51 protein-coding genes (2 of these 51 cut by a window edge) are annotated in these 57671 nt (G+C 64.1%); 27 read left to right on the forward strand and 24 right to left on the reverse strand.

Annotation, left to right across the window (positions count from 1 at the left end; translation table 11 throughout):
• The 3 genes from dnaK to grpE all read right to left on the reverse strand — a co-directional run.
• Positions 1 to 1504, reverse strand: the 5' portion of a protein-coding gene (gene dnaK / locus P9239_RS15865) for a molecular chaperone DnaK (protein ID WP_309752491.1). 449 nt of this gene lie to the left of the window's left edge; only the first 1504 of its 1953 coding nucleotides appear in the window; the start codon lies at positions 1502 to 1504; the stop codon falls past the left edge of the window.
• A gap of 180 nt (positions 1505 to 1684) precedes the next feature.
• A complete protein-coding gene (locus tag P9239_RS15870; RefSeq protein WP_309752495.1) occupies positions 1685 to 2080 on the reverse strand; it encodes a thioredoxin family protein in 396 nt (131 codons plus the stop codon).
• A gap of 19 nt (positions 2081 to 2099) precedes the next feature.
• Positions 2100 to 2690 carry a nucleotide exchange factor GrpE gene (grpE, locus tag P9239_RS15875; RefSeq protein ID WP_309752497.1) on the reverse strand — a complete coding sequence of 197 codons (591 nt, stop codon included), beginning with the start codon at positions 2688 to 2690 and terminating at the stop codon, positions 2100 to 2102.
• A gap of 364 nt (positions 2691 to 3054) precedes the next feature.
• Between grpE and P9239_RS15880 the strand changes: the two genes are divergently transcribed.
• Positions 3055 to 3216, forward strand: coding sequence for a hypothetical protein (locus P9239_RS15880; RefSeq protein ID WP_175939501.1), 162 nt, complete (start codon positions 3055 to 3057; stop codon positions 3214 to 3216).
• Here the strand turns inward: P9239_RS15880 and P9239_RS15885 are convergent.
• From P9239_RS15885 to hrcA, 3 genes are all read right to left on the reverse strand, one after another.
• On the reverse strand, positions 3188 to 3595 hold the full coding sequence (locus P9239_RS15885) for an RNA-binding S4 domain-containing protein (protein ID WP_309752500.1): 408 nt from the start codon (positions 3593 to 3595) through the stop codon (positions 3188 to 3190). The genes P9239_RS15880 and P9239_RS15885 overlap by 29 nt on opposite strands.
• Before the next feature lie 25 nt (positions 3596 to 3620).
• A complete protein-coding gene (gene hemH / locus P9239_RS15890) occupies positions 3621 to 4688 on the reverse strand; it encodes a ferrochelatase (protein ID WP_309752503.1) in 1068 nt (355 codons plus the stop codon).
• 128 nt (positions 4689 to 4816) lie between these two features.
• Positions 4817 to 5833, reverse strand: coding sequence for a heat-inducible transcriptional repressor HrcA (hrcA, locus tag P9239_RS15895; RefSeq protein ID WP_175939498.1), 1017 nt, complete (start codon positions 5831 to 5833; stop codon positions 4817 to 4819).
• Between the two features lie 186 nt (positions 5834 to 6019).
• Here hrcA and P9239_RS15900 point away from each other — a divergent pair, with 186 nt between their 5' ends.
• Positions 6020 to 6913 (forward strand): NAD kinase, encoded by an 894-nt coding sequence (locus P9239_RS15900; RefSeq protein ID WP_309752509.1) that lies wholly within the window; start codon positions 6020 to 6022, stop codon positions 6911 to 6913.
• 35 nt (positions 6914 to 6948) lie between these two features.
• A complete protein-coding gene (recN, locus tag P9239_RS15905; RefSeq protein ID WP_309752512.1) occupies positions 6949 to 8601 on the forward strand; it encodes a DNA repair protein RecN in 1653 nt (550 codons plus the stop codon).
• A gap of 909 nt (positions 8602 to 9510) precedes the next feature.
• On the opposite strand, the gene glnE is transcribed toward recN, so the two are convergent.
• Positions 9511 to 12303 carry a bifunctional [glutamate--ammonia ligase]-adenylyl-L-tyrosine phosphorylase/[glutamate--ammonia-ligase] adenylyltransferase gene (gene glnE, locus P9239_RS15910; RefSeq protein WP_309752514.1) on the reverse strand — a complete coding sequence of 931 codons (2793 nt, stop codon included), beginning with the start codon at positions 12301 to 12303 and terminating at the stop codon, positions 9511 to 9513.
• 216 nt (positions 12304 to 12519) lie between these two features.
• On the opposite strand from glnE, the gene P9239_RS15915 reads away from it, so the two are divergent.
• The 4 genes from P9239_RS15915 to aroG all read left to right on the forward strand — a co-directional run bounded on the left by P9239_RS15915 (position 12520) and on the right by aroG (position 20725).
• The gene (locus P9239_RS15915) at positions 12520 to 16791 is read left to right on the forward strand and encodes an AsmA-like C-terminal region-containing protein (protein WP_309752517.1); all 4272 of its coding nucleotides are present in this window, start codon (positions 12520 to 12522) and stop codon (positions 16789 to 16791) included.
• A gap of 64 nt (positions 16792 to 16855) precedes the next feature.
• Entirely contained in the window at positions 16856 to 17689 is an 834-nt protein-coding gene (locus tag P9239_RS15920) for a carbon-nitrogen hydrolase family protein (RefSeq protein WP_309752519.1), read from the forward strand.
• 167 nt (positions 17690 to 17856) lie between these two features.
• Positions 17857 to 19323 carry a metalloprotease TldD gene (gene tldD, locus P9239_RS15925; RefSeq protein ID WP_309752521.1) on the forward strand — a complete coding sequence of 489 codons (1467 nt, stop codon included), beginning with the start codon at positions 17857 to 17859 and terminating at the stop codon, positions 19321 to 19323.
• A gap of 328 nt (positions 19324 to 19651) precedes the next feature.
• The gene (aroG, locus tag P9239_RS15930) at positions 19652 to 20725 is read left to right on the forward strand and encodes a 3-deoxy-7-phosphoheptulonate synthase AroG (protein WP_309752522.1); all 1074 of its coding nucleotides are present in this window, start codon (positions 19652 to 19654) and stop codon (positions 20723 to 20725) included.
• Between the two features lie 86 nt (positions 20726 to 20811).
• Here the strand turns inward: aroG and P9239_RS15935 are convergent, their stop codons facing one another.
• Positions 20812 to 21366 (reverse strand): cob(I)yrinic acid a,c-diamide adenosyltransferase, encoded by a 555-nt coding sequence (locus tag P9239_RS15935; RefSeq protein WP_309752524.1) that lies wholly within the window; start codon positions 21364 to 21366, stop codon positions 20812 to 20814.
• Between the two features lie 195 nt (positions 21367 to 21561).
• Here P9239_RS15935 and P9239_RS15940 point away from each other — a divergent pair, with 195 nt between their 5' ends.
• From P9239_RS15940 to proC, 6 genes are all read left to right on the forward strand, one after another.
• Positions 21562 to 22977 (forward strand): FAD-linked oxidase C-terminal domain-containing protein, encoded by a 1416-nt coding sequence (locus P9239_RS15940; RefSeq protein WP_309752526.1) that lies wholly within the window; start codon positions 21562 to 21564, stop codon positions 22975 to 22977.
• Between the two features lie 122 nt (positions 22978 to 23099).
• Positions 23100 to 24665, forward strand: coding sequence for an FAD-linked oxidase C-terminal domain-containing protein (locus P9239_RS15945; RefSeq protein ID WP_309752528.1), 1566 nt, complete (start codon positions 23100 to 23102; stop codon positions 24663 to 24665).
• Positions 24666 to 24797: 132 nt separating this feature from the next.
• A complete protein-coding gene (gene glcE / locus P9239_RS15950; RefSeq protein WP_309752530.1) occupies positions 24798 to 25886 on the forward strand; it encodes a glycolate oxidase subunit GlcE in 1089 nt (362 codons plus the stop codon).
• Positions 25887 to 25905: 19 nt separating this feature from the next.
• On the forward strand, positions 25906 to 27132 hold the full coding sequence (glcF, locus tag P9239_RS15955) for a glycolate oxidase subunit GlcF (protein WP_309752532.1): 1227 nt from the start codon (positions 25906 to 25908) through the stop codon (positions 27130 to 27132).
• Positions 27133 to 27177: 45 nt separating this feature from the next.
• Positions 27178 to 27873 (forward strand): YggS family pyridoxal phosphate-dependent enzyme, encoded by a 696-nt coding sequence (locus P9239_RS15960; RefSeq protein ID WP_309752534.1) that lies wholly within the window; start codon positions 27178 to 27180, stop codon positions 27871 to 27873.
• 13 nt (positions 27874 to 27886) lie between these two features.
• Positions 27887 to 28699 carry a pyrroline-5-carboxylate reductase gene (proC, locus tag P9239_RS15965; RefSeq protein WP_309752536.1) on the forward strand — a complete coding sequence of 271 codons (813 nt, stop codon included), beginning with the start codon at positions 27887 to 27889 and terminating at the stop codon, positions 28697 to 28699.
• Between the two features lie 284 nt (positions 28700 to 28983).
• Here proC and P9239_RS23410 read toward each other — a convergent pair whose 3' ends face one another.
• The 8 genes from P9239_RS23410 to recG form a co-directional block, all read right to left on the reverse strand.
• A complete protein-coding gene (locus P9239_RS23410) occupies positions 28984 to 29145 on the reverse strand; it encodes an FkbM family methyltransferase (protein ID WP_309756375.1) in 162 nt (53 codons plus the stop codon).
• 27 nt (positions 29146 to 29172) lie between these two features.
• Positions 29173 to 30033, reverse strand: a complete 861-nt coding sequence (gene ubiA, locus P9239_RS15970) for a 4-hydroxybenzoate octaprenyltransferase (protein ID WP_309752538.1) — start codon at positions 30031 to 30033, stop codon at positions 29173 to 29175.
• 120 nt (positions 30034 to 30153) lie between these two features.
• Entirely contained in the window at positions 30154 to 30642 is a 489-nt protein-coding gene (locus P9239_RS15975; protein WP_309752540.1) for a Dps family protein, read from the reverse strand.
• Between the two features lie 168 nt (positions 30643 to 30810).
• Positions 30811 to 30975 carry a hypothetical protein gene (locus P9239_RS15980; RefSeq protein ID WP_309752541.1) on the reverse strand — a complete coding sequence of 55 codons (165 nt, stop codon included), beginning with the start codon at positions 30973 to 30975 and terminating at the stop codon, positions 30811 to 30813.
• Between the two features lie 46 nt (positions 30976 to 31021).
• Positions 31022 to 32506, reverse strand: coding sequence for a catalase (locus tag P9239_RS15985; protein WP_309752543.1), 1485 nt, complete (start codon positions 32504 to 32506; stop codon positions 31022 to 31024).
• Between the two features lie 308 nt (positions 32507 to 32814).
• Positions 32815 to 33186 (reverse strand): DUF805 domain-containing protein, encoded by a 372-nt coding sequence (locus tag P9239_RS15990; RefSeq protein WP_309752545.1) that lies wholly within the window; start codon positions 33184 to 33186, stop codon positions 32815 to 32817.
• A 198-nt stretch (positions 33187 to 33384) separates the two neighbouring features.
• On the reverse strand, positions 33385 to 34344 hold the full coding sequence (locus tag P9239_RS15995; protein ID WP_309752547.1) for a hydrogen peroxide-inducible genes activator: 960 nt from the start codon (positions 34342 to 34344) through the stop codon (positions 33385 to 33387).
• 170 nt (positions 34345 to 34514) lie between these two features.
• Positions 34515 to 36713: an ATP-dependent DNA helicase RecG gene (gene recG, locus P9239_RS16000; protein ID WP_309752549.1), complete on the reverse strand. Its 2199-nt coding sequence runs from the start codon at positions 36711 to 36713 to the stop codon at positions 34515 to 34517.
• Between the two features lie 78 nt (positions 36714 to 36791).
• Between recG and queA the strand changes: the two genes are divergently transcribed.
• From queA to secF, 5 genes are all read left to right on the forward strand, one after another.
• Positions 36792 to 37835 (forward strand): tRNA preQ1(34) S-adenosylmethionine ribosyltransferase-isomerase QueA, encoded by a 1044-nt coding sequence (queA, locus tag P9239_RS16005; RefSeq protein ID WP_309752551.1) that lies wholly within the window; start codon positions 36792 to 36794, stop codon positions 37833 to 37835.
• 49 nt (positions 37836 to 37884) lie between these two features.
• Positions 37885 to 39045: a tRNA guanosine(34) transglycosylase Tgt gene (tgt, locus tag P9239_RS16010; protein ID WP_309752552.1), complete on the forward strand. Its 1161-nt coding sequence runs from the start codon at positions 37885 to 37887 to the stop codon at positions 39043 to 39045.
• Positions 39046 to 39252: 207 nt separating this feature from the next.
• Positions 39253 to 39582 (forward strand): preprotein translocase subunit YajC, encoded by a 330-nt coding sequence (gene yajC, locus P9239_RS16015; protein ID WP_159835259.1) that lies wholly within the window; start codon positions 39253 to 39255, stop codon positions 39580 to 39582.
• Between the two features lie 131 nt (positions 39583 to 39713).
• On the forward strand, positions 39714 to 41783 hold the full coding sequence (gene secD / locus P9239_RS16020; protein ID WP_309752555.1) for a protein translocase subunit SecD: 2070 nt from the start codon (positions 39714 to 39716) through the stop codon (positions 41781 to 41783).
• A 26-nt stretch (positions 41784 to 41809) separates the two neighbouring features.
• On the forward strand, positions 41810 to 42760 hold the full coding sequence (gene secF / locus P9239_RS16025) for a protein translocase subunit SecF (protein ID WP_244847900.1): 951 nt from the start codon (positions 41810 to 41812) through the stop codon (positions 42758 to 42760).
• Positions 42761 to 42841: 81 nt separating this feature from the next.
• On the opposite strand, the gene P9239_RS16030 is transcribed toward secF, so the two are convergent.
• The 3 genes from P9239_RS16030 to P9239_RS16040 form a co-directional block, all read right to left on the reverse strand.
• Positions 42842 to 43405, reverse strand: a complete 564-nt coding sequence (locus P9239_RS16030; RefSeq protein WP_404980087.1) for a YceI family protein — start codon at positions 43403 to 43405, stop codon at positions 42842 to 42844.
• Between the two features lie 72 nt (positions 43406 to 43477).
• The gene (locus P9239_RS16035) at positions 43478 to 44041 is read right to left on the reverse strand and encodes a YceI family protein (RefSeq protein ID WP_309752561.1); all 564 of its coding nucleotides are present in this window, start codon (positions 44039 to 44041) and stop codon (positions 43478 to 43480) included.
• Between the two features lie 122 nt (positions 44042 to 44163).
• Positions 44164 to 44733 (reverse strand): cytochrome b, encoded by a 570-nt coding sequence (locus P9239_RS16040; protein WP_309752563.1) that lies wholly within the window; start codon positions 44731 to 44733, stop codon positions 44164 to 44166.
• Between the two features lie 423 nt (positions 44734 to 45156).
• Here P9239_RS16040 and P9239_RS16045 point away from each other — a divergent pair, with 423 nt between their 5' ends.
• From P9239_RS16045 to P9239_RS16065, 5 genes are all read left to right on the forward strand, one after another.
• Entirely contained in the window at positions 45157 to 45816 is a 660-nt protein-coding gene (locus P9239_RS16045; RefSeq protein WP_309752565.1) for a paraquat-inducible protein A, read from the forward strand.
• Positions 45813 to 46502, forward strand: a complete 690-nt coding sequence (locus tag P9239_RS16050) for a paraquat-inducible protein A (RefSeq protein WP_309752567.1) — start codon at positions 45813 to 45815, stop codon at positions 46500 to 46502. The genes P9239_RS16045 and P9239_RS16050 overlap by 4 nt, the downstream gene beginning before the upstream one ends.
• The gene (locus tag P9239_RS16055; protein WP_309752568.1) at positions 46495 to 48156 is read left to right on the forward strand and encodes an MlaD family protein; all 1662 of its coding nucleotides are present in this window, start codon (positions 46495 to 46497) and stop codon (positions 48154 to 48156) included. The genes P9239_RS16050 and P9239_RS16055 overlap by 8 nt, the downstream gene beginning before the upstream one ends.
• Complete coding sequence (locus P9239_RS16060) at positions 48153 to 48884, forward strand: PqiC family protein (RefSeq protein WP_309752570.1); 732 nt, start codon at positions 48153 to 48155, stop codon at positions 48882 to 48884. Before P9239_RS16055 ends, P9239_RS16060 begins: the two co-directional genes overlap by 4 nt.
• A 196-nt stretch (positions 48885 to 49080) precedes the next feature.
• Entirely contained in the window at positions 49081 to 49689 is a 609-nt protein-coding gene (locus tag P9239_RS16065) for a glutathione S-transferase (RefSeq protein WP_309754096.1), read from the forward strand.
• 45 nt (positions 49690 to 49734) lie between these two features.
• Here P9239_RS16065 and P9239_RS16070 read toward each other — a convergent pair whose 3' ends face one another.
• From P9239_RS16070 to P9239_RS16085, 4 genes are all read right to left on the reverse strand, one after another.
• A complete protein-coding gene (locus P9239_RS16070) occupies positions 49735 to 50760 on the reverse strand; it encodes an alpha/beta hydrolase (RefSeq protein WP_309752572.1) in 1026 nt (341 codons plus the stop codon).
• Between the two features lie 264 nt (positions 50761 to 51024).
• Complete coding sequence (locus P9239_RS16075) at positions 51025 to 51582, reverse strand: TetR/AcrR family transcriptional regulator (RefSeq protein WP_309752574.1); 558 nt, start codon at positions 51580 to 51582, stop codon at positions 51025 to 51027.
• A 143-nt stretch (positions 51583 to 51725) separates the two neighbouring features.
• Positions 51726 to 52859 carry a tRNA 2-thiouridine(34) synthase MnmA gene (gene mnmA, locus P9239_RS16080; RefSeq protein WP_309752577.1) on the reverse strand — a complete coding sequence of 378 codons (1134 nt, stop codon included), beginning with the start codon at positions 52857 to 52859 and terminating at the stop codon, positions 51726 to 51728.
• A 31-nt stretch (positions 52860 to 52890) separates the two neighbouring features.
• Positions 52891 to 53373, reverse strand: a complete 483-nt coding sequence (locus P9239_RS16085) for an NUDIX hydrolase (RefSeq protein ID WP_309752578.1) — start codon at positions 53371 to 53373, stop codon at positions 52891 to 52893.
• 219 nt (positions 53374 to 53592) lie between these two features.
• Here P9239_RS16085 and P9239_RS16090 point away from each other — a divergent pair, with 219 nt between their 5' ends.
• From P9239_RS16090 to P9239_RS16100, 3 genes are read left to right on the forward strand one after another with little or no spacing between them, the layout of a single operon-like run.
• Positions 53593 to 54738 carry a Re/Si-specific NAD(P)(+) transhydrogenase subunit alpha gene (locus tag P9239_RS16090; RefSeq protein WP_309752580.1) on the forward strand — a complete coding sequence of 382 codons (1146 nt, stop codon included), beginning with the start codon at positions 53593 to 53595 and terminating at the stop codon, positions 54736 to 54738.
• A 13-nt stretch (positions 54739 to 54751) separates the two neighbouring features.
• The gene (locus P9239_RS16095) at positions 54752 to 55072 is read left to right on the forward strand and encodes an NAD(P) transhydrogenase subunit alpha (protein ID WP_175939459.1); all 321 of its coding nucleotides are present in this window, start codon (positions 54752 to 54754) and stop codon (positions 55070 to 55072) included.
• On the forward strand, positions 55073 to 56515 hold the full coding sequence (locus P9239_RS16100) for an NAD(P)(+) transhydrogenase (Re/Si-specific) subunit beta (RefSeq protein WP_309752582.1): 1443 nt from the start codon (positions 55073 to 55075) through the stop codon (positions 56513 to 56515).
• Between the two features lie 70 nt (positions 56516 to 56585).
• On the opposite strand, the gene P9239_RS16105 is transcribed toward P9239_RS16100, so the two are convergent.
• Positions 56586 to 57170 (reverse strand): hypothetical protein, encoded by a 585-nt coding sequence (locus tag P9239_RS16105; RefSeq protein ID WP_309752584.1) that lies wholly within the window; start codon positions 57168 to 57170, stop codon positions 56586 to 56588.
• A 154-nt stretch (positions 57171 to 57324) separates the two neighbouring features.
• On the opposite strand from P9239_RS16105, the gene P9239_RS16110 reads away from it, so the two are divergent.
• On the forward strand, positions 57325 to 57671 hold the start of the coding sequence (locus P9239_RS16110) for a class I SAM-dependent RNA methyltransferase (protein ID WP_309752586.1). 955 nt of this gene lie beyond the right edge of the window; only the first 347 of its 1302 coding nucleotides appear in the window; its start codon is at positions 57325 to 57327; its stop codon lies off the right edge, out of view.

Raw genomic sequence — 57671 nt, forward strand, 5'->3', positions numbered from 1 at the left:
TGGTGATCTTGTTTTCCTTGCCGGTCGCCTTGTCCTTCGCGCCGACGTGCAGAATGCCGTTCGCGTCGATGTCGAAAGTCACTTCGATCTGCGGCACGCCGCGCGGTGCGGGCGGAATGCCTTCGAGGTTGAACTCGCCGAGCAGCTTGTTGCCCGCCGCCATTTCGCGCTCGCCCTGGAACACCTTGATCGTCACGGCGCTCTGGTTGTCGTCCGCCGTCGAATACACTTGAGAGTGCTTCGTCGGGATCGTGGTGTTCTTGTTGATCATCTTCGTCATCACGCCGCCGAGCGTCTCGATGCCGAGCGAAAGCGGAGTCACGTCGAGCAGCAGCACGTCCTTGCGGTCGCCCGAGAGAACCTGACCTTGAATCGCGGCGCCCACGGCCACGGCTTCGTCCGGGTTCACGTCACGGCGCGGTTCCTTGCCGAAGAACTCCTTCACCTTCTCCTGCACCTTCGGCATACGCGTCATGCCGCCGACGAGGATCACGTCGTCGATTTCGCCGACCTTCACGCCCGCATCCTTGATGGCGGTGCGGCACGGTTCGATCGTGCGCTCGATCAGGTCTTCCACGAGTGCTTCGAGCTTCGCGCGGGTGATCTTCAGGTTCAGGTGCTTAGGACCGGAAGCGTCCGCCGTGATGTACGGCAGGTTGATTTCGGTCTGCGCCGTGGACGACAGTTCGATCTTCGCCTTCTCAGCCGCTTCCTTCAGGCGTTGCAGCGCGAGCACGTCCTTCGACAGATCGACGCCCTGCTCCTTCTTGAACTCGCTGATGATGTAATCGATGATGCGCTGGTCGAAGTCTTCGCCGCCCAGGAACGTGTCGCCGTTCGTGGAGAGCACTTCGAACTGCATTTCGCCGTCCACATCCGCGATTTCGATGATCGAAATGTCGAACGTGCCGCCGCCCAGGTCGAACACGGCGATCTTGCGGTCGCCCTTTTCGGCCTTGTCGAGGCCGAACGCGAGCGCGGCTGCCGTCGGTTCGTTGATGATGCGCTTGACTTCCAGACCGGCGATGCGGCCCGCGTCCTTGGTGGCCTGACGCTGGCTGTCGTTGAAGTACGCCGGAACCGTGATGACGGCTTCCGTCACCGGCTCGCCGAGGTAGTCTTCAGCGGTCTTCTTCATCTTGCGCAGCACTTCGGCCGAGATTTGCGGCGGCGCGAGCTTCTCGCCGTGCGCTTCGACCCATGCGTCGCCGTTGTCGGCCTTGACGATCTTGTAGGGCATCAGGCCGATGTCCTTCTGCACTTCCTTCTCTTCGAAGCGGCGGCCGATCAGGCGCTTGACCGCGTACAGCGTGTTGCGCGGATTCGTGACCGACTGACGCTTGGCAGGCGCGCCGACGAGGATCTCGTTGTCATCCATATACGCGATGATCGACGGCGTGGTGCGCGCGCCTTCCGAGTTCTCGATGACCTTGACCTGATTGCCTTCCATCAGCGCCACGCACGAGTTCGTGGTGCCGAGGTCGATGCCGATGATTTTGCCCATTTTTTATACTCTCCTAGCTTTGATCGCTTTGGCGCTGCGGCCGGGGAACGCCGGCTTTTGCGGCCGATTCAACGGGCCGAACGCCCAAAATTCATACCTGTACGCAAGATAAGAGCGCCGGTTTCGTTTTCAAGACCCTGAATCCAATGCGGTCTATAACTTTTTTGCGCCCGGCTCGCGTCATTCCTTTGCTGCCGCCGCGCGGATTTTCTCGCGCGCCGCCGCGACTGCCGCCTGGAACTGCGCGAGCCCGTGCCAGCCGGTCGCACGGCCCAGCCGCTTGCCGCGGTGGAAGAAAAACCACGTCGGCACGCCGTGCAGCATGAAGCGGCGGCCCAACTCGCGATGCTCGTACACGTTGCTATGGAACCACTTCAGCCCGAGCGCGCGAATGGCCTCGGGCTGCGCGAGCATCGCTTTCTTCGCGATTTCGCAGTTGAAGCAGTCGAGGCCCCAGAAGAACACGACGGCCAGTTCGTCACCCGCCGACGCCAGCCCAGCGTCGAAGCCGGCAGCGTCCAGTTCCTGCATGTCGAAGACAGAGAAAGCGGTGGAATCGACGGGCACGTTGGCCATGATCGCGAACCTCGCGGGCTTACTTCGGCGCAGCGACGGTGACGAGCGCCGGACGCAGCACGCGGTCGGCGATGATATAGCCCTTCTGCAGCACCGCGACGACCGTGTTCGGCTCCTGATCGGCCGGCACCATGGAGATGGCCTGATGACGATGCGGGTCGAACTTCTCGCCGACCGGATTCAGCGCGACGACGCGGCCCTTTTCCAGCGCGCCGGTCAACTGGCGCAGCGTCAGTTCGACGCCTTCGCGCACCTTGGCGAGGTCGGTGGATTGATCCGCGAGCGCGGCTTCGAGGCTGTCGAGCACCGGCAGCAGGTTTTCCGCGAAATTTTCGATAGCGAACTTGTGCGCCTTGGCCACGTCTTCCTGGCCGCGGCGACGCACGTTTTCCGTTTCGGCCTTGGCGCGCAGGAATTCCTCCTGAAGCGCGGCCACGCGAGCCTGGGCTTCCGCCAGTGCGGTTTCGGTGGCTTGAGCGGCAGCTTCCGGTGTGGCGCTGCCGTCGGCGGCGGCCTGCGTGCCTGCCTGATTGGAGTCGGCGGCCTGGCGCGCGTTTTCGTCGGCGGGCGTGGGGTTCTGGCTCGCTGAATTCTCTTGCGTGTTTTCCATGTCGCTGAATGTCATTACCGTGAATGGATGGATCGGGAATACCGCCGGTCATCAAGCGGCCGACGCGCTTCCTCGCGCTAGCTGCCGAAATTGGGGCAGCGGAAAAGTTTTCAAGGCTTTGTCAGATCAAAATCTGAACGTCAGTGTGCCAGTGCGGGCGCGCGCGAAATAAGCGGTAACGGACGTTTCGCCGCATCGCGTAAATTGAGATTGAGGGAATGCAACGGCTCACCTACACTTCGTTTGAGCACCGCAGGACGCACGTTTACCCTAATCCTACGATTGCTTCAAACCGCTTACGCGTCGCCACTTTCCTGATCCTCGCGCGGTCGTACGGCCGCCTTTCCCGCTTTCCGGGGGTACCATGAAACTGACCTTTGCCATCGCGGTGGTCGCACTGGTACTCGTCGCGGGAACCACGACCATCTGCATGTCCGGCGCACTGACCGCCCGTACCACCGAGTACGGCGGCGTGCACGCGACGGTCGAAGAATTCTTCAATCCGAACCTGAAAATCTGTCGATGATGCGGCGGTCGCGCTTGGTCGGCCTGCCCTGCATCTCGGCCGCCGGCTCGCGGAAAGTCTTGCGCCGTTCTGCTTCGGCAAGACGCTTGGTGCGGCCTTCGTCCGTCTCGGCATAGAGCGTCTGCGCCACCGGCGCGGGCCCGCGCACGTCGCAAAGCCCGAGCACCTGCACTTGCCACACGACCCGCTCGATATCGATCTCCACGATATCGCCCACGCGCACGTCCTTGGACGGCTTCACGTTCGCGCCGCCGATCCTCACCCGGCCTTTCTCGACCGCGTCGCTCGCGAGCGAACGCGTCTTGAAGAAGCGAGCTGCCCACAGCCATTTGTCGATGCGCAGACGCGCGCCCGGTTCCGTCGTGATCTTGTAATTCATGGCGATTCTCGTGCGATGAGCGGATTCAGGCCGCTACCGTCACTGGTTGCGCGGCCTGTACCGGCCATCCTTGCAGATGTTGTGCCGCGATCTCGCCTAGCGCCTTGATCCACGCCGGCGACGCGTTCAGGCAGGGAATGCGATGGAATTGCTTGCCGCCCGCCTTCAGGAATTCGTCGCGCACTTCCATGCCGATTTCCTCGATGGTTTCGAGGCAGTCCGCCGTGAAGCCCGGGCAGAACACGTCCACGCGCGCGACGCCGCCCGCGCCCAGTTCCGCGAGCGTTGGCGCGGTGTACGGCTGAAGCCACTCCGCGCGGCCGAAGCGCGACTGGAACGTCACGCGGCATTCCACGGGCGTCAGCCCCAACGCCGACGCGAGCAGCGAGCCCGTCAACTGGCATTGGTCGTGATAAGGGTCGCCTAAGTCCATGGTCCGCTTCGGGACGCCGTGGAAACTCAGCACCAGTTTGTCGCCCGAGGCGAAGTCCGGCTGACCGTGCTGCCGCCAGTAGTCGCGGACCTGCTCGGCGAGCGCTGCGATATAGGCCGGATGATCCGCGTAGTGGCGAATGGTGCGGATCTCCGGCTGATTGCGCACGCGCTTGAGCGCAGTGAAGGCGTCGTCGAAAGCGGTGGCCGTGGTCGACGACGAATACTGCGGATACATCGGCACGAACAGAATGCGGTCGGCGCCTTCCAGCTTCAGCTGATTCAGCATGGCGCCGATGCCCGGCGTGCCGTAGCGCATCGCGTAGTCGACGATCACGTGATAGTCGTTTGCCGCGAAAAGCCGCCGCAAACCTTCGACCTGCCGTTCCGTATAGACGCGTAACGGCGAGCCTTCAGGCATCCACACTTGGGCGTACTTTTTAGCCGATGCCCGCCCGCGAAACGGCAGGATGATGCCGCGCAGAATGATTTGCCAGATGAACGACGGGATTTCGACGACGCGCGGATCGCTCAAAAATTGCGCGAGATATTTGCGCACCGCGCGCGGCGTGGGCGCGTCCGGCGTGCCGAGATTGATCAGCAGCACCGCGACACGATGGGAGGCGCTGGGCTGCGAGGGCAACTCGAGGTCGAAACGCATAGGGCAAGGCAGCCGAAAGTCATCGAAAGGTGAAGGCCATTATAGCGGCGCGTTCCGACGCAGAGCATTGGCCGAACGGCCGAGTGGCGGCGCCGTCCGAGGCGCGGCAAGATGCCGGCAAAGGCGCGTTATTGCTGGCTGAGCGACATGGACAAGAGGCGCGCCGTGATATCGACGATGGGAATCACGCGGTTGTAGGCCATGCGCGTCGGGCCGATCACGCCGAGCGTACCGACGATCTTGCCGTTGACTTCGTACGGCGCGGTCACGACGCTCATTTCCTCGATCGGCACGAGATTCGATTCCCCGCCGATGAAGATCTGCACGCCCTGCGCGTGACTCGAAACATCCAGCAATTGCAGGAGGCTCGTCTTTTGGTCGAAGAGGTCGAAAAGTTTGCGCAGGCGCGCCATGTCGGACGAAAGGTCCGCGACTTCGAGCAGATTGCGCTCGCCGGAAATCAGCACGGTCTCGCCGGGATCGGTCTCGGCCGTGCTCGCGACGACCGCCGCTTGCATGAGCGTGGTCATGTCGCCGCGCAATTGGTCGATTTCCTCGCGCAGCCGGCGGCGCACTTCGTCGAAGGACAGGCCCGCGAAATGCGCGTTGATGTAGTTGGAGGCTTCCGTGAGTTGCGAGGGCGAGTAGTCGCGCTGCGTGGCCATCATGCGGTTCTGCACGTCGCCTTCCGGCGTCACGATGATCAGCAGAATGCGCTTGTCCGACAGCCGCATGAACTCAATCTGCTTGAACATATGGCTTCGGCGCGGGGTAAGGATCACGCCCGCGAACGAGGACAGACTGGACAGCACGCTCGCCGCTGCCGCGACGATCTTCTGCGGCTCCTCGCCTTGCAGACGCGTCTTGACGGCCGTGGTCATCGCCTCGTCCTGCGGGGCTTCGACCGTCAGCATGGTGTCGACGAACAGGCGATAGCCGCGCGGCGTGGGAATGCGCCCGGCCGACGTATGCGGACTCGCGACGAGGCCGAGGTCCTCGAGGTCCGACATCACGTTGCGGATGGTCGCGGGACTCAGTTCGAGACCGGAGTGCCGTGATAACGTGCGCGAACCGACCGGCTGACCTTCGGCGATGTAACGCTCGATCAACGTTTTTAGGAGGGTTTGTGCACGTGGGTCTAGCATGGGCAAATTTTAGCGCAACGTGTCAGGACGCGGCGACCGGTGCCGCCGCTTCAGCGCGCCGTTCCGGGCCGCGTCCGTCTGTTAGCCGATCGTTCAATGTCTGCTCCATTCTAGCGACAAACCGGACGCGCCCAAGACCGCGCGCGCCCGGTTCTTTTCGCCTTCCACCTATGGTGTAATGCCGGCATGGAAATTGGCCAATTCAAGACCGTCGCCCTTGTCGGGCGAACCAACACACCCGGCATCGAGGCGCCGCTGCGATCCCTCGCGGAGCACATTGCGAACCAGGGCTTCGACGTCGTGTTCGAAGCGGGCACCGCGAAGGACGTCGGCGTGAGCGAATATCCCGGCTTGTCGATCGCGGAAATCGGCGCGCGGGCGGATGTCGCCGTCGTGCTAGGAGGCGACGGCACCATGCTCGGCGTCGGCCGCCAGCTCGCGCCGTACAGGACGCCGCTCATCGGCGTGAATCACGGGCGGCTCGGCTTCATCACGGACATTCCGCTCGCGGAAATGCGCGAACGCGTGCCGCAAATGCTCGCCGGGCAGTTCGAGCGCGAGGAGCGCAGCCTGCTCGAAGCGCGGATCGTGCGCAATGACAAGCCCATTTACCACGCGCTCGCGTTCAACGACGTAGTCGTGAATCGCAGCGGCTTTTCGGGCATGGCGGAGTTGCGCGTCTCGGTGGACGGCCACTTCATGTACAACCAGCGCTCCGACGGGCTGATCGTCGCCACACCGACCGGCTCCACGGCGTATGCGCTGTCGTCGGCCGGGCCGATCCTGCATCCGCAGCTGCAAGGCTTCGTGCTCGTGCCCATTGCGCCGCATTCGCTTTCGAACCGTCCGATCGTGCTGCCCGACGACTCGAAGGTCACCATTCAGATCATCGGCGGGCGCGACGTGAACGTGAACTTCGACATGCAGTCCTTCACGGCGGTCGAACTGAACGACGCCATCGAGGTGCGGCGCTCCAGGTACACCGTGCCGGTTCTGCATCCGGTCGGCTACAGCACGTACGCCACGCTGCGCAAGAAGCTCCACTGGAACGAGCATCCCTCGCAGGACTCGTCTGTCTGACCGCACAACTTCGCCGAACACTTCCCGAAGCGTCCATGCTCCGTCATCTCTCCATTCGAGACTTCGTCATCGTTGCCGCGCTCGACATCGAATTCGATTCGGGCTTCACGGTATTTTCGGGTGAAACCGGCGCGGGCAAGTCGATTCTGATCGACGCCCTTGCGCTCACGCTCGGCGCGCGTGCCGACGCGAGCGTCGTGCGCACGGGCGAGCCGCGCGCGGACATCACCGCCGAGTTCGGCACGCACGCGCACGTGGTTCGCTGGCTCGACGAGCACACGCTCTCGCAGGACGGTGACACCGTGATGCTGCGCCGCGTGATCGATTCGAGCGGCCGCTCGCGCGCGTTCATCAACGGCACGCCGGCCACGCTGACGCAGCTTCGCGAAGTAGGCGAAATGCTCGTCGACATCCACGGTCAGCACGCGCATCAATTATTGATGCGGCCGGACGCGCAGCGCGAGCTGTTTGATACGCACGCCGGTCTCGTCGATACGGCGAGCACCGTGAATCGCGCATGGCGCGCGTATCGCGAGGCGCAGCAGGCCGTCGATGCCGCGCAAAGCCGCGACCGCGAACTGCAACTGGAGCGCGAGCGTCTCGCGTGGCAACTGAGCGAATTCGACAAGCTCGCGCCACAGCCCGGCGAATGGGAGGAAGTGAGCGCGGAGCACCATCGGCTGTCGCATTCGGCGAGTCTCATCGACGGAGTGCAGAACGCGCTCGGCGCGCTCTCCGAATCCGATGACGCGATGATCTCGCAACTCGGCGCGATCATCTCCAAGCTGCGGACTCTGGCGGACATCGACCCGGCGCTCAACGACGTGCTGGCCTCCCTCGAACCGGCCGAGATTCAGTTGCAGGAGGCGTCGTACTCGCTGTCGCACTACGCGCAGCGGCTGGAACTCGATCCGGACCGGCTCGCGCAAGTCGAAAAGCGCATGGATCAATTGCACTCGACGGCGCGCAAGTTCCGCCTTCAGCCCGAAGCTCTCCCGGAAGAACACGAAGCGCGCCGCCGGCAGCTTGCCGCGCTCGACGCCGCCGCCGATCTCGACGCGCTGAACGCCGCCGCCGAAAAAGCGAAGGACGCTTATCTCGCCGAAGCGAAAGCGCTCTCGAAGGCGCGCGCGAAGGCGGCCAAGGCGCTCTCGAAAGCCGTCACCGAAGGCATGCAGGAACTGTCGATGGCGGGCGGCAGCTTCGAAGTCGCGCTCGTGCCGCTCGCGGAAGGCGGCGCGAACGGGCTCGAGCAGATCGAGTTTCGCGTCGCGGGTCACGCGGGCGTGGCGCTTCGGCCGCTCGCGAAGGTCGCGTCGGGAGGCGAGTTGGCCCGCATCAGCCTCGCGCTCGCCGTGATCGCGAGTACCGCCAGCCCGACGCCCACGCTAATCTTCGACGAAGTGGACACGGGCATCGGCGGTGGCGTCGCGGAAGTCGTCGGAAGGCTGCTGCATCAACTCGGACGCGACCGTCAGGTGCTGTGTGTCACGCACTTGCCGCAAGTGGCTGCGCGCGGGGATCAGCATTTCCAGGTCGCGAAGTCATCCGACGATGCCGGCGGCACGGTCAGCACGGTGACGCCGCTCGACAAGGCGAAGCGCATCGAGGAAGTGGCGCGCATGCTCGGCGGTATCGAAATCACGGCGACGACGCGCAAGCACGCGAAGGAGATGCTGGCGGCGTGAGTTCGGCGGCGGGGGCGGGACGCGGCTTACGCTACCACGCCATCACCTCATCGCCACAGCCCTCTTTTGCGCGCCGCGCGGGACAGCCGGTTCCCCGCGCGCCTTCTCCATGCCGTCGAGCCGCAGCGTTTATCGCAGCATCCGGGCACACCCGCGCGCCCGCCCCTCACATCGCGTCGCCGCTCACGCGTCGTTCCAATGGCGTCGCTGAACACCAACCGCTCGCGGGCCAGCCGCACGAAAAACACCCGCTTCTCACATCGAATCACCGATACCCCGCCGCCGCAGCCTCGGCACATATCGCGCTGGACTCGGGCCTTCGCCATGCTGTCGAGCCGCAGCATGTATCGCAGCGTCCGGGCGCACCCGTGCAACCGCCGCCCGCATCGCGCCGCCGCTAACGCGTTGTTCAAACCGCCTCGCCGAACGCACGCCGCTCGCCGGCCGGTCCCGCGAAAAAACCACCCGCCTCTCACAGGCGCATCTTCAAAAGCCCGCCGCCGCAGCCTCGTCACATCATCGCGCTCGACCTGGGCCTTGTGCATGCCGGCGAGCCGCAGCGTGTGTTGCAGCTTCCGGACACACATCACGCACGCGCCGCCCACCTGGCGCCGCCGCTCACGCGTTGTTCAAACGGCCTCGCCGAACGCACGCCGCTCGCCGGCCGGTCCGGCGAAAAAACCACCCGCCTTTCACAGGCGCATCATCAAAAGCCCGCCGCCGCAGCCTCGGCACATCATCGCGCTCGATCTGGGCCTTCTCCATACCGTCGAGCCGCAGCGTTTATCGCAGCGTCCGAGCACGACCCGCGCACCCGCCGCCGACATCGCGCCGCCGCTCACGCGTTGTCCAAACGGCATCCGCTAACATGCGCCGCTCGCTCGCCAGTTCGGCAAAGCCACCCGCCACTTACATCCCATCCCCAAACACGCGCCGCCACAGCGCCGTCACCGCTTCCCGCTCCACCCGCACGACAGCCGGATCGACGCGCGCCTTCTCCATGCCGTCGAGCCGCAGCGTGTGTTGCAGCTTCCGGTAATGCCGGTACGCCGCGCCGATGGTCTCTGCATCGCTCTCGGAAATAAGGCCGCTTCGCGCCGCGATCCTCAGCAGCGTGATGTTTCCCGCATTGCGCAGGAACTCGCGGTGCGTACGCGTATGCAGCAATACCCAGTACTGCACGATGAACTCGATATCCACCATGCCGCCGCGATTATGCTTCAGGTCGAACAGATCGGTGCGATTCGGATGCCCCGCCGCGACGCGCTCGCGCATGGCGACGATTTCCAGCGCGAGCGCCGCCGCATCGCGCTCCATCACCAGCACGTCGGCGCGAATGGCTTCGAACTGCGCGCCGATGTCCGCATCGCCCGCGCTGAAGCGCGCCCGCGACAGCGCCTGATGCTCCCACACCCACGCGGTATTGGCGGCATCGCCTTCGCGCAGCTGATAGCGTCGGAACGAATCCAGGCTCGTGACCAGCAAGCCGGACTCGCCGTTCGGCCGCAGCCGCAGGTCCACGTCGAAGAGCGTACCCGCGCCCGTCGCCGCCGTGAGCCAGGTGATGAGGCGGCGCGCGAACATCGCGTAGATGTCGGAGGCGGCGTCGTCGGGGTCGTCGTAGAGAAAGATCAGATCGAGATCGGACGCGTAACCCAGTTCCTTGCCGCCCAGCTTTCCATACGCGATGACGGAGAAGCGCGGCGTCTCGCGATGCCGCTTCGGGAACTGCTTCCAGACAGTTTCGACGGTCACGTCGAGCACCGCGTCCGCAAGTTCGGACAAGCGGTCGCTCAGGTGCTCGACCGTCAGCCGCCCGGCGAGATCGAGCAGCAGAATACGGAACACTTCGGCCTGGTGCGCGTGGCGCAGCAAATCCATCTGATGTTCCGCATCCTCGGCGGCAGTGAGACGCGCGTTCAGCGAACGGCGGAATTCGTCCCAGTCGAACGGGCTCGAAATGGCTTCGTCGTCGAGCAATTCGTCCAACAGTTGCGGATGGCGGATCAGATAACCCGCCGCCCAGCGCGAGCCCGACAACACCGAGAGCACGCGATCCAGCGCCGCCGGGTATTCGGTCAGCAGCGCGAGATACGCGCCGCGCTTGGCCGTCGCTTCCAGCAGATCGAAGAGCCGCGTGATGGTATCGACACGGCGCGCGGCGTCGATGGACTGCACGGCTTCGAGCGCGCGCTGCGCGACGATGTCGAAGCGCCCGCGGCTTTGCTCCGGCAACCCGGCATAGCGCGACGAATTCCACACGCCCGTCAGCCGCGCGAGCACCGGCGCCGGGTTCGCGAAGCCCAGTTCCATGAGACGCGCGGCGAGTTCCTCCTGCGCGGAATCGTCGGCGAGCGCGCTGCTCCAGATCCACGACGCCGCCGAATCGTCCGCGACGCCGCAGCCGCCCTCGCCGCTCACCTTGTCGGCGAAGATCGCGTCGAATTGCTGCTCGACGAATTCGCGATGCGCGTCGAGCTTCGCCATCAGCGCGGCGTAATCCGCGAAGCCGAGCGATGAGGCCAGCAGCGCACGCTCCTCGTCGGCGACGGGCATCGCGTGCGTCTGCGCGTCGTTGCGATATTGCAGACGATGCTCGACCGTGCGCAGGAAGAGATACGCCTCGGTGAGCGCATCGCTCACCGCAGGCGCAATCAGCCCGTTTGCCGCCGCGCGTTCGAGCACGTCGAGCGTCGGCCGAATGCGAAATTCCGCTGCCTGTCCGCCGCGAATCAACTGAAACACTTGCGCGCTGAACTCGATTTCGCGAATGCCGCCGCGCCCGAGCTTGATGTCGTCGGCCTTGTCGGGGCGCATGGACGCGCGCCGCCGCGCTTCCTGCCGTATTTGCTGATGCAGCGAGCGAATGGCGGCGATCACGCCGTAATCGAGATAGCGGCGGTAGACGAACGGCGTCGCGATTGCGTCGAGTTGCTTCGCGAGCCGTTGCGCGGACTCGCTTTCGCGCTCGGAGACGAGCCGCGCCTTGATCCACGCGTAGCGCTCCCATTCGCGGCCCTGAACGTAGAAGTACTCTTCCAGCATGCCGAGACTGCACACGAGCGGCCCCGAATCGCCGTTCGGACGCAGCCGCATATCGACGCGAAACACGTAGCCGTCCTGCGTGATTTCCGCGAGCGCGCCGATCAGCCGCCGCCCGAGCCGCGTGAAGAATTCCTGCGTCGGGAGCGGCGCGCGCTTGCCGCCGGCAGTTTCGCCGTCGTCTTCATAGACGAAGATCAAATCGATATCCGACGACGCGTTCAGCTCGCGCCCGCCGAGCTTTCCCATGCCGACAACGCCGAGCGTCAGCCGCTCGCCATTCGGGCCGCGCGGCTCGCCGAAGAGCGTTTCGAGGTCCGCGGTCAGCACCGCGAGCGCGCACTGGATCGTGACTTCGGCGAGATCGGTCATCGCGCCGGTGACTTCGGCGACATCGGCCGCGCCGCGCAGATCGCGCTCCATGACCGTGCAGAACACGTCCACGCGAAGGCGCCGCAGCGCGGTTTTCAGCGCGGCTTCGTCCAGCATGCCGCCGGGAGCGCAGTGCTCGCAGTGCGCGTTCAGACGCGCCTCGATCCACTCGCGCGTGACGGGCAACTGCGCCCACTGCGCGACGTGCGCGGCCAGTTCGGCGCGCGCCGCGTAGGCGCGGGCCGCATAGTTGGAATAGTCGGAACTGCGCAAAGTCACGTCGGTCATGAATGCTTAGGCTCGCAGGTTGCTTTGCGTCGAATGCTTCTGGGCGCGGGCGTCGGCGACACGCTTCGCCGGACTCGGACGCGCTGCCGGAAAGGCTTGCTGCACGCGTGTTTGCGGGCGGTCCGGCGTGCGCGCGCCGCGGCTGTCCGCGCCATGCCCTGTGTTACATTTCAGCGTCAAACACGCAAAACTACCATATCGCCGAACAGCCGCAGCATGTCCGACAGCAGACGATCCGTCGACCCGACCGAAGTTGGACAAGCCAAGCCCAGCGCCGACGCCGAGCGTGTTCTGTCGCGCGTTCTCAAAGTCGTTCTCGTCGTTGCCGCCGTGCTGTATTTCGCGGTGGCGTGCATCTATCTCGGCCTGCGCTATGTCGTGCTGCCGCAGATCGACTCGTTCAGGCCGCGCATCGAAGAGGCCGTGTCCTCACGGATGCATGCGCAATTGCGCATCGGCCGGCTCTCCGCGCGATGGTCGGGCATGCAGCCGACCATCGACATCGACAATCTTCGCATCGACGCCGCCGACGGCTCGCCGGGGCTCGCGGTGCCCCATGCAAGCGCGAGCGTCGCGTGGCGCTCGCTCGTGCAACTCAAGCCAAAGCTCGCGGACCTGACTGTCGATGGCCCCGACGTCATCGTCGCGCGCAACGCGAAGGGCGAGATCACTGTCGCGGGCGTGCCGATTCCCACGCATCGCACAGGGTCCAACGCGTTCACGACATGGCTGCTCGGACAAGAGCACATCCTCCTGCGCGACGGCACGCTGCGCTGGCGCGACGCCGAGCGTGCCGCGCCAGAAATCGCCTTCAAGCGGCTGCGGCTGACCATCATGAACGACGGCCTGCGTCATCGCATGGCGCTCGCCGCGCCTCCCGACGGCGACGTGCTGCACGGCCCGCTCGATCTGCGCGCGGATTTCCGTCACGAGCCGTTCAGCGCGATGGGCGCGCCCGCGAACTGGACAGGCCGCCTGTATGTCTCGACCGGTCCGCTGGATTTGCCGACGCTCGCGCGCTACGTGAAGATGCCGTTCGCCATCTACGACGGCCGCGTGGAAAACCGCATCTGGCTGAACTTCGCCCGCGGGCAGTTGCAGACGGCGAACGGCGATCTCGCAGGCGGCAACATCGCGCTGCGCGTGCGGGCGACGCAGCCGCGCCTCGATCTTCCCGTGGCGCGCTTTGGCTGGACCGTCGACAAGAAGGACGGCGCTTACACGCTGAATCTCTCCAACTTGCGCGCCGAACTCGGCCAGCCCGCGTTCGACGACGGCACGCCGGTCGCGCGGCTCTTGACCTCGCAGACGCTGAGCGCGACGTATCGTCCGGCGGCGGTGAACGTGGGCCAGCTTTTCCGCGTGACGGGCGATCAGGTCGATCTCGGCATCCTCGCCGAGTTCACGCGGGCGCTGCCGGTGCCGGCGCGCGTGCTCAACGAACTCGTGCGTTTCAATCCGCGCGGGCAGATCGCCAATTACACGATCTACACCGAACGCGTGCCGCCGCGCAGCGAAGACGAAGTGAAGCGTCAGCGCGAGAAAGGCGACGCGAAGCTGCTGCACTACGCGTTCAAGGGCGAATTGCAGGGCATCAGTGTGCAGGCGCAGGAGCCGCCGCCGGGGCTCACCGCCAACAATCATCCGCGCGCCGGCATTCCGGGCATCGAAAACCTGTGGGGCGCGGTCGATGCGAACGAGTCGCAAGGCAGCATCAGCATCGATACGAAAAACGCGGCGGTCACCATTCCCGGCGCCTTCGACGATCCGCGCCTCCTGTTCGATTCGCTGCAGGGTCATGCAACGTGGACGGTCGCGGATGCCATCGCGCCGGGCGAATTGCGCCGCGCGTTCACGATTCATCTGGATACGCTGCGCGTGAAGAACGCCGACGCCGAAGGCGAAATCACCGCCGCATACTGGAATCAGGGCCACGGACGCGGCAACCTCGACCTGAAGGCGAAGATCGCGCATATGAACGCGACGCGCCTCGTCCGGTATCTGCCGACGAGCCTCAATGAGCGCGTGCGCGTTTATCTCGGCCACGCGTTGCAGGCGGGCACCGCGCGCAATGCCACGCTCGAAGTCCACGGCGATCTCACGCGCTTTCCTTACGCGAAGTTTCCGGATGCCGGCGTGTTTCGCATCGAAGCGCCGTTCACGGGCGGCAAGTTCGACCCGTCGCCCTTCCCGCCGCGCAAGATGGCCAACGGCATGCCGAACTTCTGGCCGGCGTTCGAGGGCATCGACGGCACGTTCACGCTCGCGCAGAACAAGCTCGGCTTCGACATTCATCGCGGGCATTACAAGGGCGTCGCGGTGTCGCGCGTGACAGGACGCATCGACGATACGGGCAATCGCGAGGCGAAGCTGTGGATCGACGGCCAGGCGCACGGCCCGCTCGCCGACATGCTGCAATACGTCGACAACAGCTCGCTCGGCCTGATGGCGAAGCACGCCACGCGCAAGCTCGACGCGAAGGGCAGCGCGTCGCTCGCGCTCACGCTCGGCATTCCGCGCTATCGTCCGCCGCCGCCGCTTGCGCCGCTGCGCACGGAGTACAAAGGCTCGCTGACCTTCGCCGACAATGAAGTCGCGTATGGGAATCTGCCGCCGCTCACGCATCTGCGGGGCCGCGCGGCGTTCGCGGCGAAGACCGTCACGCTCGACTCGCTCACGGCGCAACTGCTCGGCGGCGACGTGCGCGCGACAGGCGGCGTGCGGCCCGACGGCAGCTATACGTTCGATGTGAACGGGCGCATCGGCACCGACGCCGCCGCGCGCTTCAACGCACGCATGACGCCGCAGGTCACGCAGCTTCTGTCGCGCATCGACGGCGCCGCGCCCTATGAACTGCACGTGCGCGGCGCGAAGAAAGCGCTGCCGACCGTGCAAGGCAGCGCCGATCTCACGGGCGTGGGCATCGACTTGCCCGCGCCGTTCGGCAAGACGAAGGGTGCGCCGATGCCGTTCGCGCTGAGCTTCGCGCCCGCGTCCGGCGGCGCGTCTGGTCTGCACGACGCGCGGCTCACGCTCGGGCCGCTGCAGGCGCATTACCTGTTGCAGCAGGTCGGCCGGGCCGAGGTCAAGGTCGATCCTGAAAACCCCGCGCAGCCGATGAACATGCGCGCCACGTTGAAAGCCGTGCGCGGCGCGATCACCGTGAACAGACCCGCCGACTTGCCGGCAGAAGGCGTCGTCGCCGACGTGGACCTGAACACGCTCGACGCCGATGCGTGGCGCAAGGTGTTCGCGGATGCAACGGCGGCTCAAAAGACGCCTTCCGCGCCTTCCGCGCCCGCGAGCGACACCGTTCGCCAGTTCGTGCCGACGCGCGCCGCGCTGCACATCGGCACGTTGAAGCTCCTCGACCGGCGCTGGGAAAACATCGCCATCGACGCGCACGAGGAATCGGACAATCGCAAATGGCTCGCGAACATCGCATCGGATCAGGTGACGGGCAACGTCGCGTTCACGCCCGGCGCGGTCAAGGGCGGTCCCGGCGCGGTGCAGGCGCGGCTCGACAAAGTGGCGATTCCCGAGAAGTCGGACAACGCGCCCGCCGAAAAAGCGATGAGCAAGCCGCCGCGCAACATGCCGTCCATCGATGTGATCGTTAATCAGCTCTTTCTTCGCGGCCACGATCTCGGCCGGTTCGAAGTGGACGCGCACAACGAAGTCGTCGCCGACGAGCCGATCTGGACGCTCGACAAGTTGCAGCTTGCCAACCCCGACGCGACCTTCACCGCGAACGCCATCTGGCGCACGCTGCCGGGCGCAGAGCCGCCACGCGACGACGAATCCATCCCGCGCCGCACGTCCGTCGATTTCAAGCTCGACGTGAACAACGGCGGCCAGTTTCTGGACCGCTTCGGCCTGCCGCATACCGTGAACGCCGGCACGGGTTCGGTGTCCGGTCACGCGGGCTGGAACGGCGGTCCGACCGCGGTGGACCTCGATACGCTCGACGGCAAAGTCGCCGTCGATTTGCGCCACGGGCAGATTCTGCGCGCGCCCGCCGCCGCGAAGTGGCTCGGCATCTTCAGCCTGCGCAGCCTCGCGAATCTGCTGACGCTGCATTTCGCGGATGTCGTCGGCAAGGGATTGCCGTTCGAGAAGGTCACGGGCAACGCGCGCATCGAGAATGGCATCGGCCGAACCGACGATCTTTCGATGATCACGTCTCCCGCCCGCGTGCAGATGCAAGGCACGGTCGATCTGCCGAAGAAGACACAGGACCTTCACGTCAAGGTGATCCCGACCGTCGGCGCGGGCGCGGTGGCGCTCGGCGCAGCCGTGATCAATCCGCTGCTCGGTCTCGGCGCGCTCGCCGCCGACCTCGCGCTGTCGCAGTCGATCAAGAAAGCGTTCGCGGTCGACTATTCGATCACCGGATCGTGGAGCAAGCCGGTCGTTCAGCGCCTGCATGGCGATCAGGGTAAGATCGAATCACCCGCTGCCGTCGCGCGTCCGTCAGCCGCTCAATAAAAGCGAGTTTTCGTCGCAAGGCGCGCGGGCGGCGTCCATCTTCGACCAACCCAGCGCCACGAACATGACCGAACAATCGAGCGAAAGCACCGTGCGGCCGTTCCCGGTCGCCGCGCTGCAAATGGTGAGCACGCCGGATCGCGACCGCAATCTCGCCGACGCCGGGCAGCTTATTGCCGAGGCGGCAGAAGGCGGCGCGCAACTCGTGCTGCTGCCCGAGTACTTCTGCTTCATGGGTTTCAAGGACACGGACAAGCTCGCGATCCGCGAGACGCCCGGCGACGGCCCCATCCAGCAGTTTCTTTCCGATGCCGCGCGCAAACACCGCGTGTGGGTAATCGGCGGGACGTTGCCGTTGAAGTCGCCGGAAGCGTCGCGCGTGCTCAATACATCGCTCGTCTTCGGTCCGGACGGCGAGCAGGTCGCGCGCTACGACAAGATTCATCTGTTCAATTTCGAAAAGGGCGACGAATCGTTCGACGAAGCGCGCAGCATCGTGCCCGGCGCGGACGTGCGGACTTTCGAGGCGCCGTTCGGGCGCGTGGGGCTGTCCGTCTGCTACGACCTGCGCTTTCCCGAGCTGTACCGGAAGATGGGCGATTGCGCGCTGATGGTCGTGCCTTCCGCGTTCACGTACACCACCGGCCGTGCGCACTGGGAAACGCTGCTGAAGGCGCGGGCGATCGAGAACCAGTGCTACGTGCTCGCCGCCGCGCAAGGCGGCAAGCACGAGAACGGCCGCCGCACGTGGGGACATAGCGTGCTCATCGACCCGTGGGGCGAGGTCGTCGCCGTGCGCGAGGAAGGCGCGGGCGTCGTCGCGGGCGTGATCGATCCCGAGCGCATCGCGAGCGTGCGACAGAGTTTGCCCGCGTATCGGCATCGGGTGATCGCGTAAGCGTTCCTACGCGATGGCCGATATCGCGATGACGCGCCACATCTCGAAAATAGGCTTTTCAACGGCCTTGAACGCGTGGAAGTGATCCCGCACATGGCCTGAACAACGCGGACAGTAGAATTGTCCGACATTCACCGAACACGCTGCACCAACGCAATAGGCACCGCATGAACATCATCGAACCCGGCATCCGCAACCTGGTCACGGCGAAGGACGTTCTCCTGACGCCGTACGGCCTCGACGAGGGTCTCATCACGCGCACGCTCGCGGAGATCTTCACGCATCGCGTCGATTACGCCGATCTGTACTTTCAGTCCACGCGCAGCGAGGCGTGGAGTCTGGAAGAAGGCATCGTGAAATCAGGCAGTTTCAGCATCGATCAGGGCGTCGGCGTGCGCGCCGTCTCGGGCGAGCGCACGGCTTTCGCCTATTCCGACGATCTTTCGCCCGACTCCATCCGCCAGGCCGCACTCGCCACGCGGGCAATCGCCAAGGCGGGCGGCGGCAAGCACAAGATCAAGCCGGCGAGCACGCTCACGGGCGTCTCGGGCCGCGACCTGTACGTGCCCGCCGATCCGCTCCATTCGCTCGATGCCAATGCCAAGGTCAAACTGCTGGAGCGCGTCGAACAGATGGCGCGCGGCCGCGATCCGCGCATCACGCAGGTGATGGCCGGCCTCGCGGGCGAATACGACGTCGTGCTCGTCGCGCGCAGCGACGGCGCGCTGGCGGCGGACGTGCGGCCGCTCGTTCGCGTGTCGGTAACGGTGATCGCCGAGCAGAACGGCCGGCGCGAGATCGGCACGGGCGGCGGCGGCGGTCGCTTCGACTACGGCTATTTCACGGACGATATCTTGTCGAAGTACGTCGATGACGCCGTGCATGCGGCGCTCGTCAATCTCGAAGCGCGCCCTGCCCCGGCGGGCGCGATGACCGTCGTGCTCGGGCCGGGCTGGCCGGGCGTGCTGCTGCACGAGGCGGTCGGACACGGGCTGGAGGGCGATTTCAACCGCAAGGGATCGTCGGCGTTTGCGGGCCGCATCGGCGAGCAGGTGGCGGCGAAGGGCGTCACCGTGGTGGATGACGGCACGCTGCCGAATCGCCGCGGCTCGCTCAATATCGACGACGAAGGCAACCCGACGCAGTGCACGACGCTGATCGAAGACGGCATTCTGAAGGGCTACATTCAGGACTCGCTCAACGCGCGCCTGATGAAGATGCCGGTGACGGGCAACGCGCGCCGCGAGTCGTATGCCGCGCTGCCGATGCCGCGCATGACGAACACGTACATGCTCAACGGAGACAAAGATCCGCAGGAGATTCTGGCGTCGGTGAAAAACGGCTTGTACGCGGTGAATTTCGGCGGCGGTCAGGTGGATATCACCAACGGCAAGTTCGTGTTCTCGGCGTCCGAGGCATACATGATCGAGGACGGCAAGATCACGTACCCGGTGAAGGGCGCGACGCTGATCGGAAGCGGCCCCGAGTCGCTCAAATACGTGACGATGATCGGCAACGACATGTCGCTGGATAGCGGCGTGGGCGTGTGCGGCAAGGAAGGCCAGAGCGTGCCGGTGGGCGTCGGTCAGCCGACGCTGCGCATCGAGAAAATGACGGTGGGCGGCACGATCTGATGCAGTTTCGCCGCATTGGCGGTGACGCGTTCGGAACCGGACGCACCCGCCGATGCGGATTTCCCGCGTTCGACGCGCGGCCGCTTGTCACCGCCGCCTGTTTGAGGTTATAAAGACGGTCAACCTTTTTGCGATGCGCCCTTTGCTCACCATGTCCGCCAAGTTTTATTTTTATTTCTTTTGGCATCTCAAGCCGCTGGCGGATCGAGAGGGGTGAGTCGTAGGTTTCAAATACGCAAAACCGAATTCCCGAAAAACCGCCAGCGAGTCTGGCGGTTTTTTTTCGCCTTACCTTTTTTGCTCAGAACATTGCCGTTGGAGAATCGCCATGCCCCCGCACAACACCGATGACGTTCGTATCCGTGAGTTGAAGGAGCTCGTCCCGCCCGCGCACTTGATCCGCGAATTTCCGTGCACCGAGCCGGTGTCCGATCTCATCTTCAACGCGCGGCAGTCGATGCATCGCATTTTGCATGGCATGGATGGCCGGTTGATCGTCATCATCGGCCCGTGTTCCATTCACGATCCGAAGGCGGCGCTGGAATATGCGGGGCGGTTGATCGAACAGCGAAAGCGGTTCGCGGGCGAACTCGAAATTGTGATGCGCGTGTATTTCGAAAAGCCGCGCACGACGGTCGGCTGGAAGGGGCTGATCAACGATCCGTATATGGATAACAGCTTCAAGATCAACGACGGTTTGCGGGCCGCGCGCGAATTGCTTATGCATGTCAATGAGCTCGGGCTGCCGGCTGGGACGGAATATCTCGATATGATCAGCCCGCAGTACATCGCGGATTTGATTTCGTGGGGCGCGATTGGCGCGCGGACGACCGAGTCGCAAGTGCATCGGGAATTGGCTTCGGGGCTTTCGTGTCCGGTCGGATTCAAGAATGGCACGGATGGCAACGTAAAAATCGCGGTCGATGCGATCAAAGCCGCTTCGCAGCCGCATCATTTTCTTTCTGTGACGAAGGGCGGGCATTCGGCAATTGTTTCGACCGCCGGCAATGAGGACTGCCATATCATTCTGCGCGGCGGTAAGACGCCGAATTTCGATGCGGCTTCGGTCGATGCGGCTTGCATCGATATTGGCAAGGCGGGATTAGCGGCGCGGTTAATGATCGATGCGAGTCATGCCAATAGCTCGAAGAAGCATGAGAATCAGATTCCGGTTTGTGAGGATATTGGGCGGCAGTTGGCGGCTGGCGAGGAACGGATTGTCGGCGTGATGGTGGAATCGCATCTTGTCGCAGGGCGGCAGGATTTGAAGGAAGGGTGTGAGCTTACTTATGGGCAAAGCGTTACTGATGCTTGTATTGGGTGGGAGGAAAGCGTCGGGGTGCTTGAAAGATTGGCGGAGGCGGTGAAGCAGCGGCGAATCAAAAGGGTTGGTGGCAATTGATCACAGTGTAGTCACGCAGAGTCGACACCTTTGTTCCGCAATCGTTGTCGGCTCTGCGCACGTTCTAAACCTCCTCGCGCGGATTATCACGCTCGCGCGTGATTCCAGAGGACATCCTCGCCTCCATCCGCCCGATTCAGAACCCGCGCCAACACGAACAACAAATCCGACAGCCGATTAACGTATCTTCCCGGCGCGTCATTCACCGCATCGCCTTCCACACGCGTAAGCGCAACAATCGCCCGCTCTGCCCTCCGACAAACCGTCCGACAAACATGCGCCAGCGCCGCCGCCCTCGACCCGCCCGGCAAAATAAACTCCTTAAGCGGCGGCAAAGTCGAGTTGTAATCCGCGAGCCACGCATCCAACCGCGCTAAATGCGAATCTAAAATCATCGAATGTCCGGGAATCGACAATTCCCCGCCCAAATCGAATAAGTCGTTCTGAATCTGCATCAGCGCATCGCGCACGTCCGGCGGTAACGCCTCGCACAACAACACGCCGAGCGACGAATTCAATTCATCGACGTCTCCAATCGCCGCAAAACGCGCATCGTCTTTCGGAACGCGGCGGCCATCGCCGAGTCCGGTGGTGCCATCGTCGCCGGTGCGCGTCGCAATCTTGCTGAGGCGGTTACCCATCACTGCTCCTTGTCGTTGGAATACGCCGAAAAGCTGCCGAAGCATTATAGGCAGCGCCCTAAGCCCGCGACGCCGCGCGCCGAGAACGTCCCGCGCGTAGAATAAGACAGCATTTCGGCGAGCTGCCGTGCAACCGACAAACAGCACGCATGCCGCCCGAAGCACGAAATCGACAAAAATCCGCCGGAGACGCCCGTGAACCACCCCGCCTTGCCGCATGCCATCCGCCGGCCGTTTCCCGCCGCCCTGCTCGACGCGCTCAAGCAACAATTCGCCGATCGCGCCAGCACGAGCCAGGCCGTGCGCGAGCACCACGGCCGCGACGAATCGCCGTTCGATCCGCAATTGCCCGACGCCGTCGTCTTCGCGCGCAGCACCGAAGAGGTCCAGGCCATCGTCCGGCTGTGCGCCGAGCACGACGTGCCGATCATCCCTTACGGCAACGGATCGTCGCTCGAAGGGCATCTGCTCGCGGTGCAAGGCGGCGTGTCCATCGACCTGTCGGAGATGAACAGCGTCGTCTCCATCAATGCCGAAGACCTGACCGCCACCGTGCAGCCCGGCATTTCCCGCAAGCAGTTGAACGAAGCGCTGAAGGACACCGGCCTTTTCTTCCCCATCGATCCGGGCGCGGACGCGAGCATCGGCGGCATGTCGGCGACGCGCGCCTCGGGTACCAACGCCGTGCGCTACGGCTCGATGCGCGAAAACGTCCTCGCGCTGACTGTCGTGTTGGCCGACGGCCGCGTCATCCATACCGGCACGCGCGCCCGCAAATCGTCGGCGGGCTACGACCTGACGCGGCTTTTCGTCGGCTCGGAAGGCACGCTCGGCGTCATCACCGAGATCACCGTGCGGCTCTATCCGCAGCCGGAAGCGATCTCCGCCGCCGTCTGCGCGTTTCTGTCGATGGGCGACGCGGTGCGCGCCGTCATCGAAACGATCCAGATGGGCGTGCCGATTGCGCGCGTCGAATTCCTCGATAAGCTCGCCGTGCGCGCCATCAATCGCCATTCGAACCTCACGCTGCGCGAATCGCCGATGCTGTTTTTCGAATTCCACGGCACCGAGGCGGGCGTCAAGGAACAGGCGCAGACCGTGCAGGAGATCACCGCGCAGAATCAGGGCACGGACTTCGAATGGGCGACGCGTCCCGAAGACCGCAGCCGTCTCTGGACCGCGCGTCACAACGCCTATTTCGCGATGCTGCAATTGAAGCCCGGCTGCCGCGCCGTGACGACCGACGTCTGCGTGCCGATTTCGCGCCTGGCCGAATGCGTCGAGGAGACGGAACAGGACCTCCTCGGCTCGTCGCTGCCCTGCCCGATCGTCGGACATGTGGGCGACGGCAACTTCCACGTCGCGATGCTGCTCGATCCCGCGAAGCCCGAGGAACGCGATGAAGCCGAGCGCCTGAACCGGCGCATCGTCGAGCGCGCGCTCGCGGTCGGCGGGACGTGCACGGGCGAGCACGGCGTCGGGCTGCACAAGATGGATTTCATGATCGACGAGCACGGCGAAGACGGCATCGATGTGATGCGGTCCATTAAGCACGCGCTCGATCCGAAGAACCTGATGAATCCGGGCAAGATTTTCGCGTTCACGCGATAAGCGCGACAGACGCACCCGCGCGCCCGGTGGACGAAGAAGCCACGAGCGCGCAACATGGGGTGTCGCCGCGTCAGAGACTTTCATCGAATACGCGCCGTCATGTTCAGGCGCCGGGAGGAGACATGAACGCACCCGACGAACTCAAGCCCGAGTTCTCCAGCGCCGCCGCGCCGGAATTCTCGCCGAATCTGCCGCACGAGGACGCGCCCGCGCTCACGGAAGAGCAACTCGCCGAGCGTCAGCGCGAAGTCGTGCAGGCGCTGATGGCCGTACTGCCCACGCACTGCCTGCTGTTTCGCGACGAGGACACCTCCGTCTACGAATGCGACGGTCTCGCCGCCTACCGGCGTCTGCCGCTCGCGGTCGTGCTGCCCGAAACGGAAGCGCAGGTGCAGCGCGTCGTGCAGATCTGCGCGCGGCTCGGCGTGCCTATCGTGCCGCGCGGCGCGGGCACGGGGCTTTCCGGCGGCGCCATGCCGATTCGTCACGGCATCGTGCTGTCGCTGGCGCGCTTTCGGCGCATCATCGAAGTAGATTCGTACGCGCGCACGGCCACCGTGCAGCCCGGCGTGCGCAATCTCGCCATTTCAGAAGCCGCCGCGCCCTACGGGCTGTACTACGCGCCGGACCCGTCGTCGCAGATCGCGTGCACCATCGGCGGCAACGTCTCCGAGAATTCGGGCGGCGTGCATTGCCTGAAATACGGCCTCACCGTGCATAACGTGCTGCGTGTGCGCGCCGTGACGATGGAAGGCGAAATCGTCGAATTCGGCTCGCTCGCGCCGGACGCGCCGGGGCTCGATCTGCTCGCGGTGCTGATCGGCAGCGAAGGCATGTTCGCCATCGTCACCGAAGTCACCGTCAAGCTGATTCCGAAGCCGCAGACCGCGCAAGTCATCATGGCGAGCTTCGACGACGTGGTGAAAGGCGGCAACGCGGTCGCGGCGATCATCGCGGCGGGCATCATCCCGGCCGGCCTCGAAATGATGGACAAGCCCGCGACGCGCGCCGTCGAAGAGTTCGTCAACGCCGGCTACGACCTCGACGCGGCCGCCATCCTGCTGTGCGAATCCGACGGCACCTACGACGAAGTCGCCGAGGAAATCGTGCGCATGACCGCCGTGCTGCGCGAACACGGCGCGACGCGCATCCAGATTTCGCGCTCCGAATCCGAGCGGCTCAAGTTCTGGTCCGGCCGCAAGAACGCGTTCCCCGCCGCAGGCCGCATTTCGCCCGACTATTACTGCATGGACGGCACGGTGCCGCGCCGCGCCATCGGGCCGCTGCTCGCGCGCATCGAAGAGATGGAAAAGAAGTACGCGCTTCGCTGCATCAACGTGTTCCATGCGGGCGACGGCAACATGCATCCGCTCATTCTCTTCAACGGCAACGATCTCGACGAGTGGCATCGCGCGGAAGCGTTCGGCTCGGACATTCTCGAAACCTGCGTGGAATTGGGCGGCACGGTGACGGGCGAACATGGCGTGGGCATCGAAAAAATCAATTCGATGTGCGTGCAGTTTTCGCCCGAAGAGCGCGACGCGTTTCACGCCGTCAAGCGCGCGTTCGATCCGCTGCGTCTGCTCAATCCCGACAAGGGCATTCCCACGCGCGCGCGGTGCGCCGAGTACGGGAAGATGCACATTCGCGGCGGCCTTCTGCCGCATCCCGAACTGCCGCGCTTCTGACCGGCCGCCGCGCTCGCCGCGCGTTTCGCTATCCACGTTTGTCCGGGTACGGCTGCGTTAAGCGGCCGGTACAATCGACCGGACAGGCGTAGCGCAAGCCATACGGAAAGCCGATTACAAGAGCGGGACACCATGGAACAGGACGACATCGTCGCCGCCTGGTCGGAGCGGATCGCCCGGGCCAGCGAGACCGGCGCGCCGCTGCGCATTCGCGGCGGCGGCACGAAGGACTGGTACGGCCAGACGCTCCAGGGAGAGATTCTCGACACGCGCGCATACCGCGGGATCGTTTCGTACGATCCGGCGGAACTCGTCATTACCGCGAAAAGCGGAACGCCCCTTGCTGAAATAGAAGCTGCGTTAAGAGAACATGGCCAGATGCTGCCTTTCGAGCCTCCTCACTTCGGCCGCAATGCGACGCTCGGCGGCTGCATCGCGGCGGGTCTTGCCGGACCGCGCCGCGCGTGGACCGGCGCGGCGCGCGATTTCGTGCTCGGCGCGGCCATCATGAACGGACGCGGGCAAGTGCTGCACTTCGGCGGGCAAGTGGTGAAGAACGTCGCGGGCTACGACGTCGCGCGGCTCCTCGCGGGATCGCTCGGCACGCTCGGGCTGATTCTCGAACTCTCGGTGAAAGTGCTGCCGCGTCCCGTCGCGGAAGCCACGCTCAAGTTCGACATGCACGCCACGGACGGCGTGCGCAAGCTCAACGAATGGGGCGGCCACGCGTTGCCGATCAGCGGCAGTGCGTGGCGCGACGGCACGCTCGCGCTGCGTCTCGCGGGTGCGGAAGCGGCTGTGAAGACCGCGCGCAATACGCTCGGCGGCGAAGTGGTGGATGCAGTCGAAGCCGACCGTTTCTGGGTCGGCATGCGCGAACAGACGGACCCGTTTTTCGCCGTGATCGAGCCGCGCTCGGCGCTCTGGCGGCTCGCGCTGCCGTCGATTGCCGAGCCGCTGCATCTGCCGGGCGCGCAGCTCATGGAATGGGGCGGCGCGCAACGCTGGTGGATCACGGACACCGATCCGCAGACCGTGCGCATCAGCGCGAAGCAGGCCGGCGGTCACGCGACGATCTTTCGCGCGGGCTCGGCCTACGACCGCAACGCGGGCGTGTTCACGCCGCTGCCCGCGCCGCTCATGAAGATTCACCGCGGGTTGAAGGCCGCGTTCGATCCGGCGCGCATCTTCAACCGCGCCCGGCTCTATCCCGATTTCTAGCCGAACCGAGCAACACGCAATGCAAACCAATCTCGCCGATTTCATCCGCGGCACCGCCGATGGCGACGAAGCCGACGCGATTCTCCGCAAGTGCGTCCACTGCGGCTTCTGCACGGCGACTTGCCCGACGTATCAACTGCTCGGCGACGAACTCGACGGGCCGCGCGGGCGCATCTATCTGATGAAGCAGATGTTCGAGGGCGCGCCCGCCACGCGCAGCACGCAGACGCATCTGGACCGGTGCCTCACGTGCCGCAACTGCGAAACGACGTGCCCGTCCGGCGTGCAGTACGGCAAGCTCGTCGAGATCGGGCGCAAGGTCGTCGAACAGAAAGTGGAGCGGCCGATGCGCCAGCGCATCCAGCGCCGCTTTCTCGCGAGCTTCCTGCCGAATAGCACGCTTTTCACTCCCGCGATGAAGCTCGGGCAGCAAGTGCGCGGCGTGCTTCCGCGCACGCTGCGCACGAAGATCCCCGTGCCCGAAAAGCCGCTCGCGCCGCCCACGCGCAAGCACGCGCGCAAGATGCTGATGCTCGCCGGATGCGTGCAGCCCGCGATGATGCCGAACGTCAACACGGCGACGGCGCGCGTGTTCGATGCGCTCGGCATCGAAATCGTGACGGCGCCGGGTGCGGGCTGCTGCGGCGCGATCCGCCTGCATCTCGGCTACAACGACGACGCGCTCGACGACGTGCGCAACAACATCGACGCGTGGTGGCCGTATGTGGAGAACGGCGTCGAGGCGATCGTGATGAACGCGTCGGGCTGCGGCGCGACGGTCAAGGAGTACGCGCATCTGCTGCGCAACGATCCGATGTACGCGGACAAGGCGCGGCGCATCGTCGATCTGACGCGCGATCTCGCCGAAATCCTGCCGGCGTTCGAAGAGGAACTCGTCGCGCTGGCGCGGCGGCGCGCGGTGCATACGGTCGCGTTTCATCCGCCGTGCACGCTGCAACACGGGCAGCAGATTCGCGGGCGCGTCGAACATCTTCTGACGGCGCTCGGTCTCGAGGTGCGGCTGCCGGCGGATGCGCACATTTGCTGCGGATCGGCAGGAACATACTCGGTGCTGCAGCCGAAAATGGCCTACGCGCTGCGCAATCAAAAGCTCGACCGGCTGGAGAAAACCGAGCCGCAGATGATCGTGTCCGCGAACGTCGGCTGCATCGCGCATCTGCAAAGCGGGACATCCACGCCGGTGACGCACTGGATTCAGCTTTTGGAGCATCTGCTGTACGGCTAGGCGGATTCGTATAATCCCCGCATCCGCCTCGAATGTCGCTCACGCATGTCCATCGCTCAACATCTGGAAGAAGTCCGTCAACGGATCGCGCAAGCGGCAGCAAGCGCCTCGCGCGATCCGGCGTCGGTGAAACTGCTCGCCGTATCCAAGACCTTTCCCGCCGACGACGTGCGCGCCGCCTTCGAGGCCGGCCAGCGCGCGTTCGGCGAGAACTACGTGCAGGAAGGCACCGCGAAGATCGCGGCGCTCGCCGACTTGCGCAGGGAAATCGAATGGCATTTCATCGGGCCGCTGCAATCGAACAAGACCAAGCTCGTCGCGGAGCAGTTCGACTGGGTACATTCCATCGACCGGTTGAAGATCGCCGAACGACTGTCCGCGCAGCGTCCTGAAGGCGCGACGCCGCTCAATGTTTGCGTGCAGGTGAACGTGAGCGGCGAGGCATCGAAAAGCGGCGTCGAGCCGCACGACGCTGCGGCGCTCGCCCATGCGGTGGCGGCGCTGCCCGGCCTGCGTCTGCGCGGCCTGATGTCGATTCCCGAGCCCGCCGACACGCTCGACGCCCAGCGCGCCCCGCACGCGCGCCTGCGCGATCTGATGGATACGCTGCGCGCCGACGGCCTAGAACTCGACACGCTCTCGATGGGCATGTCCGCCGACCTCGAAGCCGCCGTGCTCGAAGGCGCGACGATGGTGCGCATCGGCACCGCAATCTTCGGCAAGCGCACTTACACCCACTGACTCATCACTCACCATGAAAATCGCATTCATCGGCGGCGGCAACATGGCCGCGGCGCTCATCGGCGGTCTCATCAAGCGCGGCGTCGCGCCTGCGGATATCTACGCCATCGACATCAACGACGAAGCGCGCGCGCGCACCGCGAAGCAATTCGGCATCGAGACGGGCGCGGCCATCGACGCGAAGCTCGCCGGCTACGACGCCATCCTGCTTGCGGTGAAACCGCAGGTGCTCAAGGGCGTCGCCGAGGCGCTCGCGCCGCATCTGTCGCGGCAGACGGTCATCAGCATCGCGGCGGGCATCCGCGCGGCGGACCTCTCGCGCTGGCTCGGCGGCTACGCGCAAGTGGTGCGCACCATGCCGAACACGCCCGCGCTTATCGGCATGGGCGTGACGGGGCTCGCGGCGTTGCCGGCCGTGAGCGACGAAGCGAAGGCGCTTGCATCGCAGGTGCTGGAAGCCGTGGGCACGACCGTCTGGTTCGACGACGAAGCGAAGATCGACGCCGTTACCGCCATCTCCGGCAGCGGCCCCGCTTACGTGTTCTATTTCATCGAAGCGATGCAGGAAGCAGCGCGTGCGCTCGGCATGGACGAAGAGCAAGGCCGTGCGCTCGCGGTCGCGACGTTCACGGGCGCGGCGCAGCTCGCGGCGCAGTCGAGTGAACCGGCGAGCGTGCTGCGCGAGCGCGTGACGTCGAAGGGCGGCACGACGGCAGCCGCGCTCGCCTCCTTCGATGCGCAAGGGGTGAAGGAAGCCATCGTGCGCGGCGTCCTGGCGGCAGAAGCGCGGGCCAAAGAAATGGGCGATGAATTGGGCGCTGCGTGAGGCTCTTGAACGTGCAGATCAGGCGTGGCGGGCGCCGGTTTTTCGATGAAAAGCCTGCTGCCGCGCCGCGCGACGTGCCTCAACAGCGGATCATGTGCGTTTAACGCGAGCAAAACGTCCGAATGAGTTTCTCGTCGCTCTCGACCACTTCGACGAGCATGACGGGCACGCACCGCTCGATGGTTTCGTTCGCGCCCCGAATCACGACGCGGCGCGCGCGGGTTATTGGATGAAAAGCCTGCTGCCGCGCTGCGCGACGTGCCTCAACAGCGGATCATGTGCGTTCAAAGCGAGGATAAAAAACGGCGGGATGGGTTTCTCGTCGCTCTTGAGCACTTCGACGAGCTTGACGGGCGCGCACCGCTCGAGGATTCCTTCGGGCCCCGAAGCACGTCCAGTTCCATGCCTTCCACGTCGAGCTTGATGAAATCGACACGCGCGAGCATCAATAAATCGCCACGCGCCCCGCACTCTCAACCGGCAAGCGCGTACTGAAGCGCGATCCCCACGAACAACACGCCGCCCAGCCAGTTGTTGTGCCGGAACGCGGCGAAGCACGCCATGCGCTCCCGGTGACGAATAAGCATGTAGTGATACGCCGCACAGCCCGCAGCGCCGAGCCAGCCGAGCCAGTACGGCCAGCCGAAGTGCAGCGTGATGCCGATGCCCGCGTAGATTGCGAGCGTCGCCGCGTAGCACAGCATCACGGCGAGCACGTCGTAGCGGCCGAAGGTCAGCGCGGACGTGCGGATGCCGATCTTGATGTCGTCGTCGCGATCGACCATCGCGTATTCGGTGTCGTAGGCTACCGACCAGAACACGTTGGCCGCGAGCATGATCCACGCGAGCATCGGCACATGGTCCTGCACGGCGGCGAACGCCATCGGAATGCCGAAGCCGAACGCGATGCCCAGATACGCCTGCGGAATCGCGAAGAATCGCTTGGTGAACGGATACGTGCCCGCGACGAACAGCGCGAACACCGATAGCTCCTTCGTGAGCGCGTTGAGCGGCAGAATCAGCAGGAACGCGACGAGCGAGAGCGCCGCAGCCAGCGCCACCGCTTCCCACGCCCTGATCTTGCCCGACGTGATCGGCCGCTCGGCGGTGCGCTTCACGTAGCGGTCGAAGTCGCGGTCGGCGTAGTCGTTGATCGCGCAGCCCGCCGAGCGCATGAGCAGCGTGCCGACGGCGAAGATCACGATCAGCATCGGCGATGGCCGGCCATCCGACGCGATCCATAACGCGTTGAGCGTCGGCCACAAAAGCAGCAGGCTGCCGATGGGCTTATCCAGGCGCACGAGGCGCATATAGAGCGGGAGACGGGCGAGCATGGAAGGTGATCGAAGCAGGGATAAGCTATTTTAGTCCAGCTCCGCGCGCCGCCTCCCAAAGCAAAAGACCCGTGCAGTCCATCGCACGGGTCTCTGAAGCGGGGAAAAAACCGCTTTAACTTACGCCAGCATCGAGCGCAGCATCCACGCGGTCTTTTCGTGCGTCTGCATGCGCTGCGTGAGCAGGTCGGCGGTCGGCTCGTCGTTGGCGGCTTCGGTCGCCGGGAAAATTTCGCGCGCCGTGCGCACGACCGCTTCCTGGCCTTCGACCAGCTGGCGAATCATGTCTTCGGCTTCGGGCACGCCTTCGGCTTCCGGAATGGACGAGAGCTTCGCGAAGTCGCGATAGCTGCCCGGCGCATGCACGCCCAGCGCGCGGATGCGTTCCGCGATGGAATCCACAGCGGTGGCCAGTTCGGTGTACTGCGTCTCGAACATCAGATGCAGCGTGTTGAACATCGGACCCGTGACGTTCCAGTGGAAGTTGTGCGTCTTCAGGTACAGCGTGTAAGTGTCCGCGAGCAGCCGGGACAGCCCATCGGCGATCCGTTTGCGGTCTTTGTCGTTAATGCCGATGTTGACGGCAGGTGCAATGCCTTTCTTCGCCATGATGACTCCGTGAAAGAGTGATTCGAACGTGGTGCGCGCCGCGCGTGACGCATTGTTTCGCCGCGCGGCGTTTCGAGCGTTCGACAGTGTAGCTTAGAAATGCCGCCGTTTCCTTGTGCGGCAAGGCTTTGAGCCGGCCATGCCGCAGGCCGGCGGCACCGCACGACGTCAGGCGGCCACGCCCGCGCCGTGCAGCGCGCTCGCGACGACCAGTCCGTATCCCGCCGCCACGATTCCGAATGCGAGTGCGACGCGCGCACCGCGCGTTGCCCGGCGGCTCGTCGCTTCAAGGCGATCCACCGCCTGACCGATGATGTTCAGTGTCTGGGTCATGATCCTTTCTCCCGTTCAACTGCTGCCGCCGCGCGTATCACGCGAATCAGACGGCAGCCGTGTCTTCAATGTCCTTGTTCACGTCGATCCGCTGCCCGAGCCGCGCGAGTGCATCGACCACGCCTTGTGCATACGCCGGATCGGCGCGGCGGAAGTGCTCGATCTGCCGCGCGACGATCTCGTCCGGCACGCCGTGAATGTGCCGCGCGATGTTGCCGAACAACCGCTCGCGGTGCGCATCGTCGAACAGGCGGAAGAGCGCGCCCGGCTGGCTGTAATAGTCGCCGTCCTCGCGATGATCGTAGCGATCCACCGCGCCCGCCGCGAGCGGCGGCTCGTTCACGCTTGCATCCTGCGCGAAGTCGCCGAAGCGGTTCGGCTCGTAGTTCACGCGGCCGCCGAGATTGCCATCGACGCGCATCCCGCCATCGCGATGGAACGGATTCGCGACCGGCGTGCGCGGCGCGTTCACCGGAATCTGATGGTGATTGATGCCGAGCCGGTAGCGTTGCGTGTCGCCGTAGGAAAAGAGACGCCCCTGCAACAGACGGTCCGGCGAGAAGCCGATGCCCGGCACCACGTTCGCCGGCGTGAACGCCGACTGCTCGACATCCGCGAAATAGTTCTGCGCGTTGCGGTTCAGTTCGATCACGCCGACATCGATCAGCGGATAGTCCTTGTGCGGCCAGACCTTCGTGATGTCGAACGGATTGATGTGATACGTCGCTGCGTCCGCTTCCGGCATGATCTGAACGCGGAAATTCCAGCGCGGGAAGTTGCCGCGATCGATGTTCTCGACCAGATCGCGCTGCGCGCTTTCGCGGTCAGCGGCGATCACGGCGGCGGCTTCGGCATCCGTGAAATTTTCGAGCGGCTGCTGCGACTTGAAGTGGAACTTCACGTAGAAGCGCTCGTTGTCCGCGTTGATGAACGAGAACGTGTGCGAACCGAAGCCGTGCATCTGCCGGTAATTCTTCGGGATGCCGCGATCACTCATCAAAATCGTCACCTGATGCAGCGATTCCGGATGACGCGACCAGAAATCCCACGCCGCCACGTTGCTGCGCAAATTCGTGTACGGATCGCGCTTTTGCGTGTGAATGAAGTCCGGAAACTTGAGCGGATCACGAATGAAAAATACCGGCGTGTTGTTGCCGACCACGTCCCAGTTGCCCTCTTCCGTGTAGAACTTGATGGAGAAGCCGCGCACGTCGCGCTCGGCATCGGCCGCGCCGCGCTCGCCAGCTACCGTCGAAAAGCGCATGAAAATGGGCGTTTCCTTGCCGACTTCGTTGAAGAGCTTCGCCTTCGTGTAGCGCGAAATGTCGTGCGTGACGCGCAACGTGCCGAATGCGCCCGAGCCCTTCGCATGCACGCGGCGCTCGGGAATCACTTCGCGGTCGAAGTGCGCCAGCTTCTCGATGAGCCAAAAGTCTTGCAGCGTCACGGGGCCGCGCAGGCCGGCGGTCTGCGAGTTCTGGTTGTCTCCTACGGGCGCGCCGCTGGCGGTGGTGAGTCGTTGGGTCGTCATCGTGATACTCCAGTTTGTGTTGGCTTGGGATGATGAGTGCGTCGCTCAAGCGTTCCTTACGCGGTGCGGGCGAAGGCAACGAGGACGTCGAGCGCGACGGCGCGCAGTTCTGACCACGGCGTCGATAAGCTCGCGGTGCGGTATGCGTCGGGCTGGCGGGTTGTCATCGCTCTGTTCCTCTTGTCTTGTCGGAGCCGGGTGGCTCTCTGAGGACAGAGCATATCAAAACTATCAGATTCTAATATTCGATTAATTTTATTTATCCGATAGTTGTGACGCTGTGGACGGCGCAGTGCGCCGTCCACGCGTTACGCGGCGTTGAGCGGGTCCGAACCGTAGCGGTTCATGCCCTCTGTGCCGCGCGAACACGTCCAGATAAAGACCAAAATGCCGCCGATGAGCGGCACGAACGCGATGAGATAAAACCACCCGGATCGGCCGGTGTCGTGCAGTCGTCGGACCGTGACCGCGAGACTCGGCACGAATAGCGCAAAAACAAAGAGCGTGACGAGTGAAACTATGCCTAGCGAATCTTCGTTCATGCCTATCAACCCCATTGCAAGCCCCCCGACGATGCCCGCGAAAAGTTGGAAATACCAATATTCCGAACGGCGAGCACGGCCGTCGAAGGTAGCGAATTTCTCGATCAAAGCCACGCGAACTGCTTCAAAAAAGCCCATTCTTATTCTCGTTCCTGTGTATGAGGCGCGACGGAGATGCCGCGCCAGTGCGAAAATTTTAGGGCGCGAGGCACAGCGTTCTTATCGCGACAGCGGCAATTGACCAAAAAACACAGAACCGCACAAAAGTCGGCCGCCAAATAAAAAACCGCGCCTCTTTCGAGAGCGCGGTTCACTGCACAGCAAAGACGGAATCGTTTAATTCACCGCCACGGGCATATCCAGCTTTTTAACGCCCGGTAAATCGCAAGCGGCGATTGCATCAGAGATGGCGTCGATTGCCGGCAACCGCGTAAAGCTCTTGCGCCACGCGAGCACCACGCGCCGGTCCGGCACGGGTTCGTCGAACGGAACGTAACTGAGCAAGCCCGAGTCGATGCCCGGCGCGTGCGGCTTCACTTCCATGACCGACATGCGCGGCAGCACCGTGATGCCGACGCCGCTCGCGACCATGTGCCGAATCGTTTCCAGCGACGAGCCTTCGAACGTCTTCTGAATGCCGTCGGCGTTCTGCGAGAACCGCATGAGTTCCGGGCAGACGCCGAGCACATGATCGCGGAAGCAATGTCCGCTGCCGAGCAGCAGCATGGTTTCCTGCTTCAGATCGTCCGGGTCGATCTTGCTGCGGTTCTCCCACGCGTGCCCGGACGGCATGGCGACGACGAACGGCTCGTCGTAGAGCGCGCGCACCATCAGCCCGGTTTCGGGAAACGGCAGCGCCATGATCGCGACGTCGATTTCGCCCTGCTTCAAAAGCTCGATCAGCTTGAGCGTGTAATTTTCCTGCAGCATGAGCGGCATCTGCGGGACCGACTTGATCATCTGCTTGACGAGCGTCGGCAGCAGATACGGCCCGATGGTGTAGATGACGCCCAGGCGCAGCGGCCCGACGAGCGGATCCTTGCCCTGCTTGGCGATTTCCTTGATGGCGAGCGTCTGTTCGAGCACGCGTTGCGCCTGCGTGACGATCTGCTCGCCGATCGGCGTAACGCTGACCTCGCTCGTGCCGCGCTCGAAGATCTGCACGTTCAGCTCGTCCTCGAGCTTCTTGATTGCCACCGACAGCGTCGGCTGGCTGACGAAGCACGCCTCGGCGGCGCGGCCGAAGTGCCGCTCGCGCGCCACCGCGACGATGTACTTCAATTCAGTGAGCGTCATTGGGGACCAATGGAAGACATGGGTTCAATAGGTTTGAGTTATACACCTGCGAATGCCGGTTCGACAACTTGTCCATTTCCCGGCGCGCCGCTTGTAACCAGCGTAGCCCGCATGACTCGCGTAACCGGCGAATCAAATAGGGACCGACGAAACGCCGGCAAGTTCGCGGCCTATGCCTTCAAATACTGCTCGCGTGCGCCGAGCCAGCGCGCCAGATGCCGCTCGACCGCATCCGGAAAGGCGTCGAGCATCTGTTGCGCGGCCTCGCGCGCGGGCTCGATCAGCCAGCCATCCTGTTCGAGACTCGCGAAGCGCAGCATGGCCTCGCCCGACTGGCGCGCGCCAAGAAATTCGCCGGGACCGCGAATCTCCAGATCGCGGCGCGCGATCTCGAAGCCATCGGTGGTTTCGCGCATGGTCTGCAAGCGAGCCCGCGCCGTCTGCGAGAGCGGATTCGAATACATCAGCACGCAGACGGACGCCGCGCTGCCCCGCCCCACGCGCCCGCGCAACTGATGCAGCTGTGCAAGGCCAAAGCGTTCGGCGTGCTCGATCACCATGAGCGACGCATTCGGCACGTCTACGCCGACTTCGATCACCGTCGTTGCAACCAGCAACTGCACCTCATTGCGCGAGAAGGCGTCCATGACCGCGGCTTTCTCGGCGGGCGCGAGCCGCCCGTGAACCAGCCCGACGCGCAATTCCGGCAGCGCAGCGACGAGCGTCTCGTAAGTCTCGACCGCCGTCTGCAACTGCAAGGTCTCGCTTTCTTCGATCAGCGGACACACCCAGTAGACCTGCCGCCCGGTCAGCGCCGCCTCGCGCACGCGGCCGATGATCTCGTCGCGCCGGGAATCGGAGACCACTTTGGTCAAGATCGGCGTGCGGCCCGGCGGCAATTCGTCGATGGTCGAGACGTCGAGGTCCGCGTAGTAGGTCATCGCGAGCGTGCGTGGAATCGGCGTCGCGGACATCATCAGTTGATGCGGCTGGAAGTCGCGCGCGCCGTCCGCGGCTTTCTGCGCCTTCGCCCGCAACGCGAGCCGCTGCGCGACGCCGAAGCGATGCTGCTCGTCCACGATCACGAGGCCGAGCCGCGCAAATTCCACCGTGTCCTGAATGATCGCGTGTGTGCCGATCACGAGTTGCGCCGTGCCTAGCGCCGCCGCCTCGCTCGCGGCGCGCTTGTCCTTCGCCTTCAGACTGCCCGCGAGCCACGCCACCGATACGCCGAGCGGCTCCAGCCAGCCGCGCAGCTTGCGCGCGTGCTGCTCGGCGAGAATCTCGGTCGGCGCCATGAGCGCGGCCTGATAGCCGGCGTCGATGGCCTGCGCCGCCGCGAGCGCCGCCACAATCGTCTTGCCGCTGCCGACATCGCCCTGAAGCAGCCGCTGCATCGGATACGCGAGTGTCAATTCGCCCGCGATTTCCGCGACCACGCGCTCCTGCGCGCCGGTCAGCTTAAACGGCAGCGCATGCAATAAGCGCGTGACGAGCGAATCGGCATCGCTGGCGGTCCGGCGCGGCATTGCGGGCGCCGCGCGCGTGCGGCGCTCGGCGTGCGCGCGCTTGAGCGAAAGCTGCTGCGCGAGCAGTTCCTCGAACTTGATGCGCGTCCACGCCGGATGCGTACCGTCGATGAGCGCGGTTTCGTCCGAATCCGCGCGCGGATGATGCAGCGTCTTCACCGCGTCGAGCAGGCCCGGCAGATTCAGCGGCGCGAGGTGCGCGCGCGCCACCGGGTCCGGCATCAGTTCGGGCAGCGCCACGCGGGTGAGCGCATTGTCGATGGCCTTGCGCAAGTACGCCTGCGAGATGCCTGCCGTCGAAGGATAGACGGGCGTCAGCGCCTGGGGCAGCGGCGTATCGCCATCGACGGGGCGCACCGCCGGATGCACCATCTCCAGCCCGAAGAAGCCGCCCCGCACGTCGCCGCGCACGCGCAGGCGCGTGCCGATGGCCATCTGCTTGACCTGCGAGCCGTAGAAGTTGAGAAAACGCAGCGTGAGTTCGTCGCCGGCGTCGTCGTGAATCTTGACGAGCAACTGCCTTCGCGGCCGATACGCAATCTCGTTGTCGAAGACGATGCCTTCGGTCTGCGCGATATCGCCAGGAATCAGCTCTGCGATGGGCGTGAGCGAGGTTTCGTCTTCGTAGCGCATGGGCAGATGCAGCACGAGGTCGATGTCCGATTTGAGCCCGAGTTTGGCGAGTTTGTCCGCGGTCTTGACGACGGGCTTTGCCTTCTTCGCCGCGTCGTCGCCGGTTTTCGCGCGCTTCGCCGCGGGCGCGGCGGCGAGCCCGGCGCCAGGCTCGGCGCTCGCGGGCGCATCGGCCGGGGAGGACAGGCGACGGTCGGACAAGGGCATCTAATCTCTTCGCAAGTACAATGTGAGGTTTGTTCGGCGCTGACGTCTATTTCAGCTTCGTTCGCACGACTTCAAGCCATGTTCACGCTTTCCGATTTCGATTTTAATCTGCCGCCGGAGCTGATCGCGCAAAGCGCGCTCGCCGAGCGCAGCGCGAGCCGCCTGCTCGAAGTGGACAACCGCACCGCGCCCGCCACGCTGACCGACCGGCGTTTCTCCGAACTGCCGGAGCTGATCGAGCCGGGCGACTTGCTCGTCTTCAACGATACCAAAGTCCTGAAGGCGCGGTTCTTCGGCCAGAAGGCCAGTGGCGGGCGCGTGGAAGTGCTGATCGAGCGCCTGACCGGTGCGACCACCGCGCTCGCCCAGATTCGCGCGAGCAAGAGTCCGACGGCGGGCAGCAGCATCAAGCTCGCGGACGCATTCGACGTGACCGTCGGCGAGCGCGTGGAGCCGTTCTACACGCTGCACTTTCCGGCCGATTGCCTGACGCTCATCGAGCAATACGGGCGCTTGCCGCTGCCGCCGTATATCGAGCACGACGCCGACGCCTACGACGAATCGCGCTACCAGACCGTCTATGCGGCCAACCCCGGCGCGGTGGCCGCGCCCACGGCGGGCCTGCATTTCGACGACGCCCTCTTTGCCCGGCTCGATGCGGGCGGCGTCGAACGCGCGACGCTTACGCTGCACGTCGGCGCGGGCACGTTCCAGCCGGTGCGCGTCGACAACATCGCCGAGCACAAGATGCATAGCGAGTGGTACGCGCTGCCGCAGCCGCTCGTGGATCGCATCGCAGCGGTCAAGGCGCGCGGCAACCGCGTGATCGCCGTCGGCACAACGTCCATGCGCGCGCTCGAAGCCGCCGCGCGCGATGCCGCCGAGGCCGGCCGACCGCTTGCCGCGACCAGCGCGGAAACCGATATCTTCATCACGCCGGGCTACGAGTTCCGCATCGTCGACCGGCTGATCACCAACTTCCATCTGCCGAAATCGACGCTGATGATGCTCGTCTCGGCGTTTGCCGGCATGGAGACGATCCGCGAGGCGTACCGTCACGCGATCGAGGCGCGTTACCGCTTTTTCAGCTACGGCGACGCGATGCTGCTCACGCGCGCCTGATTTTTCAACCCGACGCGCCGGACTGTTCTCCGGTAGCACAGGAATCGACATGACCGAGAATCACACTCCGCCGGACAACGGCCTGAAGTTCGAACTGCTGACGACCGACGGGCAGGCGCGCCGCGGCCGCCTCACGCTGAATCACGGCGTCATCGAGACGCCGATTTTCATGCCGGTCGGCACGTACGGCACCGTGAAAGCGATCCAGCCGCGCGAACTCGAAGAAATTCGCGCTCAGATCATTCTCGGCAACACGTTTCACCTTTGGTTGCGCCCAGGACTTGAGACGATCGGCGCCCACGGCGGGCTGCATCGCTTCATGGGCTGGAACCGGCCGATTCTCACCGATTCCGGCGGCTTTCAGGTGTTTTCGCTCGGCGATCTGCGCAAGATCACCGAAGATGGCGTCACGTTCGCGTCGCCGATCAATGGCGACCGGCTGTTCCTCTCGCCCGAAGTGTCGATGCAGATCCAGAAGGTGCTGAACTCGGACATCGTCATGCAGTTCGACGAATGCACGCCGTACGCGACCAACGGCGTGCCGACTTCGCACAAGGAAGCCGCCGACTCCATGCGCATGTCGATGCGCTGGGCGAAGCGTTCCGTCGACGAATTCACGCGGCTCGGCAATCCGAACGCGCTCTTCGGCATCGTGCAGGGCGGCATGTTCGAAGACCTGCGCGACGAATCGCTGGCAGGACTCTCCGACATCGGCTTTCACGGCTTCGCGATCGGCGGGCTGTCGGTCGGCGAGCCGAAGGAAGACATGATGCGCGTTCTGAACCACATCGGGCCGAAACTGCCTGCCGACAAGCCGCATTATCTGATGGGCGTCGGCACGCCGGAGGATCTCGTGGCAGGCGTGGCGGCGGGCGTCGACATGTTCGATTGCGTGATGCCCACGCGCAATGCGCGCAACGGCTGGCTATTCACGCGCTTCGGCGATCTGAAGATCAAGAACGCGACCCATAAGAATTCCATGAAACCGCTCGACGAAAGCTGCGGCTGCTACACGTGCCGTAACTTCACGCGGGCGTATCTGCATCATCTGCATCGCGTGGGCGAGATTCTCGGCGCGCAACTCAACACCATCCACAACCTGCACTACTACCTGCAATTGATCGGCGAAGTGCGCGAGTCGATTGAAAATCACTCGTTCGACGCGTTCCGCAAGACGTTCGCCGAAAACCGCGCGCGCGGGGTCGATTGAGCGAACGCCGGTCGCGGCCCGGCCGGCATTACAATAAGCTTTCTATCGCTCGCCGAAACGCCTTGCGCGCGGGCCTAACGGCTTGATGCCAAAGCGCATTCCGGCGTCTTGCCGGCATGGGCGAGTGGTAGAATGTCGGGCTAATTTCTGAGCCGGTCTTCAAATCGCAATTTCGCAGTATTTTCGACGTATAACGGAGAGACCAACGTGTCGTTCATTTCGAATGCCTTTGCACAAGGCGCCACCGCGGGCAGCGCGGAATCGAGTCTGATGAGCTTTCTGCCGCTGATCCTGATGTTCGCGGTGCTGTACTTCATCATGATCCGTCCGCAAATGAAGCGTCAGAAGGAGCATCGCAACATGCTGGCCGCCATGGCCAAGGGCGACGAAGTGGTGACCAACGGCGGTATCGTCGGCAAGGTGACGAAGGTGTCGGAAGCGTATGTCGGCGTGGAAATCGCCGAAGGCACGGAAATCACCGTGCAGAAGGCCTCCGTCACGACTATTCTCCCGAAGGGCACCATCAAGTCGCTGTAAGGCCAGATCCTTTCGCGTCCGGCGCGGCCTCGCTCCGAGCCCTCCGAGTCACACGAGTCACTCAAGCGGCTCGTCGCGCATAACGCCGGACGCCCTCTCCCCCGAAGCCAACTTTCTGTTCGGCCATCTCCATGAATCGTTATCCCCTTTGGAAGTATGTCGTGATGCTGGTGGCGCTCGTCATCGGTCTCGTGTACACGCTTCCCAATTTCTTCGGCGAAGCGCCCGCCGTGCAGGTGTCGAGCGGCAAGGCGACCGTCAAGCTGGATTCGTCCACGCTCGCGAATGTGGAAGGCGCGCTCGCCGCGAGCCACATCACGGCGGACGAAGTCACGTTCGACAATTCGCAGGCCAACGCGAACATTCGCGTACGCCTGAAGGACACCGACACGCAGTTGCGCGTGAAGGACCTGCTGACGAAAACGCTGAACAGCGACCCGACCGATCCGCAATACATCGTCGCGCTGAATTTGCAGAGCGCCTCGCCGCGCTGGCTGACGGCGCTGCACGCGCTGCCGATGTACCTCGGTCTCGACTTGCGCGGCGGCGTGCACTTCCTGCTTCAGGTGGACATGGCCGGCGCGCTGAACAAAAAGCTCGATTCCGACGCAGCCGACGCCCGCACGTATCTGCGCGATCGCAATATTCGCGATGGCGGCGTGAATCGCGTGGGGCAATCGGTCGTCGTGAATTTTTCGGATCAGGCGGTCGCGGACAACGCGCGCAACCTGCTTTCGACGGGCGTTTCCGAGCTCCAATGGACGACGCGCCAGAGCGGCGACGGCGTTCAGGTGGTCGGCACGTTCTCGGCGGGCACGCAGAAGACGGTCGAAGACGGCGCGCTCAAGCAGAACATCACGACGCTGCATAACCGGGTGAATGAACTCGGCGTCGCGGAGCCGGTGATTCAGCAACAAGGCGCGGACCGCATCGTGGTCGAGCTGCCGGGCGTGCAGGACACGGCGAAGGCCAAGGACATCATCGGCCGCACGGCGACGCTCGAAGCGCGCCTTGCCGACCCGGTGAACACCTACGCCTCGAGTCCGAACGATGCCGTTCCCCCCGGCGACGAAGCGTTCAAGCAAGGCGACCGCACCGTGTTCCTGCGCAAGCAGGTTATTTTCACCGGCGACCGCATCATCGACGCCTCGGCGGGCTTCGACGATCACCAGCGTCCGTCCGTGAACATCCGTCTCGATTCGGCCGGCGGGCGCGCAGTGGGCTCGGTCTCGCGCGACAACATCGGCAAGCCGATGGCGATGGTGCTGTTCGAGAAGGGCAAGGGCGAAGTGCTGACGGTCGCGACCATCCAGTCCGAACTCGGCGACCGCTTCCAGATCACCGGCCAGCCGACGCCGCAAGCCGCCACCGATCTCGCGCTGCTCCTGCGCGCCGGCTCGCTCGCGGCGCCGATGGACATCATCGAGGAACGCACGGTCGGCCCGAGCCTCGGCGCGGACAACATCAAGAAGGGCTTCGATTCGGTCACGTACGGTTTTGCCGCGATCGCCGTCTTCATGATCGTGTACTACCTGCTGTTCGGCCTGATCTCGATGCTCTCGCTGTCGGTGAATCTGCTGCTGCTCGTCGCGATTCTCTCGATGCTGCAGGCCACGCTGACGCTGCCGGGTATCGCTGCTATCGCGCTCGCGCTCGGTATGGCGATCGACGCGAACGTGCTGATCAACGAGCGTATCCGCGAAGAACTGCGCAACGGCGCGCCGCCGCAGACCGCGATTCAGGAAGGCTTCAAGCACGCGTGGGCGACGATTCTCGATTCGAACGTCACCACGCTGATCGCCGGTCTCGCGCTGCTCGCGTTCGGTTCCGGCCCGGTGCGCGGCTTCGCGGTCGTGCACTGTATCGGCATTCTGACGTCGATGTTCTCGGCCGTGTTCTTCTCGCGCGGTCTCGTGAACCTGTGGTATGGCGGCAAGAAGAAGCTGAAGTCGCTGGCTATCGGTCAGGTGTGGCGTCCGGAAGGCGCAAGTGCCGAATCCGCCGCTGCGGCTTATCTCGCCGCGCAGCACGGTGACGAAGCAGTCGTCGAGGAAGTCGTCCCGGCCGCCCGCAGCAAGGCCAAGGCGCGCGCCGCCGCGCCGCGCGCAAGCGCTCAGACGGCCGCGCCCACCGGCAAGCCGACCGTGCGCCGCCGCTCGGGCCCCGGCATCGATCAACAGAAACCGGGCCAGTCGCACTGAAGCCCTGAGCCCCGGAGAGACGAAACATGGAATTCTTCCGCATTCGCCGCGACTTGCCGCTGATGCAGCGCGCGTTGATCTTCAACGCGATCTCGCTCATCACGTTCCTCGCGGCTGTCTTTTTCCTCGTGCATCGCGGGCTGCATCTGTCGGTCGAGTTCACCGGCGGCACGGTCATCGAAGTGCAGTATCCGCAGGCCGTGCCGCTCGAACCGGTGCGCGCCACCATGGCGAAGCTCGGTTACGGCGACGCGCAAGTGCAGAACTTCGGCACCTCGCGCGACGTGCTGATCCGCCTGCCGCTCAAGCAGGGCTTGACGTCCGCCCAGCAGAGCGATCAGGTGATGAGCGCGCTCAAGTCGAACGACGCGCAAGTCAGCTTGCAGCGCGTGGAGTTCGTCGGGCCGCAGGTCGGCAAGGAACTCGTGACCAACGGCCTCGCCGCGCTGGCATGCGTGGTGATCGGCATCGTGATCTACCTGTCGTTCCGCTTCGAATGGAAGTACGCGGTGGCGGGCATCATCGCGAACCTGCACGACGTGGTGATTATTCTCGGATTCTTCGCCTACTTCCAGTGGGAGTTCTCGCTCTCGGTGCTGGCGGCGATTCTCGCGGTGCTCGGCTATTCGGTGAACGAGTCGGTGGTTATCTTCGACCGGATTCGCGAAACGTTCCGCAAGCAGCGCAAGATGACGGTGATCGAAGTCATCAACCACGCGATCACGAGCACGATGTCGCGGACCATCATCACGCACGGCTGTACCGAAATGATGGTGCTCTCGATGTTCTTCTTCGGCGGTCCGACGCTGCACTACTTCGCGCTGGCGCTGACCGTGGGTATTCTGTTCGGTATCTATTCGTCGGTGTTCGTTGCCGCCGCGCTCGCCATGTGGTTCGGCGTCAAGCGTGAAGACCTGATCAAGGAAAAGAAGGACAAGTACGACCCGAACGACCCGAACGCGGGCGCTCAGGTTTAACGCTTCTTTCGCAGCGCAGAAGCAAAAAGGGCCGGTCTCGATGACCGGCCCTTTTCTTTTTCTCGCGCAATCCGTCGAGACTTACTGCTTCACGCCTTCAGCCTGGATATGCAGCACCGTCTTCAGGCTGAAACCGTACGACTTGCCGTAGTCCATCCCGAAGTCGCCGCGATCGAAGGTCCCCGTCGCTTCCGTGCCGCAGACTTCCTTCTTCATCATCGGGTTCACGAAGCACTTGAAGCTCTCGATCTTGAGATTCAGCGGCTTTGTCACGCCGTGCATCGTCAGCGTGCCGACGACTTCCGACGGCTTGTCACCGTCGAACTTGATCGACGTGCCCTTGTAGACGGCCGTCGGGTACTTGGCGGCATCGAAGAATTCGGGCTTTTGCAGATGCTCGTCGAGCTTCGCGTTGCCCGTGTTGATCGACGACACGTCGATGGTCACGTCCACCGTGCCGGTCTTCGCCGCGCGGTCGAGCACCACGGTGCCGCTGGTCTTGTTGAACTTGCCGCGCCACGTCGACACGCCGCCGAAGTGGTCCGCCTCGAAGCTCGGATACGTGTGGTTCGGGTCGAGCTGATACGTGTCAGCGGCCATCGCGCTGAAGGACAGGCCGGCTGCGAGCATGCCGGCGGCGATCATCGAAAGCTTGTTCAAGTGCTTCTCCTGACTGATTGAGTGTTGATTTACGTTGTTGAACGAAACGGCCGCCGCTTACTTCTTCGCGGCGACGATATGAAACTTGATGACGACGTCGTCCGCGACCACCGACGTGTCCTTCCACTCGCCCGTGCCCACGTCGAATTGCGTGCGCTTGATCGGCAGCGAGCCGTCGAAGGTTTCGGTCGCGCCCTGCTGCGTGATGGTGACCGGCACCGTCACCGTCTGCGACTTGCCCTTGATCGTGATCTTGCCCGTCACCTTGTACTGATTGCCGCCCGCAGGCGCAATCGCGCTGGAAACGAACGTGGCGGTCGGATACGTCGCGCTGTCGAACCATTCCTTGCCGCGCACCTGCTTGTTGTAGTCGGCGTCGCCGAGATCGTAGCTGCCGGTGTCGATGGTGATGTTCGCGCTGCCTGCCGCAGGCTTCGCGGGATCGAATGAAATCTGCGCGTTGAACTTGTTGAACTTGCCGTCGGTGGGCACGTTCATCTGCTTGGACGTGGCGATGACCGAGCTCTTCGCCATATCGACCTGTGCCTGTGCGCCCGCTGCCGTGGCGAGCGATGCTGCGGCCACTGCCGCCAGCATCCATCCATTGAGTTTCAGTTTCATGTGAGCCTTTTTTATTGATTCGACGAGCAACCGGTATTGGAAATCAAAAGCATGCTGGAACCAACAGCGCGCCGGAAACGCCTTGCCAACGACGAGGAAACCATCGCAGCTCGCACCGCGCTTTATCTGATGAACGGCAGCATGCGGCCGAGCAAGCCGTCGCGATCCACGAAATGATGTTTGAGCGCCGCGAGCACATGCATCGCGACGAGCACCAGCAGCCCGTAGTTCAGCGCCACATGAACGATGCGCAGCGTGGCCTTCAGCGCCTTGTCCGGCCCGATGAGGGTCGGCAGCGGCAGCACGCCGAGGTACACCACCTGTAAGCCCGCCGCCGAACTGTAGAGATAGCCGGAGGCGGGAATCACGATCATCAACACATACAACAACGCGTGCGTCACGTGCGCCGCGCCCTGCTGCCAGCGCGGCATGCCGGCCGGCATGGACGGCGCGCGATGCGTGAAGCGCCAGACGAGCCGCAGCGCCGCCAGCACGAACACGGTCACGCCGATCCACTTGTGCCATGAAAAATACTTGAGCTTGGTCGGCGTGAAACCGGGGATATCGGTCATGATCCAGCCGAGGTAAAACCCGCCGACGATCAAAAGCGCGATCACCCAGTGAAAAGCGATCGCCGTCGCGCCGTATCGCTCAGCCGGTTTTGCCTGCGAGATGCCAACACTGCTGTTCATGATGCCGATGTCCTAAATATCTGTGATGTGCGTCGGCGCGATCCATTTCTGACCGATGCATGCGCCGCCATGCTACCCGAACAGCGGCAAATTGCCACCGTGCGCGCACACGACCTTGAAACGCTCCGAGGCAACACTGGCGGGGCTTTGCGTCATTCTGCGCCCGATGTACCGCGTTCATGCAACGAACTATTTCGCCCATGCAACGGTCGATGCTCCCCGCAATAATGCCCTCGCGAACGCGGCCCGAATTGAACGTAAATGCAGGCGCATTTATTCCGCTAGGAGTCTTATCGTCGCATGGCATCCGTGTTTGATACCATGCTGCTGCTACCGTGCGCGCTGGCTCGGGACTTGCTCTTACTGCCCCGGGCCGACCTTGCGGCGCCATACGAACACGCATGAGAAGGCCCGGCATCGACTATGAATGTGAACGATTCAGAAGAACTGATCGCATGTCACGAATGCGACGCGCTCTTCACGAAGCGCGCGCTTCCCGAGCACAGCAGCGCGAATTGTGCGCGTTGCGGCGCGCGGCTCTATCGCGCCATCACACCGAATCTCGACCGTATCTGCGCGACGACGCTCGCCGCGCTCATCACCTTCGTCATCGCGCAGGCGTTTCCCATCGTCGAACTCGATGCGAACGGCATCACGTCGCAGACGACGCTCATCGGCGCAATCATCGCGCTGTGGGGCGAGCACATGGAAGTCGTCGCGGTGCTCGTGTTCTGCGCGACCATCTTGTTTCCGCTCTGCGAGCTCACCGCCCTGCTCTATGTGCTGATGCCCGTGCGCGCCGGCTACGTGCCGCCGGGCTTTCACGTCACGTTGCGCGCCATTCAGTTCGTGCGGCCGTGGGGCATGATCGAGGTGTTCATGCTGGGCGTGCTCGTCACGCTCGTGAAGATGCTGAGCGTCGCGCGCGTGATTCCCGAAGCCGCCCTCTTCGCATTCGGCGCGCTCACGCTGATGGTGGCGGTCGTCGTCAGTTTCGATCCGCGCTCGCTGTGGGATATTGCGAGCAATCTTCCGCGGCGCGGGCGCGCGCGCGCCGTGGCGTCCATGAGGCAGAAATCGTGACCGACACCCCGCGCAACGCGGCCTCGCAAGAGCCCGGCGCCCAACCGCCCACGCTCTTCACGACGGCCTCGCGCGAGGGCGTCGTCGGGTGCCACGCGTGCGGTCTCGTGCAGCCGCTCGCGCGCACGGTCGAAAAGCAGCGCTGCACGCGCTGCGGCGCGGCCGTTCACCGGCGCAATCCGGACAGCATCGCGCGGACGTGGGCGCTGCTCATCAGCGCGGCGATCCTCTACATTCCCGCGAACGTGTTTCCGATGCTGCACACGTCGTCCATTCTCGGCTCGGAGGACGACACCATCATGAGCGGCGTCGCGCTGTTCTGGAGCGATGGCGACTATCCGCTCGCGGCCGTCATTTTCATTGCGAGCATTCTGGTGCCGATGCTCAAGCTCCTTTCGCTCGCGTTTCTGGTCGTGAGCGTACAGCGGCGCTCGACGTGGCGCCCGCGCCAGCGAACCACGCTATTTCGCATCGTCGAAGGCATCGGCCGATGGTCCATGCTCGATATCTTCGTCGTCACGCTCACCGTCGCGCTCGTGCGTTTCAAGTCGGTCGCGGTCATCACGGCGGGGCCGGCCGCGCTCGCGTTCGCGTCCGTCGTCGTCTTGACGATGCTCGCGTCGATGCAGTTCGACCCACGTCTGATTTGGGACAACATAGAACCGTCAGGAAAGAAATATGACTAGTGCCCAAGGTCCGAATGGGCCGGATACACCGAACACGCCCGAGGAACCCAGTGGCGGCGGGCTGCCGCCGCGATTGCCCGAACCCGTGATCGAGCCGCGCAGCCGCTGGTTGCCCTCGCTCGTGTGGGTCATTCCGATCGTCGCGGCGCTGATCGGCGTTTTTCTCGTCGTGAAGACGGTGTCGAGCCGCGGCCCGACCGTCACCATTAGTTTCGTGAGCGCTGAGGGCCTCGAACCCGGCAAGACCAAGGTCAAGTTCAAGGATGTGGACATCGGCACGGTCAAGACCATCACGCTCTCCAAAGACCATTCGCGCGTGCTCGTGGACGTGCAACTCACGAAGGAAGCCACCGATTTCGCCGTGAAGGACACACGCTTCTGGGTCGTGCGGCCGCGCGTGGCGGCAAGCGGCGTGACCGGTCTTTCCACGCTGCTGTCCGGCGCGTATATCGGCGCGGACGCCGGTAAATCGACCGAGGACCAGACTTACTTTGTCGGGCTGGAGACGCCGCCCGCCGTCACCGGCGACCAGAAGGGCCACACATTCACGCTGCACGGCGAATCGCTCGGCTCGCTGGATATCGGCTCGCCCGTGTATTACCGGCGCGTGCAGGTCGGTCAGGTCACGGCGTTTTCGCTCGATAAAGACGGCACCGGCGTCACCATGCAGGTCTTCGTGAACGCGCCCTACGACCAGTACGTCGGCACGAATTCGCGCTGGTGGCACGCGAGCGGCGTCGATCTGCGGCTCGATTCCAGCGGCTTCACGCTCAACACGCAGTCGCTCGCGACGGTCGTGCTGGGCGGCATCGCGTTCCAGACGCCGCCGAATCAGCAAGCCGGCGCGCAAGCGAAGGAGAACGCGACCTTCCGCCTCGCGTCGGATCAAGCCGACGCCATGCGCGACCCCGACGGCGACCCCGTGCACGTCGTGATGAACTTCAATCAGTCGCTGCGCGGCTTGTCGGTGGGCGCGCCGGTCGATTTCCGCGGCATCGTGCTCGGGCAGGTGACGGGCATCGGCGTGCGATACGACCCGCAGTCGCATTCGTTCATGATGCCCGTGACCATCGATCTTTATCCGGACCGGCTCGGCCGCCGCGCGAAAGCCGCCCTGCCCGAGCAGGGAACGGAGCAAAGCCACGACATGCTGGAACTGCTCGTCAAACGCGGCCTGCGCGGGCAGTTGCGGACCGGCAACCTGTTGACGAGCCAGTTGTACGTCGCGCTCGACTTCTTCCCGAAGGCGGCGCCTGCGAAGGTCGTCGTCGGTAACGATCCGATCGAATTGCCGACCGTGCCGAACACGCTCGACGAGTTGCAACTGCAGATTGCCGACATCGCGCGCAAGCTGGACAAGATCCCGTTCGATCAGATCGGCACGAACCTGAACGGCTCGCTGAAGAACGCGAATACGCTGTTCGATCAACTGAACAAGGAAGTCATGCCGGAAATGCGCGACACGCTCACGCAGGCGAAGAAGACCTTCGGCGCGGCGCAATCGACGCTTCAGCAGGACTCACCGCTCCAGTCCGACGTGCATCAGGCGATGCAGGAACTGACGCGGACGCTTCAATCGCTCAATGCGCTGGCCGATTATCTGGAGCGTCATCCGGAATCGCTGTTGCGCGGCAAACCGGAGGACAAACCATGAGGTTCGGCGCGTTGTTGTTGACTGTGGGCGCAGCGGGCGCGCTGTGCGCGTGCGCGTCCTCGCCGTCGAGCCGGTTCTACACGCTGGGCGGCGCGGGGCAGACGCCGGCGACCGTGTCGTCGTCGCCGGTCGCGTTCTATTTCCAGCTCGCGCCGGTGGACATGCCGGAGCAGGTTTCGCGCAACCAGCTGGTTGTGCAGACGAGTCCTGCGCAGGTGAGCGTGCTGGAACAGGAGCGCTGGGCCTCGCTTCCGGGCGACGAAGTGCGGCGCGCGCTGTCGAGCGATCTCTCGCAACAGCTGAACGCGATCGATGTCTACGGCACGCCGTATCCGGAGTCGTCGCCGGTGTATCGCGTGACGGTGAAAGTTCAGCGGTTCGAGTCCTGGCCGGGCTCGCAAGCCGTGCTCGATGCCGTCTGGAGCGTGCGCGCAGCTGGTTCGCAAGCGGTGATGACGTGCCGCACGGTGGCGGACGAACGCGTCGGCGACGGCTACGACGCGCTCGTCGACGGGCATCGCAAGGCGGTGGATACGCTTGCGTCGGCCATTTCGGCAGGCGTGCGAAGTCTCGCTTCGCTGCCGCCTGCGCCTGCGCCTGCCAACGCTTCGTCCGCGAAAGGCAAAGCTGCCGCCGCGCCGAATCCACGGCCCGCGCCGGTTCTGCCGTGCCCGGCGTCGGGCGGTGCGACAACCGCGAGCGCGCAGTACTCACCCGCGCGAAGGTGAAGCGTAGGAACCCGATGTTTTCATCAGCGGCGCCGTGTTTCGTCTGCTGATGAGCATCACTGAGCGTCTGCCCACAGCGTCATGTTGTGGGCAGACGACACCGGCCCGCGTCGTATCTCGAAAATGCGGTTGGCTTCCGCCCGCCCGGTTAAGATCGACCTCCGCTTTATCCGAAACGAACGCGAAGAAATAGATGATGAAACTGATCGGTTCGCACACGAGCCCATTCGTCCGCAAGGTGCGGATCGTGATGGCGGAAAAGAAGATCGACTGCGAACTGGTGCTCGAAGATGTCTGGGCATCCGATTCCAAGATCCACGATTTCAACCCGCTCGGGAAAGTGCCGTGTCTGATTCTGGACGGCGGCGAAGCGGTGTTCGATTCGCGCGTGATCTGCGAGTACGTCGACACGCTCACGCCAGTCGGCAAGCTGCTGCCGCAGGAACGGCGCGAGCGCACCGAAGTGCGCTGCTGGGAGGCGCTCGCGGACGGCATGCTCGACGCCGCCGTGCTGATTCGCCTCGAAGGCGTGCTGCGCGAGGAAGCCCACCGCAGCGACGCGTGGATCGCGCGGCAACGGCACAAGATCGAGGACGGTCTGCGCGCGATGGCGCGCGGTCTCGACACGAAGCAATGGTGTTCCGCGAACCGCTTCACGCTGGCGGATATCGCCTGCGGCTGCGCGCTCGGCTACCTGGATTTCCGTATGCCGGAGCTGAACTGGCGAGACGCGCACCCGGCGCTCGACAAGTTCTACGCGCGGCTCGCGCAACGACAATCGTTCATCGAGACCGAGCCGCGCTGAGCGCCGCGCTCCCGGGCAAGGCGGGAGCGTGGCGGCATCCGCGCATTACTTCTTCAGCGCAGCCTTGAGCGTTGCGTTGGCCTGCGCGATCGCGGCGCGCGCGGCGGGCGTTTCCGCGAGGGCGTTCAACATCACGAAGTCGTGGATCGTGCCGTTGTAGCGCACCGAAGTCACCGGAACGCCCGCTTCGGTCAGCTTGCGCGCGTAGGCTTCGCCTTCGTCGCGCAGCACGTCGTTTTCATCCGTGATGACGAGCGCCGGCGGCAGCGCCTTCAAATCGTCGATGCTCGCGCGCAGCGGCGACGCCGTGATCTGCGCGCGGTCCGCCTCGTTCGGGGCGTAGGCGTCCCAGAACCACTTCATCGCGTCGCGCGTGAGCCACGGGCCGTTGGCGAACGCGTTATACGAGCCGTCGTCGAAATTCGCGTCCGTCACCGGATAAAACAGCACCTGCGCGCGCAGTGCCGGGCCGCCGCGTTCCTTCGCGAGCAGCGTCACGGCCGCCGCCATGTTGCCGCCGACGCTGTCGCCCGCCACCGCCATGCGCGACGCATCGACGCCGAACTCGCGGGCGTGCTCCGCCACGTAGCGGGTCGCCGCGTAGGCTTGTTCGACCGGCACCGGATACTTCGTTTCCGGCGAGCGATCGTAGTCGACGAATACGACTTCGGCATCCGCGCCGTTCGCAATCTCGCGCACGAGCCGGTCGTGCGTATTCTTGTCGCCCAGCACCCAGCCGCCGCCGTGGAAATACATGATGACGGGCAGCGCGCCTTTCGCGTGGACTGGCCGCACGATGCGGAGCGCGATCTTGCCCGTGGGACCGGCTTCGATCACGCGGTCTTCGATTTTCGCGGCCTGTTTGGCGACCGGCTGCGCTTGCGCGCCTGCGAGCACGTTGCGCGCGTCGGCGGGCGAGAGCGTGTAGATCGGCGGGCCGTTTTTCGCGGCCAGTGCATCGATGAACTGCTGCGTCGCCGGCTCGAGTACCGGCGCGGCGTCGGCTGTCGCGTGGGCGAGAACGGCGGTTGCAACGGCGCTTGCGATCAATGCGGTTTTCAGCTTTTTCACGATGGTTCTCCGAGACGGTAAAAAGGAAACGCTGTAACTACTGTAAATCTACTACTAGATAGATAACACAACGGGTTTGCGCCGCTTATCCACTGATGCTTTTGCCGCAGGCACTGCATGTGATGGCTTGCGGGGCATGCCAGGAGCTTGTAACACGCGACGCCAAGACACCGCCAGCAACGAGGTCGCCAAAATCTATCTATCAAACGATAGACTGAGGGGCATCAAGAATTGGGTTTTTCACATAGTTATCCACAGGGTTATCTACCGGCGCACCGTCGCGGCGACTTCGTCCAACCGCGCGCGAGTCTGAAACAGTCGACAAGCGAGCAGACTGCCCTGAAACGCGGCATACAACGCCCGGGCCGCTGCTTCGGGCTTTCCTCCGGCATCGAGCGTGTTCTGCGCCTCGCCTTCCGCGAGAACCTTCGCAAGCCAGTTCTCATTGGCACGGAAAAACGCCTGAATGGCCTGCCGAACCTTCTCCGGCAACGATTCGATGTCCGCAGCGAGCATGCCGCACAGGCAAACCTGCGTTCCGTCGCCGATGATCCGCCCGAAGAGCTTCGTGTAACGGTCGAGCTTCTTGTCGGCGGAGGCCGAACTGTCGATGGCATAGACCGACGACATGACGTCCGCGCTATAGGCGTTCACCGCTTCGAGCGCGAGGTCTTCCTTCGTCGGAAAGTAATAATGGATGCTCGACGTCTTCACGCCGACAAGATCCGACAGATCACGGTAGCTGAAGCCGTTGTAACCGCGCTTCATCATGACCGTCTGCGCATGGTCCAGCAGCGCCTCGCGTACTGTGTTCTTGTCCATCGCGTGACCCATCGGTTGTTCAATGCGCTCACTTTATCTACTAATAGGTAGAGAGTCAAGCACTTGTATCGAATGACTTTTTATCAGGACGATAGGAAAGCGTCATCGAGACGCCCCGGCCTTCGCGGTCCGAGGCGCGTGCGTCAGCTTTCGCTCGCGGCCGTCGCCAATGTCGCAGGCGATGCCGCATCGGCCGCCGCGCGCTCGATGATCCCGCCGCCGAGGCATACGTCGCCCTGGTAGAGCACGGCCGACTGTCCCGGCGTCACGGCCCATTGCGCTTCGTCGAAGCGCAGCTCGAAAAGACCGTCGTGCGCAGCGGCGAAGCGGCAGGCGGCGTCCTGCTGACGGTAGCGCGTCTTGGCGGCGCAGGCCGTGCCGTCGTCAGGCGCGAAGCCCGCGACCCAGCTCGTGTTGCCCGCGACCAGCGTCTGCGACAAGAGCCACGGATGGTCGTGCCCCTGCACGACATAGAGCGTGTTGCTCGCCATGTCCTTGCCGGCGACGAACCACGGTTCGCCGCTGCCGTCCTTCGCGCCGCCGATGCCGATGCCCTTGCGCTGCCCGAACGTATAAAACGCGAGCCCGATATGCTCGCCCACGATCTTCCCTTCCGCTGTCTTCATCGGTCCGGGTTGCGTCGGGAGATAGCGGTTCAGAAAGTCGCGGAACGGCCGCTCGCCGATGAAACAGATGCCCGTCGAATCCTTCTTCTTCGCATTCGGCAAACCGATTTCCGCGGCGATTTCGCGCACTTTCGTCTTCGGGATTTCGCCGAGCGGAAAGAGCGTCTTCGAAAGCTGCTGCTGATTCAGCCGATGCAGGAAATACGACTGATCCTTCGTCGAATCGGTGGCCTTGAGCAACTGGAAAAGCCCGTTCTGCTCGCGCACGCGGGCGTAGTGTCCGGTCGCGATGGTTTCGGCGCCGAGCGACATGGCGTGATCGAGGAACGCCTTGAACTTGATTTCGGCGTTGCACAGCACGTCCGGGTTCGGCGTGCGGCCGGCCGAATACTCGCGCAGAAATTCGGCGAACACGCGGTCCTTGTATTCGGCGGCGAAGTTCACCGCTTCGACGTCGATGCCGATCAGGTCCGCCACCGAAACGACGTCGATCCAGTCCTGACGCGTCGAGCAGTACTCGCCGTCGTCGTCGTCTTCCCAGTTTTTCATGAACAGGCCGACGACTTCGTAGCCCTGCTCTTTGAGCAGCCACGCCGTCACGGACGAATCCACGCCGCCCGACATGCCCACCACCACTTTTCGCTTGTTCATGGAAATACCGCGTTGTTGGCGCGCCAGCGTGTCACGAGCGCACCGCCGGCGCGACCGAGTGCGTATGAATAAAATCGAGTGGCACGCGCCGCCCGGCCAAATAATCGTCGACGCACTTCATCACGAGCGGCGTGCGATGCTGCGCAACCGTCGCGCGCAGTTCGTCAGGCGTGAGCCACATTGCGCGGACGATCCCCTCGTCCAGCGCGCGCCCCGCCACTTCCCCCGCGGACTTGCCGCAGAACGTGAAGCGCAGATACGTGACATCGCGCTCAGGGCGCTGAAAGTGCGTCATGTAAGCACCGACGAGCGCCTCGGGCTCGAACCGATGCGCCGTTTCCTCCAGCGTCTCGCGGACGACCGCCTCGACGAGCGTTTCGCCCGCTTCGAGATGACCGGCCGGTTGGTTGATTCGCAGCCCTGCGGATGTGTGTTCCTCGATGACGAGGAAGCGCCCGTCCTGCTCGACAATCGCCGCGACCGTAACGTGAGGAGCCCAAGTATCTGATTTCATGGCCGACATTTTACCGTTACGCGTCCCATCACGTGCGCGCGGCCTAAGGGTTAGCGCGGAGTGCGATCAGGTGCCGGATCGCATTGTCCGCGCATATTCTTCAGTTACAGTTGAGACAGCCGTCCATCAGCATCTGAAACTCGAAATCAGCCTTGGTCTCCCTCGCGCGTGGCCGCGCCCGAGGGCAAGAAAAGAAAAGGAAAGACAGGAGGATTCAACATGCACATCGGAGTGCCTGCCGAGACACGGGCGAACGAGGCGCGCGTCGCCGCCACGCCGGAGACCGTGAAAAAGCTCGTCGCGCAAGGACACCGCCTTTCGGTGCAAAGCGGCGCGGGCGTGCGGGCGAGCTATATCGACGACGCGTTCGCGCAAGCGGGCGCCGATATCGTCGATGCCGCCACCGCGTTATCAGCCGAAATCGTGCTCAAGGTCCAGTCCCCGTCCGCCGAAGAACTCGCGACGATGAAAGCGGGCGCCGTGCTCATCGGCATGCTCGATCCGTTCAACACCGAGAACACCGCGCGGCTCGCCGCCGCGAGCGTGACCGCGTTCGCGCTCGAAGCCGCACCGCGCACGACGCGGGCGCAGAGCCTCGACGTGCTGTCGTCGCAGGCGAACATCGCCGGCTACAAGGCCGTGCTGATGGCCTGCCAGTACTACCAGCGATTCATGCCGATGCTCATGACCGCCGCCGGCACCGTGAAAGCGGCGCGTGTGCTCGTCCTGGGCGCGGGCGTCGCGGGCCTTCAGGCAATCGCGACGGCGAAGCGCCTCGGCGCCGTGGTCGAAGCGTCGGATGTGCGGCCGGCCGTGAAGGAGCAGATCGAATCGCTCGGCGCGAAGTTCGTCGACGTGCCCTTCGAAACCGACGAGGAACGCGAGGCGGCTCAAGGCGTCGGCGGCTATGCGCGGCCGATGCCGCCGAGCTGGCTCGCGCGGCAGTCGGCGCTGGTGCACGAACGCGCGAAGGCCGCCGACATCGTCATTTCGACGGCGCTGATTCCCGGCCGTCCCGCGCCGACGCTCGTCTCGGTGGAAACGGTGAAGCACATGAAACCGGGGTCGGTGATCGTCGATCTCGCCGCCGGACGCGGCCCCGAGTTCGAAGGCAGAAAAGGCGGCAACTGTCCGCTGACCGAAGTGGATCAGGTGGTGACGAAGCACGGCGTGCATATCGTCGGCCATACGAATCTGGCCTCGATGGTCGCCGCCGACGCCTCCGCGCTCTACGCGCGCAATCTGCTCGACTTCCTGAAGCTGATCCTGACGAAGGAAGGCACGCTCAACATCGACCTCGCGGACGACATCGTCGCGGCCACGCTTCAGTGCCGCGACGGACAGCTCGCCCGCGCGACCGCCTGACACGGAGACGAACATGGACGTCATCAACCATACGGTGATCAACCTCATCATCTTCGTGCTGGCGATCTACGTCGGTTATCACGTCGTCTGGAACGTGACGCCCGCGCTGCACACCCCGCTCATGGCCGTGACGAACGCCATTTCGGCCATCGTGATCGTCGGCGCGATGCTCGCGGTCGGGCTGACGGTGGGCGGCACGGGCAAGTTCTTCGGCGCGCTCGCGGTGCTGCTCGCGGCGGTGAACGTGTTCGGCGGCTTTCTCGTGACGCGGCGCATGCTCGAAATGTTCAAGAAAAAGGAGCCGAGGAAGCTGACCAGCAAGGAGGGCGCGTAAATGAGCATGAACGTCGTCACTCTGCTGTATCTGATCGCGTCGGTGTGCTTCATTCAGGCGCTCAAGGGCCTGTCGAATCCGAAGACCGCGCGCATCGGCAATACGTTCGGCATGGCGGGCATGGCGATCGCGATCTTCACGACGCTCGCGCTCATCACAAAGCAAGCCGCTGATCTCGGCTCGAATCTTTCGCTCGGGCTGTCGCTGTTGTTCGCGGCGTTGATCATCGGCGGCGCGGCGGGCGCGTATATCGCGGCCAAAGTCGAGATGACGAAGATGCCCGAGCTTGTCGCGGCGATGCACTCGCTGATCGGTCTCGCGGCCGTGTGCATCGCGTATGCGGTGGTGTCGGAACCGTCCGCCTTTGGACTCGCGCCGCCGGGGTACCTGATTCCGTACGGCAATCGCGTCGAGTTGTTCATCGGCACGTTCGTCGGCGCGATCACGTTTTCGGGATCGGTGATCGCGTTCGGCAAGCTCTCGGGCAAGTACAAGTTCCGGCTCTTTCAGGGCGCGCCGGTCGTGTATTCGGGGCAGCATTTGATCAATTTGCTGCTGGCCGTGGCGATGATCGGCTTCGGCATCATTTTCATGGTGACGCAGTCGTGGCTGCCGTTCGTCATCATGACGCTGATCGCGTTCGCACTCGGCGTGCTCATCATCATTCCGATCGGCGGCGCGGACATGCCGGTCGTCGTCTCGATGCTCAATTCGTACTCGGGATGGGCGGCGGCGGGCATCGGCTTCTCGCTCAACAATCCGATGTTGATCATCGCCGGATCGCTCGTCGGTTCGTCGGGCGCGATTCTCTCGTACATCATGTGCCGCGCGATGAACCGCTCGTTCTTCAATGTGATTCTGGGCGGCTTCGGCGGCGAAGCGGGCGGCGCGGCGGCGGGCGGCGCGCAGGAGCAGCGGCCGGTGAAATCCGGTTCCGCCGATGACGCCGCCTTCATGCTCGGCAACGCGGAAAGCGTGGTGATCGTGCCCGGTTATGGACTGGCCGTCGCGCGCGCGCAGCATGCGCTGAAGGAGTTGACGGACAAGCTCGTTGAAAAGGGCATCGACGTGCGGTACGCGATTCACCCGGTCGCGGGACGCATGCCGGGGCACATGAACGTGCTGCTCGCGGAAGCCGAAGTGCCGTACGAGATGGTTCAGGAGATGGAGGACATCAACAGCGAATTCGGGCAGACGGACGTGGTGCTCGTGCTCGGGGCCAACGACGTAGTGAACCCGGCTGCGAAGACGGACCCGAAATCGCCCATCGCGGGCATGCCGATTCTTGAAGCCTATAAGGCGCGGACGATCATCGTGAACAAGCGGTCGATGGCGGCGGGCTACGCCGGGCTCGACAACGAACTGTTCTATATGGACAAGACGATGATGGTGTTCGGAGATGCGAAGAAGGTGGTCGAGGAGATGATGAAGGCGGTGGAGTGAGGGTTGACTGAGAAGAAGCGCGCTCGTTCGCCGGTGGTCGACGAGCGCGTAAAGTCATGCCACCTACCATTCAATAGCCAACGATCAAGATACCCTTCAGAGGAAGCCGCATTCGGTTGCCCGCGAAGAGAGTATCGAAGAACGTGACGACGCGGTCGAAGGCCGGGTTTGTCACGCCCGCGGCAACGTAGACGTTCCGGACCGCAATCGCCAGATAGTCGACGTCATCCATCATGCAAGCTTGATAGAGGTCTTTTAGGAACTGGTTGTTGGCGACTCCCCGCCCGGCCTCGACCTCGACAACGAACCGTTCGTCCGCGTGATAGGCATCGGCTTCGAAAGCCTTGGCGACTCGTCCGTTGTTTCCATATAAGACGGGGACGCGAATCTTGTCCGCGTGCTTTTTCCCAGCCTCGACGGCGAAGCCGAGTTCCGCAAGGGGCGCTGCAACGTGGGCCAAAACGCCGTTGCTCGGAAGGGTATGTATATGTGGAGCAATCGACGGATGAACTTCTTCGAACGCCTGCACAACGCCGATGGAAAGAGGCGTCGCTTTATCCGGTCTCGGGAGATAAGCCCAATTCTTTAGAATGTGGTGGCGAATGCGTGTATTAGGCTGCCTGCACGGACTAATACGTCGCGAATGAACGAGCATTGCACTGACTCTCCGTCTGTGTCGAGGCAAAGCGAGACGTTGCCATCTACCTGGCTGGCGCGGCCCGGAAACGACGCGGCGGCAGATTCCAGCGCACAGCCTTTCGGAGTTCGGCCGCGTACAATACCGCCTTTGAACCCCCGCAAGCGCCCCAATGTCCTCCCCTCTCTTCGACTGGTTTGTCCCCTGCCCGCGCGGTCTCGAAGCGCCGCTCGCCGCCGAGCTTGCCGAGATCGGGGAGCGTCACGTCAGCACCGCGCCGCTCACGGGAAGCGGTCCGCTCACCGTCGGCGCGCAAGTGCCGGGCGGCGTGCACTTTCGGGGCGGCTGGGTCGCGGGCATGGCGGTAAATCTGCATTCGCGTATCGCGAGCCGTGTGCTGCTGAAGATCGCGCAGGGACCGTATCGCAACGAGCACGATATCTACGAACTCACGCATCGGCAGCGGTGGGAACAGTGGTTCACGCCGAGCCAAACCATGCGCGTCGATCTCACCGCGAT

The organism is Caballeronia sp. LZ062 (genome assembly GCF_031450785.1).
Classification (GTDB): Bacteria; Pseudomonadota; Gammaproteobacteria; order Burkholderiales; family Burkholderiaceae; genus Caballeronia.

Coding starts and splice junctions, on each gene's coding strand:
- P9239_RS15870 (WP_309752495.1), bottom strand. CDS start 2,080: ATGGCCAACGTGCCCGTCGATTCCACCGCTTTCTCTGTCTTCGACATG.
- grpE (WP_309752497.1), bottom strand. CDS start 2,690: ATGGAAAACACGCAAGAGAATTCAGCGAGCCAGAACCCCACGCCCGCC.
- P9239_RS15880 (WP_175939501.1), top strand. CDS start 3,055: ATGAAACTGACCTTTGCCATCGCGGTGGTCGCACTGGTACTCGTCGCG.
- P9239_RS15885 (WP_309752500.1), bottom strand. CDS start 3,595: ATGAATTACAAGATCACGACGGAACCGGGCGCGCGTCTGCGCATCGAC.
- hemH (WP_309752503.1), bottom strand. CDS start 4,688: ATGCGTTTCGACCTCGAGTTGCCCTCGCAGCCCAGCGCCTCCCATCGT.
- hrcA (WP_175939498.1), bottom strand. CDS start 5,833: ATGCTAGACCCACGTGCACAAACCCTCCTAAAAACGTTGATCGAGCGT.
- P9239_RS15900 (WP_309752509.1), top strand. CDS start 6,020: ATGGAAATTGGCCAATTCAAGACCGTCGCCCTTGTCGGGCGAACCAAC.
- recN (WP_309752512.1), top strand. CDS start 6,949: ATGCTCCGTCATCTCTCCATTCGAGACTTCGTCATCGTTGCCGCGCTC.
- glnE (WP_309752514.1), bottom strand. CDS start 12,303: ATGACCGACGTGACTTTGCGCAGTTCCGACTATTCCAACTATGCGGCC.
- P9239_RS15915 (WP_309752517.1), top strand. CDS start 12,520: ATGTCCGACAGCAGACGATCCGTCGACCCGACCGAAGTTGGACAAGCC.
- P9239_RS15920 (WP_309752519.1), top strand. CDS start 16,856: ATGACCGAACAATCGAGCGAAAGCACCGTGCGGCCGTTCCCGGTCGCC.
- tldD (WP_309752521.1), top strand. CDS start 17,857: ATGAACATCATCGAACCCGGCATCCGCAACCTGGTCACGGCGAAGGAC.
- aroG (WP_309752522.1), top strand. CDS start 19,652: ATGCCCCCGCACAACACCGATGACGTTCGTATCCGTGAGTTGAAGGAG.
- P9239_RS15935 (WP_309752524.1), bottom strand. CDS start 21,366: ATGGGTAACCGCCTCAGCAAGATTGCGACGCGCACCGGCGACGATGGC.
- P9239_RS15945 (WP_309752528.1), top strand. CDS start 23,100: ATGAACGCACCCGACGAACTCAAGCCCGAGTTCTCCAGCGCCGCCGCG.
- glcE (WP_309752530.1), top strand. CDS start 24,798: ATGGAACAGGACGACATCGTCGCCGCCTGGTCGGAGCGGATCGCCCGG.
- glcF (WP_309752532.1), top strand. CDS start 25,906: ATGCAAACCAATCTCGCCGATTTCATCCGCGGCACCGCCGATGGCGAC.
- P9239_RS15960 (WP_309752534.1), top strand. CDS start 27,178: ATGTCCATCGCTCAACATCTGGAAGAAGTCCGTCAACGGATCGCGCAA.
- proC (WP_309752536.1), top strand. CDS start 27,887: ATGAAAATCGCATTCATCGGCGGCGGCAACATGGCCGCGGCGCTCATC.
- P9239_RS23410 (WP_309756375.1), bottom strand. CDS start 29,145: ATGCTCGCGCGTGTCGATTTCATCAAGCTCGACGTGGAAGGCATGGAA.
- ubiA (WP_309752538.1), bottom strand. CDS start 30,033: ATGCTCGCCCGTCTCCCGCTCTATATGCGCCTCGTGCGCCTGGATAAG.
- P9239_RS15975 (WP_309752540.1), bottom strand. CDS start 30,642: ATGGCGAAGAAAGGCATTGCACCTGCCGTCAACATCGGCATTAACGAC.
- P9239_RS15980 (WP_309752541.1), bottom strand. CDS start 30,975: ATGACCCAGACACTGAACATCATCGGTCAGGCGGTGGATCGCCTTGAA.
- P9239_RS15985 (WP_309752543.1), bottom strand. CDS start 32,506: ATGACGACCCAACGACTCACCACCGCCAGCGGCGCGCCCGTAGGAGAC.
- P9239_RS15990 (WP_309752545.1), bottom strand. CDS start 33,186: ATGGGCTTTTTTGAAGCAGTTCGCGTGGCTTTGATCGAGAAATTCGCT.
- P9239_RS15995 (WP_309752547.1), bottom strand. CDS start 34,344: ATGACGCTCACTGAATTGAAGTACATCGTCGCGGTGGCGCGCGAGCGG.
- recG (WP_309752549.1), bottom strand. CDS start 36,713: ATGCCCTTGTCCGACCGTCGCCTGTCCTCCCCGGCCGATGCGCCCGCG.
- queA (WP_309752551.1), top strand. CDS start 36,792: ATGTTCACGCTTTCCGATTTCGATTTTAATCTGCCGCCGGAGCTGATC.
- tgt (WP_309752552.1), top strand. CDS start 37,885: ATGACCGAGAATCACACTCCGCCGGACAACGGCCTGAAGTTCGAACTG.
- secD (WP_309752555.1), top strand. CDS start 39,714: ATGAATCGTTATCCCCTTTGGAAGTATGTCGTGATGCTGGTGGCGCTC.
- secF (WP_244847900.1), top strand. CDS start 41,810: ATGGAATTCTTCCGCATTCGCCGCGACTTGCCGCTGATGCAGCGCGCG.
- P9239_RS16030 (WP_404980087.1), bottom strand. CDS start 43,405: ATGATCGCCGCCGGCATGCTCGCAGCCGGCCTGTCCTTCAGCGCGATG.
- P9239_RS16035 (WP_309752561.1), bottom strand. CDS start 44,041: ATGAAACTGAAACTCAATGGATGGATGCTGGCGGCAGTGGCCGCAGCA.
- P9239_RS16040 (WP_309752563.1), bottom strand. CDS start 44,733: ATGAACAGCAGTGTTGGCATCTCGCAGGCAAAACCGGCTGAGCGATAC.
- P9239_RS16045 (WP_309752565.1), top strand. CDS start 45,157: ATGAATGTGAACGATTCAGAAGAACTGATCGCATGTCACGAATGCGAC.
- P9239_RS16055 (WP_309752568.1), top strand. CDS start 46,495: ATGACTAGTGCCCAAGGTCCGAATGGGCCGGATACACCGAACACGCCC.
- P9239_RS16060 (WP_309752570.1), top strand. CDS start 48,153: ATGAGGTTCGGCGCGTTGTTGTTGACTGTGGGCGCAGCGGGCGCGCTG.
- P9239_RS16065 (WP_309754096.1), top strand. CDS start 49,081: ATGAAACTGATCGGTTCGCACACGAGCCCATTCGTCCGCAAGGTGCGG.
- P9239_RS16075 (WP_309752574.1), bottom strand. CDS start 51,582: ATGGACAAGAACACAGTACGCGAGGCGCTGCTGGACCATGCGCAGACG.
- mnmA (WP_309752577.1), bottom strand. CDS start 52,859: ATGAACAAGCGAAAAGTGGTGGTGGGCATGTCGGGCGGCGTGGATTCG.
- P9239_RS16085 (WP_309752578.1), bottom strand. CDS start 53,373: ATGAAATCAGATACTTGGGCTCCTCACGTTACGGTCGCGGCGATTGTC.
- P9239_RS16090 (WP_309752580.1), top strand. CDS start 53,593: ATGCACATCGGAGTGCCTGCCGAGACACGGGCGAACGAGGCGCGCGTC.
- P9239_RS16095 (WP_175939459.1), top strand. CDS start 54,752: ATGGACGTCATCAACCATACGGTGATCAACCTCATCATCTTCGTGCTG.
- P9239_RS16100 (WP_309752582.1), top strand. CDS start 55,073: ATGAGCATGAACGTCGTCACTCTGCTGTATCTGATCGCGTCGGTGTGC.
- P9239_RS16105 (WP_309752584.1), bottom strand. CDS start 57,170: ATGCTCGTTCATTCGCGACGTATTAGTCCGTGCAGGCAGCCTAATACA.